Raw genomic sequence first — 50,519 nt, forward strand, 5'->3', positions numbered from 1 at the left:
ACCACGGGTGGTTAAGCGTCGACCAAAATCCTACCCTTTGATGACAACCCCAAGAAATGCGTGTACCTAGGTGCTTAATTTTAATAATGTTATTTTATCGGTAGCAGTATTGGGTTATAGGCTATACATCTACTCTTACAGAGACAGATTTATTTTCGTTGCCCTTGTTGTCTAGTAATGCCAAAACCATCAATGTAAAGGTTTGCAATGGCATAATCATATCGAGCATTGTATTTTTTTCTAGATAATAAGCCGATTTGTTCTAAACGTTTAATAAAATCATCCAATGATTGTTGAGATGAGTTTTTTACGGTTTTATTCCAAAGGCTTTCTAAGTCTTCTTTTTTAAATAACGAGCTTAATGTGCTTATTTCGTTAAAAAACTCAGAAAATTCTGGATATTCATTTTTAATCGCATTACATCGTTCTACGGAAGCTTGCTTTAGCCCTTCTGTTAATGATGTCCAGCGTAACAAATGATCATTCGGTGCAGTTTTAGGATTTTGTTCTATTTCTAACTTTTTTGCTTCATTCAATAAGATAGTTAAGGAGCGGGGATAGGTATTTTCACTAGAATCAGTTAAACGACTATAAACCCATTGAGCAACATAAGCATTTTTACTTTTTTGTTGACGTAAACCCCACAGTGGCGATAACGCTTTACGTAAAGTTTCTTCATCACTTTCATCTAGTTGATTATCAGTTAAGGGTAAAATGCGGTTAGTGAATGTTTTAAATTTTTCTGAACCGCCAACTGTAAGACGATAAGCCAAACGAAAGAAGTCTTTTTTATCCCACTTTAGCAGTAAAGTGCGTTCATCACCAAAATGGCTTTTATTAGTGAAAACTAAATTACTCCAAATATCTTCACGCAAAAATATTTTAAAGCGAATTTGATAAAGTTTTTGATTGTTGGAGTCATAAGCTAAGCGCATTAAGCCGCCTAGTGCCTCTTGTTGCCACGATGCATTTTCATTTATATCTTGATCTAAATCGTCGTATAGTATCCAAATCTTGACATTTTTTTCTTTAAGAAAAGAATTTAATTCTGTTACTACGTCATAACAAAGCCCACTTAGCTTTGTGTCCGATGCAAACTCCAATAATTTATTCGTGTGTTTTGATTCCCAGTTTTTATTTTCTCGTATATTAAAGTTATACTCTAAACGAGATGCTAATGACTTGTGTTTTTTAATAATTTCTGCGAATTCAGGGAAGTTTCTGTAAATTTGAACAATTGCATAAGCTCGCCATAACGATAGCCAATCTGTTTCATTTTTAACTAATTCTTTTTGAATAATTTCAAAAATGTTAGACGTTGGTCTAAATTCATTAGTATTTCCATGCCCAGATAGAATTTTAATATTATTTAAGCGTCCGCGAGAGCGTTTTTCTGCATTTTCTCTATGCTGAGTAAATAATGTATAAAGAGTTGATTTTCCAGTGCCTTTTCGCCCCCTAATGACCCAAACAGAATCTTCTAAGCATTGGTCAAAATCCGCAGTTTTTTGAAAAATAGTATCAAATTCGGTATGTAATATGCGCTCTGCATTTCGTTCTGGAAAAGATAGTGATTCAATAAATTCTAAGCGATTAGATTCTGCTAATATTGCCGCTGTTTCTTCAACGCCGCTAATTTCAAGTAAATTATTTGCTAAAGGTGCGTAATAAGATAGGGCTGTTTCTACAGGAAATTGATAACTACCCGCAACATTAGGATGATATGGAATCGAAATTGGCTCTTCACCTTCATGCAAATCTAAATAAGGTTTAATTCTTTTTACTAAAGAATCCCCAATAACCCCTTCAGGAATAGGTGATAAAATTAACTTAGCCTGAACGCTGCCTAATTCCTTTAATAGATCACGAATAAAGCATATTCCTTCAGCATTTTGCTTGCTAGGATATAAAGCAATAAATATTTCATCAGCAAGGTGCAATAATGATAAACCACCCCACTCATTTAATCCCGTTCTTGCATCAATTAACATAACATCGGGTTCAAATTGTTCCCAAAGTTCTTGTTCAAATTGATACCAAGGATCTGTTGTCGAGGTGAATAGATGGGCTGTCGATAAAGCTGATAAACGCTGAACATAGCGTTGTCCTATTTTTCCAGCAGGAATAATATATAAATCACGACGCGATTGTGGATCGGTAATACTATAAACAATGCCGGTACGCCTGCCTTGATCTGTGCCACTCAGATGAATTTTTGCTGGATGATTATCATCAAAAAAACAAGTTTGGCGTTCCCATAAATAATCAACCAAACCTTCTTCAAGTAATGCATCGGGCGGGGGTAATAATGTCTGCAAGCCTGGCGCTTCGACATCCATATCAATTAATGCTACGCGTTTACCCGCACGCGTAAGCTGAAAAGCCGTTTGTATTAAAGCGGTGGTACGGCCAACTCCGCCTTTATAAGAATAAAATACGACTCGCTTAATTGAGTGTTTTAGTTTTTTGGTAGGCACTGTTTTGCCAGAAGATAACATTACAATTGCGTCTTGCCATGAGACAGGGAGGATATTCTCTGATGTTTGTTGAATGATTATGCCGTCGTTAACAGCTTCTTCAGGTGTGTATAGTTTGATAATCCCAGGAACTAACCCAGCATCTTTAATCAATGGTTCGATTTGCTCTAGACGTTCAATTCTACTTTTTTCTTGAAATTGTGTTGAAATCACAGTTAGCAAAACTAAGTTTTCTGCACCCACATCAAACTCAAATTGTTTTGGAAATTTTTGATTGAGCGCTCTACGTAATTGTATTGCAGATTTCATCGTATGGTTTTCTCGTTTTTTTCAAGCCAGCCACAAACATAATCAAAGCTTTGTTGCCAATGTTCTTTCGATTGTATTGTATGTGGAATATAGCGAAGATTAATGTAGTCTGGGTTGACTGAACCGAGCGGGAAAATAACATTTTTAAGATGTTTTATAAATTGTGCATCTGTAATTGCTTTGCTGTATAAATCGGGCATCCGTTCAATAGCTTTTGTTAAATCATGTTTTGGATTAATAATGACTTGATCAAACATTGAATCTTTTTTACGTAAACTTTTATGTTTCCATTCACTTATTCCATGATAGAAAAACAATAACGATTTCAATCGACACTCTACTGCAATTCCTCCAAGATGAAAAATGGCTATAGTGTGATCTGTCTGTAACCTAGATAGCTCAAAAACATCATTTTTTCTCGCTGAGTAAGCACCCGAGTAATCTTCCATATTATTTGGTTCTTGATTCCATGTAATTGTAAGTGTTTAATTTGTAATCAGCTTCTGGTATTGAAAATAACAATTACTTTTCAACATTAAAATACGGCGGCATATCGTTGATATAAGCCATATACATGGCATCTGCCATTGTCCACAACACATCCAGCTTAAATTTCAAAGTTTGGATCATGCGGTCTTGTTGTTCGCGGGTTTTATACCAGTCCAGCGTAATGGCCAAGCCGTGCTCAACATCGCGCCGTGCTTCGGTCAAACGTTTGCGGAAATAGTTATAACCTTCTGGTTCTACCCAAGGGTAATGCTCTGGCCAGTTATTTAATCGTTGCTGATGAATTTTGGGCGCGAACAGTTCAGTGAGGGAAGAGCTGGCCGCTTCGTGCCATTCTGATCGTCTTGCGAAGTTAACATAAGCATCGACAGCAAAACGTACGCCCGGTAACACATGCTGTTCAGAAATTATCTCCTCGCGTGTTAAACCAACCGCCATACCTAATTGTATCCACGCTTCAATGCCACCGGGATCGCCAGGATGTCCATCATGATCCATAATGCGTTGCACCCATTTGGCACGGGTTTCACGATCAGGGCAGTTGGCTAGAATATTAGCATCTTTGATGGGAATGCAGACCTGATAATAAAAACGATTAGCCACCCAGCCCTGTATTTGTTTTTTGGTGAGTTTCCCTTCATTCATTAAGGTGTGGTAAGGGTGATGAATGTGGTAGTAATTTTCCATGCCGCGCAGTGCAGCTTCAAATTCTTGTTTGTTCCAGGCCTTATCGTTTTCAGTGCTCATGTGTTATCCCGTTATAAATCAATTTCCAAGCCGTCGTAAGCAACTTCAATACCCGCTGCATTAAGTAGTTTGCGCTGCTCGGAATCATCATCCAGAATCGGATTGGTGTTATTGATGTGAATCAATATCTTGCGAGCTTTAGCTACGCCATTAAGAACTTCAATCATGCCGCCTTCACCGGATTGCGGTAAATGGCCAATGTCACGGGCTCTTTTTTGGCTAATGCCCATGTCCACCATTTCGTCATTCGTCCAGAATGTGCCATCAACCAACAGGCAATCAACTGTCTGCATGGCATTCATGACATGCGGTTCAATTTCACCAAGACCTGGTGAATAAAACACTTTTTTACCGGTGGAAATTTGTTCAATAATAACGCCGACATTATCGCCATCATGGGGATCGTGGCGGTGCGGTGAGTAAGGTGGAGCTTTGCTTTTTAGGGCTCTCGTGTAAAAGCGCAAATCAGCAATAGCGGGTATGGTAAAGCTACTGCCATCAATAGGAATGGCGTGATGATTGACGGTGCAATAATGCGACAGCATATTGAAGACAGGAAAGCCGCTGGTTAAATCTTGCTTTACCATTTCTGAACAATAAATATCCAGCGGCTTGCCTTCGCGCAACATGAGCAGACCTGTAGTGTGATCAATCTGGCTATCCATTAATAACACCGCTTTAATACCGGTATCGCGCAAGCCGTGTTTCGGCTGTATGGCGGGGAAAGCTTCCAGTTGAGCACGAATATCGGGCGAAGCATTAATCAACAGCCAATTATTGTTGTCGGTGCTAACGGCAATAGACGACTGGCTGCGGGCTTTGGCGCTCATGTCACCAGTACGTAAACGGCGGCAATTGTTGCAGTTGCAGTTCCACTGCGGAAATCCGCCACCTGCACCGGAACCGAGAACTCTAATTTTCATGCTGAGTTATCCTAAAAAAGGGAATTTTGAGTGATGCGTGAGCGCATTAAGGTCAAAAAAAAGGGGTTCTGTTGGGAACCCCTTTTTATTGCAAAACCGAAAAGGAATTAACGGTTATAGATGTACATTGTTACTTCAAAACCGAAACGCAGATCAGTGTAGCTTGGAGTTTCCCATTTCATAATAATAACCTCTTTAAGTTTCCAGAATGTGTTCTAGCTTGATCAAGTAAAGCCACTTCGAAGTATACGATGAACTGTTTATTCACGCAACTTTTGCAAGAGTGTGTTTAACTAATCAAAGTCATAATATTTTCTCCTTAAAGCAATCAACGTATCGTCAATATAACAAGAATGCTTCGAGGCGTTACCTAAAAGTGCGTTAATCATCACCTTTGGAAAACCCTTTCCCCACTTGACGATAAGGCGCTATTTTATTGTGCATTTCCTAAACACCGCCATAGACTCCACATGCGCTGTCTGCGGAAACATATCCATCACCCCTGCTTTCACTAATTTGTAACCCATCTCGTTAACCAAAATCCCCGCATCACGCGCCAAAGTAGACGGATTACACGACACATAAACAATCAACTCAGGCTGCCATTTTTTAAAATACGGCAATACGTCCGATGCACCGGCACGCGAGGGATCGAGCATGATCTTATTGTATTTTTGCTGCGCCCACGGTTGGGCGCTAATATCCTTACTTAAATCAGCGGCATAAAATTCCACATTACTCAGATTATTGTGCCGAGCATTTTCTTTGGCATGATTGACTAACGGTTGATCGCCTTCAACACCCACGACTTTTCCTGCATATTTAGCCATCGGCAAGGTAAAATTACCCAAACCACAAAACAAATCCAGCACCGTGTCGTTTTCGGTTAAATCCAGCGTGTCCAATACGCGGTTAATCATCTGCCGGTTAATCTCGTAATTCACCTGCGTGAACATGGCAGGACGGAACTTGAACTCTATATCATGATCTGGCAAGGTATAAATCAGCATCACACTGTCTTCGCTATTCAGTGGCTCGATAGTATCGGGGCCTTTGGATTGCAAACACAGCGCAAGCTCATGTTGTCTGGCAAAAGTGGACATAATGACTTTATCAGCCTCAGTAGGCGGCTCCAATACCCGCACCGCCAGCACACAGTCCGTATCACCAATCGCCACCTCTATTTGAGGAATTTTATCCCGAATGCTCAACTCGCTGATCATTTCACCTAGGGCAATCATCTTCAAACCGACCTTTGGATTCATCACCATACAATTGCCGATATCCGCTAAAAACGGATTACGCCGTTCCCTGAAACCCACCAACACGCGCTCTTTTTTAGCGACATACTTAACGCCCATCCGCGCCTTGCTGCGATAACCCCAATGCGGGCCGATTAACGGCTCCCACAGTTGGGGAATTTCCACCTTGCCAATACGTTTAAACTGTTCCATCAGCAAATCTTGTTTAACCGTAATTTGTGCAGACGATTCCACATGCTGAAAACTACAGCCGCCACACACGCCGTAATGCGGGCAAGGCGCTTCGGTTCTGAGCGGCGATGCGGTTAAAACCTTCACCACTTTACCTTCAGCGTAGTCTTTGCGAATTTCAGTGTAGATAAATTCCACCTCTTCGCCGGGCAAAGCCTCATCAATAAACGTGGCTTTGCCATCGACATGCGCCACACCACGACCATCATGCGTTAAAGATTGTATGGTGACTGCAATCGGCGTAGTCGGTAAAGGTTTTCTTTTTGATCTTGACATGTTTATTTTTGTTTCCAGTTGCCGCCTGCTTGAACCCACCAGCCGGATTGTGCGTTGCTGATCCACTGACCAGCAAAGGTTGATTTAATTTGCGCCGCCCATTCAGGGTGGCCATTGGCATTAGCGATGGCTTTATACAAAGCCATGCGATCAGCGTTTTCCGAAGCGATTAATTTATTGATTTGGTTTTTATCTTTTAGGGCAATATTGGCTGCATCGCGCACCGTCAGCAACCCATCGGATTTTATACCTACCGAGCCATTACCATAAAACACCTGCAAGGTAGCAAAACGATTTTCCATCGTAGCGCGTAAACGACTAATATCCGGACTGTTAATCGATAAATCGGCTTCACCGGCCTGCGCGGATGAAATAGCCACACTAATGGCACTATCGATCATTTTATACAGGCTGATTTGCCAGTCGGATAATTCGGCTTTAGGTTTAGGTTCGACTTTTTTCGATGGTGCGCTTTGTATGTCTTTGATGATTTCATCAGCGACTTTTTCAGCAGCGGCGGCAGGGAAATAAATATTAATGGTGACACAAGCTGTCAACAATAATGCCGTTAAAACAGATATTTTTCTCATGATACGCTCCAATATTTAGATTTTTTTGTCCACGAAAAACACGAAAAACACGAAAAAAATCACTATTTGTAACCCCCTAAATAAAACACGGATTACACAAATTTTCGTAAGTGTTCACTTTTCCTCTTTGAAAAAAGGGGGATTTATTTAAAAAATCTCCCCTAACCCCTCTTTTTCAAAGAGGGGGACTGAATTTTTTACGTGCCCTTCGTGGACAATCTCTAACATTATTTAACAATAACTTCCTCAGTGCTAGAAATACGCCCCAACCGATCCACCAAAACTTCCCAGTCAACCTGCGGATTATAGCCCATCACGTCTATCCTCGGCAGACCGCCACCTCTAATCAGATAATAACCTTGCGGCGTGGTTTCTACACCCATCATCTGACAGACCCCCTTATTTAAATAACACCCTACACCTATTTTATCGTAGCCAAAGGTATCAAACAGGGTGAGGAAACTGCGGGACAGTATATCAGTTGCACCGCCTCCACCAATGCTGGCGATATTTTGTACGGCTTTTTGGCTAATTCTATGGCTGGATTTATCGTTATCCGGCGTGCCTAACCAAGCGAAAAAATGCGTGGGATGCCAATTCTCCAACGTTAATTCTTTAACATAACCAGATACTTTGCCGGTGATACTACCGAAGGAAAATTTGCGGGTAATCTGGTCAAGATCAAGATTATCCAGCACAAAATCGCTGTGGATCAGTGGGTAATCCGAAAACAAGCCCTCGGAAGCCAGATTGGTCAGCGTGATATTGCCATCAAAGGCATTAATGCTTAATTGTCCACCTAAGCGCAAGGTATTGTTATGATAACTCACGCCAGGAATATGGCCGCTGATTTTGCCAGCCAACGGTGTCCATTGCATAACACGGGATAATTTTTCCAGCGACACGTCATCGATCCTGCCTGACAGCGAAATATCCGGCTCTTGCGCCGGTTTTTTATACCAGCTCAATTGATTGACAGCAATAATACCACCCAAGAATGGCAGTTGCGCGGGTTGTAACAAGCGAAAGTTGCTGCCCCACAGATTTAAGGCAACGCTTGCCGCACCAATCGGTAATTTACCTATAAATAATTGCCGCCATGAGAACGTGGATACCTGAGTAGCAAACGGATTGCTGGACCAGTTAACCACGCCAGCGCCATTTTTTACCCGCAATCGATTTCGGTTATCTTTTAACGTCAACTTAGCAAAATTCACCTTGGCATCGGTTAAGACATTTTTAGCAAACACAAACTGACCCTGTGCAGTGCCTTCCAAATTAACGCCTTCGCTGGTAAGCGGATCAAAAAATGGTGTGATATAAGTGGTAAACAGGTTTTGTAATCCCACGCCAGTTACGTCAAAATTAGCGGTGTTCAGCTGTATTTGCTTACTGTAACTGACCACGCCCGCACCGCTTAGCACACCGGTTTCAGGGTGCTGGTAATGCACGTTTTTAAAGCTCACGGTTTTGGTCTTGGCATTCCATACGCCAGTGCTATCAATACGAATAGGCTTACTGGCGACTTCCACATACACCGGATCAACATACAAAGCTCCGCGCAATAGCTGGCTATTATTTTGCCACTGCCAGATACCGTGATTATTTTGCCCAGTTAATTGGCTGGTTAAAGTCAATTTTTCGGTGGCAAACTGGCCGCCGGCATTTTGCACAGTAGCTTCAAGCAGCTTGGCATTCAGCTTAAGTTGCTGCACATCAGAAGCCACGCCCGAAGCCAGCACGTTTAGGTTCGCCGTACCCGTTTTAAATTGCAACGGTAGCTTGGGGAAATACTGTTTCAACTGCGTGCCGTCAATATTTTTGGCATCCATCGCCACTTGCCAGTGTTTATCGTGCAAGGTGGCTTGTACAAACACCGCACTATTAGCCACGTTGATATTTTTTACCGCGAAAGACTGTACGGTAACGTGTTTAGTAGCGCTATTCCACAGCCCGTTAGCATCGGCCATGATGGGCTTAGCCGCTACTTTAAAATGTACTGGATCAGCGTATAAAGCGCCTTTGTTAATTTCTACATGGTTTTGCCAGTGCCACATGCCGTGGTTATTGTGTGCGGTTAATTGATTAACACCGTCCAGTGTGTCCGTGCTGAACTGACCATCGTTACTTTTAATGCTGGTCTTAATAAGCGCTGTATCGAATTTTAACTGTTTAATGTCTGCCGCTACGCCTGTGGCACTCAGTTTAATAGTGGCTCTGCCCTTATCGATGACTATTGGTAACGCCGGTAAATAACGTTGCAATTGCGTGGTGTCAACATTTTTGCCATCAACCGTTATTTGCCAATTATTGTCGTGTGCAATAGCATGTACTTGCAAAGTACCATCCGCTATTTTTAGCTTAGATAAGCTCAGCGAGCTGTTGTGTTTGTTAAGACTAAAAGCAAAATCGGTGCTGGGCGATTGCCAATATTTGGACTGAAGCTGGGCATGACCTTGCCGACACACGATTTCATCTGCTTTCCACGCGAACACCGCGCACACAATGTTAACGAGGCGAATATCATCAAAAGGTTTGGGTAATTTTAATGTGGCGATAGACAGCGCCAGTTGTTGGCTAGCTTGATTAACGTTATTAATACCTATGCTAATGCCTGCTAATTGCCAATCTTCGCTGGTATAGCTGTCTATTTTTAGCGTAGCGTGATTAAAAGCACTGGCCAACGGCATGGCTAATAACAAAATCGCTAGTGCAAAGCCTTTAATCCATTGCATCTGCTTGATGGCAATTAAATGTTTTGTCCACCTTACGAAGCAAACACGCCGGTAGATAAATAACGATCACCCCGATCACAGACAATCACCACAATCACCGCGTTCTCAACCTGTTTGGACAATTGCAACGCGGCATAAATAGCGCCACCTGATGACACACCCGCAAAAATACCTTCTCTTGCCGCCAATGCCCGTGTGGTATTTTCTGCGGCTAATTGATCAACATCGATAATCCTGTCCACTCGATCTGCTTGGTAAATTTTCGGTAAATAGTCTTTTGGCCAGCGCCGTATGCCAGGGATTTTCGAATCGCCTTCCGGTTGCACACCAACAATCTGAATCGCTGAATTTTGTTCTTTAAGATATTGTGATGTACCCATAATCGTGCCGGTCGTGCCCATAGAACTGACAAAGTGCGTGATTTTACCGTGGGTATCGCGCCAAATTTCAGGGCCGGTGCCTTCATAATGCGCACGCGGGTTATCGGGGTTAGAAAACTGGTCGAGAATACGGCCTTCACCGGCGCGTTCCATCGCCCGTGCCAAATCTATCGCCGCTTCCATGCTACCGACTGCCGGTGTCAGGATAATTTCCGCACCATAGGCTTTAATGGATGCGCGGCGCTCTTCACTCATGTTGTCCGGCATGATCAAGGTCATCTTGTAACCTTTAATGGCCGCTGCCATTGCTAAGGCAATACCGGTATTGCCACTGGTTGCCTCGATTAATCGGTCGCCAGGTTTAATTTCACCACGCGCTTCGGCATGTTTAATCATACTGAGCGCGGGGCGATCTTTTACCGATCCGGCGGGATTATTGCCTTCTAACTTGGCCAAAATAATATTGCTAGACGCATCTGGCAAACGTTGTAAACGGACTAACGGTGTATTGCCGACAAAGGCTTCAATAGTAGGAAAAATCATTATTCGTGTACCAAAATGAGTGATGCCAAATTATCCCACAAAACCCAACAGCATCCTGCGCGGATTTAAGCACTTTCGCTACGCAGCGTATTTATTCAAAAAAATCAATTAGTTTTTACCTGTAAAAAAATTTCAATGCAGCACCCTGTAAAAATTATAGACATCTGCTAGCATAATTTTAAAAAACTACTACGCTTAATAATGAGTAAAGTTTTTATTGCTTTAAAATCAAGCCATGATTTCTTTACACGTCCCATGTAGATTAACTACTACACGCTGTTTATATGCAATGGCCTTTAACGTATAAATACCCTCACCCTCCCGTTTTGCTATGAATACTAATACCCATATATTTCTTGCTTCCTCCAATGTCTTGACACAAATTGATGTCAAAGATCTACAAATCGGCATGTATGTTTCTAAACTGGATAAACCTTGGCTGGAAAGTACGTTTTTATTCCAAGGCTTTGAACTTATGAACCAAGAAGACATAATCGCAATTAAAAACGAATGTTCGTACGTTTTTATTGATACTGAAAAACAAAATAAATTTCGCCACTCCGATTTTTCCGATATTCAAGAATCAAAATCTGAGCGTGAAAGCTATAAAAAACGCTCTAGCTTTAACAAAGAAATAGACCGCGCCAAAGATACGTACCAAAAAACCAGTTCTTTAGTGAAAGGTTTTATGGACGGTGTTGCCTTAGGCCGTGGTATTAATGTCGAGATTGCTAAAAAAGCGGTGGCAGAATGCGTTGAATGCGTACTTAAATCACCGGATGCCATACTGTGGATGACGCAACTTAAAAACAGAGACATCTACACCGCGCAGCACAGTATGAACGTGTGTTTGCTGGCTATTTTATTAGGCCGACAAGTTAATTTATCCATAGAAGAACTCAACCAGCTCGGCTTATGCGGCATGATGCACGACATGGGAAAAATGCTCGTGCCCTTAGAGGTACTCAATAAACCCGGCAGATTAGATGAGCTGGAATTAGCCTGGATGAAAAAACACCCCGAATTTGGACGCAATTTGTTAATAAAAAGCAAAGATATGTACGGCGGTGCCATTGACGTTGCCTACAGTCACCATGAACGTATAGATGGCGGTGGCTATCCGCGTGGTTTAAAAGGCGAACACTTATCTCCAGAAACCCGTATGGTGACTATTGTTGATATGTACGATGCCATGACCAGTGATCGTGTGTATCAAAAAGGCCGCACGCACCGCGATGCGATTGATGACATGCTTAAAATGCGCGGCAGCCATCTTGATGCCGGTTATTTAATTAAGTTTATTGAGGCTTTGGGCTTATATCCTGCGGGAAGCATTGTAGAAATGAGCAATGGTGAAGTGGGTATTGTGATTGAAGTTGATGCAAGCCATCAACTTAAACCCAAGGTACTTTTGTGTCTTAATGAAGATAAAAAACCGCAAACGCCCAGAACAGTTGATTTATTAAAGCTGGATTTGGATGCTTTCGGTAAAACGTATAAAATTAAAAAAATTGTTAATAGCAGTGATTATGGCATCAGCAACGAGACGATTGACAAGTATTTACGTATTGCACTCAGTACACAGGAATAATAGAATGATCCGATAAATTTGTACGATTTTATGGGGTTGGTGTTGGATGTGATTAAAAGTACGGGGAATTTGTAAAATATCATATGCTAGCAATATTCCCCAATTTACCCTTATCATTTAGCGTTATAGGGCGGAATAGTGGTAGCGTATTCCGCCGTTATGCAATATCTAAAACATAGGGCGCATTACGCTACCGTTAATGCGCCCTATGAATCCCCGCACTTTTAATCACACCCGCTGGTGTTTGTCGTAACATTTTTGTTTGGTATTAATTTAGCGACTAAACTACCCGTAAACAAAAAAGCCAAACCAAATGCCAACGCCAAGAAAACTACTGATTATGTTGTTTCATATAATCAAACAGCGCTTTGTTAATCATATAGTGGTAGTCATGGCTGCTTTGAGCTTTAAACCAAGCTAAAATTTCGCTATCTATATTTACGCTCGTTTTTGGGTTATGTTTCGAATAGAAACGTCCAACAACTGCATTTTCCCAATTAATTTGTTCTGGAATGTCGCTAGTATCAATGGCTTCATCTGATAAAAGTGCCAATTGATTTATTTCTTTTGTCTGTTCTTTAGTGCGCTTTTTCATAACAGTATCTCTCGTGCTTAGGAACGCGCACGAAATAACTTGAGCAAGTTCATGCTTCGACAGGCTCAGCACGAACGGTGGTGGCGTTTAAGTTGTTCAAGTTATTTCATGCACGTTCCTTAGTAGCCTTTCGTGCTGAAATGAGTCTAATTATTTCGATATTGTTGTCTTTATAAACACCATGAGCAACCAGAAGCACTGTTACGCCATTTATTACACCTAATGTTTGCCAACGTTCCTCACCGTTTTCATGGCGATCCTGGATGCTAATGTGCAACGGATCTTCAAAAACCAGCTTAGCCGTTTCAAAACTAATACTGTACTTGTCCTTGTTAATTGTGTTCTTGTTTTCGTCCCAAGAAAATTTCATTTTGTAATGATTGCTGGTGTTTCGTTTAGCAACATTATAAACACGATTACAAAAGTCTCTTGTAAGAAAACCGAAATAGCGGCTACCCTGTTGTGGTTATTGTACTCACTAGCTGACGGCAAGGGCAAGCCTACGAAGACTTGCCTGGGGCGTTGGTGCATAAACAATACTTTTAAAAATCACACTGTTATAGTTAAATTTTTACGAAAATACGCCGTTTTTTGCAAAAATCAGCAGAAATGAAGGCTACCAATTTAAGACGGGACATCCGTTCGTCCTGAGCTTGTCGAAGGACTTGTGGTTCATGGTTCGACAAGCTCACCACGAACGGCTTTTTTAAAGCTGTCCCGTTTTAGATTGGTAGCCCAAATGAATATTCTAAAATTTAAAATGTTTTTTATTTCATGTTGTTACAACCATGATTTATGCACCAACGCCATGACACGGGTGTAATTAAAAGTACGGGAAATTTATAAAAAATAAAATTTAATGGTGAAAATATGATTGATTACCAAACAGACTACTACGGTTGGACGGTAGAACAGGCAGAGCTTTTGAAAGCTAGAGATTGGCAAGAGATAGATATTGAAAACCTGATCGAGGAAGTAGAAAGCATGGGTAGAAGTGAAAAAAGGGCGTTAGAAAGCCGCCTGATTGTATTGATTACACATCTGCTCAAATGGCAATATCAACCCGTGAGGCGCAGTACAAGCTGGGAATTAACCATCAAAGAACAGCGCTTAAGAATCAGTAAAATTCTTCGTGACAACCCAAGTTTAAAGCGTGAATTAGACGTTTGTTTTTTAGATATCTATCCATTCGCTGTTATCCAAGCAGTTAAAGAAACCGGAATAGAAGAAAAAAATTTCCCGATAATGTGCGAATGGACGTTGGAACACGTTTTAAGTGTTAGGCCAAGCGAAACCTAGCCCAGGAGTCTGTCGGGCTTAAATTCAAGCTACCCAATTAAGGCGGCACAGTTTCAGGTTAAGCCGTTCGTGGTGAGCTTGTCGAACCATGATCGGCTTAACCGTCCACCCTTCGACAGACTCAGGGTGTTATGGTTTGATCATTCGGCTACCCACTAAGGCGGCACAGTTTCAGGTTAAGCCGTTCGTGGTGAGCTTGTCGAACCATGATCGGCTTAACCGCCCAGCCTTCGACAGGCTCAGGGCGAACGGTTAAGCCTTGCACCGTATCCCGCCTTAAGTAGGTAGCCAGAATTAAAGGCTTTGCCGAAGGGTTTGTGGTTCATGGTTTGATCATTCGGCTACCCACTAAGGCGGCACAGTTTCAGGTTAAGCCGTTCGTGGTGAGCTTGTCGAACCATGATCGGCTTAACCGCCCACCCTTCGACAGGCTCAGGGCGAACGGTTAAGCCTTGCACCGTATCCCGCCTTAAGTAGGTAGCCAGAATTAAAGGCTTTGCCGAAGGACTTGTGGTTCATGGTTCGACAAGCTCACCACGAACGGCTTTTTTATTGTAAGTTGATAGCCCCAATTTACACACGATATTACGCGGCTAAGCTCGTCTTTACACACATTATTTTAGCCTACAAACACCTATAAGCCCCAACAAAGCACTTTATATCCGTCAATTTTATTTACAGATGCCACGGCAAAAATTCAGAGATAGTGTAAAAATCACATACACACAGGGCACGCCATCAGCCCATAATAACAAGATGTTACGCCACAGATGCTTTACAACCGCTATTTATAAATTCATAAAACGTTTAGTTTGCAGTACAGCTGACTTAATTAACAAAGCCCCCCCGCCAATAATCGTCTGCTTACTTTACAACACACCACAACAAAACACCACCAAGCCTGTCACAAATAATTACAAGTTATTGATTGTAATAATGTAAAATTTGTTGGCACAGGGATTGCTTTAGTTATTACGAGCTTCGTTGGATTCAGCCTCACACGGTGCCTCACCTTAAGTAACACATTTAACGAACACGCGGCATTGGCTTTTACCAAGCAAAGCAGTTAACGCATCGTGTAACGTAAAATAAAGCATTAACGTAAATCGGGCTAACCCCCACATTTTTTTAACTTGGAGAACCTTTATGAAAAAGAAACTTTTAGTGACTGCCATCGCTGTCGCTTCTGCTGTTGTTGGTACGTCTGCTATGGCGGCATCCACCTTCGGCAACCCAGGGCAATTAGGCAGTTTGTTAGTATTTCCACGTATTGAAGCTGAAACACAAAACTTTGCACCTTCTGTTGCAACCGGCACTGGTGTATTGGCTACTACTACCGATACCTTGGTACATTTAACTAACGACGGCCCAAATGATGTAGCGGTTCAATGTTACTGGAACACCACCAGCCAAATATATACTGGCAAAGGCGGCAACACCGGCACTAACACAGTACTTAACACCGGTACCAACCCAACAACAATTGATCCTGCTACAGGGGTAGTTACTCCAGCTAGCAGCTTAAACTCCACTCCTGCAGAGCGTATGGCAGCACGCGCAGCACTCAGAGAGCAACACGCACAAGGCTTTGAGCTAGTCTTAAAAAAAGGCAGAACCCATTCTTTTTGGGCAGGCGATTTATCCGGCCTTGCTAATGGCGCTTACATTGCTTTAGGTAATAAATTAAGCACTATTGAAAACGTACCACAATTTAATTTCTTCCCTGATGGGTCACAATCCAATGTGGGTGATTTAAAATGTTTTGCCAAACAAAACGGTAAAGAAGCCAAATTCAATTTCTTAACCGGTAAAGCCACTGTCTTTACCTTTAACGATCCATTAAGCGTACCTGGCCCAGGCACTGGCTTACCTACAGCGGCAACTCTAGGACAAGCCCATGAATACAACGCATGGTCTTTTCAACGCTTAGCAGCGGCTGGCGCACCTGGCGAGCTAAAATTAGATGGCAAAGAGTATGACATCTGCCCAATGGCGTTAACCGGTAGCTACATTCCATCTGCTCACCCGTTTGCATCATTTGGCCCTGGCGTGCCTAACGTCACTCAAGTCAGCTTGTCTAGCTGTAACCAAAACCTGGAAGAAAATGGCGCTGCCAATATCAGCTTGCTGAAATATACCGTGGTTGATAGCGCTGGCAACAAACGCAGTGCAGGTTATGAATGTATGGGTGCGTGGGCTGAAGCCGATTTGGGCGACAAATTCCATGCCTTTACTTACGGCGCTCTTAAGGCCGACCAAGCCAGCTTCCGTATCCAAGCAGGCGCTAGAAGCAGACTGTGTAACGTAGATCAAGCAGCGGCTTTTGTAAACAAAACCGACTTACGTCCAACACCGGGCGCAATTGAAGCTGACGTTGTAGAAAGCGGCCTGGTTGGTATTCAGGTTACTGATGTAGGTGGCGCGTGGCAAACCAGCTCTTCCTTAACAGGCGTTGACGTAACAGCAGCATCGGCAAGTGGTTATTACAATTCAAAATTACAAGTCAACTCATTTAAATATTAATCGCATCCACAGCATGCGCTTGATGTCTAAAGGCAGTTAACTTAGATACCTGGGTAACAAAGCAAGCCCATCTGCAACGGATGGATTAAAAGGGGTAGAGACGACAGTTTCTACTCCTTTTTTTATTGCGGCAGATTAGCTTTTTAGGCTACCCACATAAGACAGGACAGTTTCAGGTTAAGCCATTCGTGGTGAGCGTGTCGGATACCAACTTAAAACGGGACAAAATGTAGGTTGGGTTGAACGCTTTTCTCAACCCAACATTCCCAAGGCCTTGTAAAATGTTGGGTTGCCAAACAGCAGGCAGCCCAACCTACTTGAATGTTATTGTTTTTTTGTCCCACGTTAAGGAACGTGCATGAAATAACTTGAACAACTTAAACGCCACCACCGTTCGTGCTGAGCCTGTCGAAGCATGAACTTGCTCAAGTTATTTCGTGCGCGTTCCTAAGTTGATAGCCTACTACCAACGGGGCACTCGTTGTGGGTATCCACTTAAGGCGGGACAGTTTCAGGTTAAGCCGTTCGTGGTGAGCTTGTCGAACCATGATCGGCTTAACCGCCCACCCTTCGACAGGCTCAGGGCGAACGGTTAAGCCTTGCACCGTGTCCCGCCTTAAGTAGGTAGCCAGAATTAAAGGCTTTGCCGAAGGGTTGTGGTTCATGGCTTGATCATTCGGCTACCCACTAAGGCGGCACAGTTTCAGGTTAAGCCGTTCGTGGTGAGCTTGTCGAACCATGATCGGCTTAACCGTCCACCCTTCGACAGGCTCAGGGCGAACGGTTAAGCCTTACACCGTGTCCCGCCTTAAGTAGGTAGCCAGAATTAAAGGCTTTGCCGAAGGGTTTGTGGTTCATGGTTTGATCATTCGGCTACCCACTAAGGCGGCACAGTTTCAGGTTAAGCCGTTCGTGGTGAGCTTGTCGAACCATGATCGGCTTAACCGCCCACCCTTCGACAGGCTCAGGGCGAACGGTTAAGCCTTACACCGTGTCCCGCCTTAAGTAGGTAGCCAGAATTAAAGGCTTTGCCGAAGGGTTTGTGGTTCATGGTTTGATCATTCGGCTACCCACTAAGGCGGCACAGTTTCAGGTTAAGCCGTTCGTGGTGAGCTTGTCGAACCATGATCGGCTTAACCGCCCACCCTTCGACAGGCTCAGGGCGAACGGTTAAGCCTTGCACCGTGCCCCGCCTTAAGTAGGTAGCCAGAATTAAAGGCTTTGCCGAAGGGTTTGTGGTTCATGGTTTGATCATTCGGCTACCCACTAAGGCGGGACAGTTTCAGGTTAAGCCGTTCGTGGTGAGCTTGTCGAACCATGATCGGCTTAACCGTCCACCCTTCGACAGGCTCAGGGCGAACGGTTAAGCCTTACACCGTGTCCCGCCTTAAGTAGGTAGCCAGAATTAAAGGCTTTGCCGAAGGGTTTGTGGTTCATGGTTTGATCATTCGGCTACCCACTAAGGCGGGACAGTTTCAGGTTAAGCCGTTCGTGGTGAGCTTGTCGAACCATGATCGGCTTAACCGTCCACCCTTCGACAGGCTCAGGGCGAACGGTTAAGCCTTACACCGTGTCCCGCCTTAAGTGGGTAGCCAGAATTAAAGGCTTTGCCGAAGGGTTTGTGGTTCATGGTTTGATCATTCGGCTACCCACTAAGGCGGCACAGTTTCAGGTTAAGCCGTTCGTGGTGAGCTTGTCGAACCATGATCGGCTTAACCGCCCAGTCTTCGACAGGCTCAGGGCGAACGGTTAAGCCTTACACCGTGTCCCGCCTTAAGTGGGTAGCCCTCGTTGTTATCAGCTGCCCACTAAAAAACCCAGACTCACCCATTAAAGTAAACACGGTATGTTTTAAAAAATATCTCACTGCTATCAAAGCTACTGACATGATTTATAATACGATACAATCCAACTCATCCTCTTTTATACACACTACGGATAACACATGAAACAAATAACAGCCCCTAACAGCCTAATGCTGATCGTGTTAGCCAGCCTCATGGCAAACACACCGGCATATGCCCTAGACAAAGACCCACAACTGGATGCCCAGCTTGCTCGCTACTGGACAGCACAAACCAAACGTGACTGGAATGCCACATACGATTTATTAGACGCACAAGACAAAGCCACCCTCAGCCGCGCCCAATACAGTGAACTCCGCAACAATACCGGCGTTTTTGACCCCATTAACCCCAAAACCGTAGACCTGGAAATTGCTGATAACTTAGCCTGGGTACTCACTGATTTTGATGCCAAAATCTGGCGCTTTGCTGATGCACCAACTCGCCACAGCCAACTGTGGCAACTGTGGCAAAAAACCGATACCTGGCATCCCGCATCCGAAGCAGAGCGCCAAAAACACCCTGCCCTGCCGCCTAAACTACGTTTACCCAGCGAAGAAAGCACGCTGACTGAGCGGGCAAAAAATGCGTGGTTAGCCAAAAGCAGCCAAGACTGGAAAAGCTTTTACACTAACTTCTTGCCACCGGATTATCGCGCCAGCGTATCGGCGGAAGCATTTTTAAAGAAAAAAGCACAATACCTGTACTCATCTACCCGTGTTGATTGGGCGCAAGTTGTTAAAGCCAAACCAGATGAAGCCACGGTTAAAATTACTTTTGCCATTAAACCTAACGATCCACTGACGGCAAAACTGGACGCACAAGAAAGAAGCGTGATAGAAAGCTGGGTTAAACAAAAAGGTGACTGGTATTTTAATATTCCACTGACACCAGAAGCTGGCAAAATAAACGCAATCCCCAAAAACATAAAATACGATGGAATAAAAAAATGAGACGCATTTACTTCTGTAGCGTGCTTGGTTTAGCGGTAATGGGCTGCACCACCACGCCTAACAATGTGCCAGAACAAGCCACCGCCGCACCCATAGAAGCCTCGCAGCGCCTACGTTATCAACTTAATACACAAGGTTTACCGGCATCTGGTTTTTGGAAAAGCGCCCCTGTACTGGCTGATATTAACCACGATGGTCGTTTAGATTTAGCCAGCCACTCGCGTGACGATAAAAGCCCACGCGTGTGGCTAAGTCAGCCACAAAATGCCTGGCAAGACAGTTCGCAAGGCTTAAGCCAAAGCAACGACACCTGCGGCGGCGGCTTAAAAATAGGCGACATTAATAAAGACAGCTTTTTAGATTTGGCCATTGCTGACCATTGTGCAGGGGTTCTGGTTTATCTGGGTAATAAACAAAACACCTGGCAACTAGCCAAACAACTCAACTCAGAAGCGCAACAAAAAACCGCCGCAATTAACCCTGGCTTAAACGTTTTAAACGGTGCGGCAGACTTGGCTCTGGGAGACATTAACGAGGATGGCTTGTTAGACATAGTGTCTGCTGCGGCTGATGAAGGCGGTTTTACCGTCTATTTAGGCAAAAGCAACGGCAAAAAATGGCGAGAAACCAAAAGTGACGGTCTGCCCAGCATACAAGACCCTGGCAATGAAGACTCTAATGCAGGCTGGGCGGTAGACGTACAACTGCACGACATTAACAATGACAAACATCTGGATATTGTCGCAAGCTATTATAACGGCCCACGCGTATGGCTAGGCGACGGCAAAGGCCAATGGCAACCTAAATCTATTGGCCTGCCAATAACCACTATGCAAGGCACGTACCGCAGACTGGCAGTCGCCGACATAAATGCTGACGGCCTAAAAGACTTTGCAATCGCTAATGATATTGGCGGTGCAGAAGCTTATTTGCAAAATGCTGATGGCAGTTGGAAAAAATCCACCGATATATTACCCGCTCTTAAAGCAGGCGCAACTGCCATCGCGTTAGGTGATATGGATGGTGATGGCCATATTGATGCGGTCATTGGTGGCCGACTGGATGGAATAGACGACACGCCCGCTGGCCTGCACATTGTTTTAGGCGACGGCAAAGGCCAATGGCACTACGAACAAGGCACACAATTACCCGCAAGCGGTATTGATGAAGTATGGGGACTGGCGCTAAGTGATTTAAATGGCGATCAACGGTTGGATATTGTAGCAAGCACCGGTTACACAGCCCGCCCGTCTAAAAACAATCCCAAAAAACCCAACGATATCAAACTACCCAGTATGCAAGTCTGGTTAAGCCAGCCGGTTAACACGTCGGTGGCAACACCTCAAAAATAGTATGTATTCACCTCCCCCTTTGAAAAAGGCACTGCCATTAAGTTAAGCAACACAGCCGTTCGTGCTGAGTTTATCGAAGCATGAACGGCTGTGTTGCGGCGGGACTCGGATTTTTCCGTCCATCCTTCGACAAGCTCAGGACGAACGGAAAAATCCTTAACTTAATGGCAGTGCTTTGAAAAAGGGGGAGAGTTTACGAGGGGTGGAGGGGGATTTATTTAAAAATCTCCCCTAACCCCTCCTTTTCAAAGAGGGGGACTGAATGATTACCAAAAATAAACTGATACACACCCCGCTCTATAGACTACCAGCTTAATAAGAGGCAAAATATAAGTTGGGTTGAAGCTTTTCTGGCTGCCCATTTAAGACGGGGCACAGTGCAAGGCTTAACCGTTCACCCTGAGCTTGTCAAAGGGTGGGCGGTTAAGCCGATCATGGTTCGACAAGCTCACCACGAACAGCTTAATCTGAAACTATCCCGCCTTAAGTGGGTAGCCCCGGTTAGTAACCAATTACTCGACACCATTGGTCACATCGTTTAGAACACCTAACAAAGCCTGTTTATTTTCTGGGGCAGCAAAGGGTTGTTTTGTTAAGTTTTCTGTTAAATAATCAACAAATTCCGGTGTCGTATTCATGGCGGTTTCCGACCATTCTTTAACAAAATCAACCCGACTTGCATCCGCCTGTTTAGCCCAGATAAATATCTCCAAAGCGGCATTAATATCGCCCATATTGGCTAATGCATCGCCACTGGCTAAGCTAACATTTTCAGATGATGTTTTTAACAACGCCGCAAGTTTAGGAATTAACGCCGGATTCACTAAATTGGTCATCGCCTGCTTAACAATATCGCTGCGCTCTGCATCCGTATTTTCGGTTAACGTTTGAATGAAAATATCTAACGTCGATGCTGTGCCTATGCTGGCCATTACATTAGCGATTGCAGCCAAATACTCAGGATCTTGCGTTTGCCAGGCGGCTTCAAATACGGGGGCTAACTCTGTATTAGCATGCTCATGCCATGACTCAGGGCTAAACTTACTGATCGCATGAAAAGTAGATAATTTAACATCAGGATCATGCACCAAGCCCCCCGTTACCAAACGCATTAATGCATCAGCGGCATTATAATTAGCCACTTCGCCCAGCAAACTAACCAACACTTGCTGAGCGGTCGCATCTAAAATACCCGGCCTAAACTGCGCCAAAAGCTCATTATAAATACTATTACTGGGTTCTTTACGTAAACGCGCAATCAGGGCGTTTTCTAAACCTATTTGGGTATTTTTACCGGTATGAAAACCTGCCAGCAAATTTTCCCACAAAGTTTGTGTCGGCACAGACGCAAAATTCTGATTACCCGTATCATTAGCCAATTGAGAGGTTAATTCTATAAACTCTTCTGGCACAGGCTGCTCACCAGTGCTTAGCGGTTTTATCACTGTATTTGCCGTAGAATCATCTTTTACTGGCAACACCGGTTGTCGCCATTGCTTAACAGAAAAAACAAGTGCAGCCACTAATAAAGACACGACAATTACGCCAGGAAAAATTTTTGAATTTATCACAGTGTTATTTCCAATGGATTGAAAGCTATGCACAACGTATACAAAAACACACGGGGTATTTAGTGTTTTCTAACTCAAAGTACCCAGCCTACCTGTTGATACATATTGGTTAATGCCGTAGTTAAATCAAGCACCTGTTGTGTTTCAACAACATGGACGCGCTCTAATTTAGCGTAGCCTTTAACAGGCAATTTCCAGCCTTTTAATGCACTCATTTTTTGACTGGCAACCGGCACAATGCCATCGCCTCTAAAAGTATCACGCACCTGTCCATTTAACACATTGTTTAAACTGGCACGAGAAGGTTTAAATTGCCAAATATTGCCAAATATATCGTAGCCGCAATTTTTTTGGCTATCAATAACATCGCCACCTAAACAACCAAACTTAATATTACCATATGACAGTTGCGTCATTTTAATGGCCGGTAATGCGCTGATTTTCTTATTCAACACATTGATTTCAGGTGAAATATCTGATAAAAATCCAATAGTAGGGGCTTTTAAATCCAAGCCAGCGACAACTTTAATGGGTGTTGAATTAACAAAACGCCAGTCATCGGCACAATCACCTGTATCAAAAAATCCATCATATTTTGATTCTGGCAAACAGGTTTTTTCAAGATAATTATGGTAACGGCCCAGCGGCGTACCCGCGTGCGGCGTACCCGTGGTTATCAAACCGACGACATGTTGTTTAAACGGGCTTGGACTCTGTAAAAAAGCTCTGGCCGCCAGTCCACCGCGACTATGGCCTAGCAACACAATCTGTACTGTCGGTCCAAAACGACTTTTAATACGATTAACCGACCACGCGATTTCTTTACCTAAGCTGTCAAATGTTGAGTAATCGCCTTGACAACCGCCGCTTTCGGCGCAGATTTTTTTATCCAAACCTTTCGGCGCACTGATATTACGATCCAGCATACCAAAGTTTACCCGCATACAATACACACCTTCACTATTGGGTGTTAATTTAACGCTGGCAAAATCAGCATCACGCGGATTACCACATTGGCCATCAAAGCCTGCATTATTGCTAACCAGCTTATTCCAGGTTTTAAGATTAGAATTTAAACCATGCAGCAACAACACCACTTGTTTAGGTCTTACAACGGCGGTTGCCGCATGAGCGGTACTCAACACGGGCAACACACTGACTAACATTAATGCACTGCCGCCAAACCCGTGCTTAAAAAAACGCGAACATCTATTCAAAATAATCATATTTTTCCTGCTATTCAACATTTAAATTTTCTTGATTTTACACAATTTTTTGTTAAATCAAATCATATCGTAACAAACACTAGCATGGTAGCATTTGAAATCTCACGAAATATGTTGACTTATCTCGGCTTGGTCAAGCTAAAAAACATAAAAGTTGCGTGTATTTACACGGCGCAAGGCACAACGCACCAACTATTGTTACCATTGATTCTCTACCAGATATACGCACAATGTCAAGATAATGAACACAGCACAACTGTAAACAGTTATACACAATTTATGTGGATAACTCTGTGGATAACGTGTGTGATACGTCGCTTAACGACGGTTTTTATTACAGTTTTGTTACATTGTCTATAAATACTACAATTTTATAATTCACTTAATAATCAATTAGTTAATAATTTGACTTATGCTGAATTAGCTAAGCACCAGCATTTTCCCGTAGCTGATTTTATCTGTGCATAAGTATTGACAAAGCGGGGGTTTTATTGCACCAATTGCCGCTCCTCCCAAACTTTATCCATACGCTTGGCAGAAATTGGATACGCGGTTTTTAACTGCTGCGCATACAAGGAAACTCTAAACTCCTCCAATGCCCAACGAAAAACTTCCTGCTCAGGTACAACCCGTGCTTTCTTCATGCGCTTCTCCACATCCGTCCAATAACGCAGTGCATAACGATTAACGTCCTGCACTTTTTGCGGATCATTAACACGCTTGTCCATGCGATACTGGACAGCGGCTAAATAACGCGGCAGGGCTTTAAGTTGCTGATAAGGTGTATTGTGGATAAAGCCTGCATAAACCAAAAAACCCAACTGGTCACTAATGTCTTTTGCCAATGGATCAGTGGTGTTAAACGCTTGTAACTGAATTTTAATTGCACCGTACAATTGCATTATGCTCATCGCCAGCTTGCCCACGTCATTGGCTATGCCCATAAATTGTGGCTTATTTTCCTGTAAGCTGCGCTCAAAGGCTGGTTGCGTGCGTATTTCTCGGCCTGCCACAAACACAGTGTGCAAAATCAAGCGTAACAAATCCTGTTTATAAGATACATCACTATCATCTTGAATCAACGGGTGTTTTGGTAAACGCTGATACGCCAATTCCACTGCCGCCGATTGCGGCATATTTTTGAGCGTATAAGTGCATTCCTTGCGCAACTGCAACTGAAACAGCCGCATTAAGCCGCTCTGATGCTGATAAGCGGCTTTGTGCTGCGTATCAAAAATACGCACACCGACCGCATCACCTTCGTCAATAATGGCCGGAAAACCCACAAAACGCTGGCCTTTCTGGATAAACTCGTAAGTCTCCGGCAAATCGTCAAAACCCCACTGAATAAAACCGGTATATTGCAACTCATCCGAGGCAATCTGGTCAAAACTGTCACCCGCCTCAACCGCGTATTTGGCTTGCAGCTTTTTTAAATCGCGGCCGTAATCCAGCATCCGATCCTGATCATCTATCACCCGAAAATTCATTTTTAAATGCTGCGCAACCGTGTCCATTTCCCAGGCATTGAGCGGAATCGCCTCACCGGTCAACTTGCGCAGCCGATTACCCAACCATTCTTGCAACGCGCCCTTAAAGTCCGGCTCTATTTCCAGGCAGCGTTTAACCGTCTCTGGCACCGGCACAAAATTTTTGCGGATTTGCTTGGGCAGTGCCTTCATTAGCGCAACACATTTTTCTTCCAGTAGCCCTGGCACCAACCAGTCAAACGGCGTTTGCGACACCTGGTTAAGCTGATGCACCGGAATCAACACGGTAACACCGTCTTCATCATGGCCCGGCTCAAAACGGTATTGCAGGGCAAACGTCAAATTGCCGACTTTTTTGCTGTCAGGGAAATCCCATTCATTAACAAAATTCTCCTGCTCGCGGGTCAAATCTTCTTTAGTTAAAAACAGGATTTTCGGATTGGCGCGTTCGGCAGTTTTGCGCCAGGTATCCAAATTAACACCGCTAAAAACTTCCTCAGGTAGCTTAGCATCGTAAAACTGATACAACCATTGCTCATCTTCCACCAAATCCACACGCCGTCCCTTGTGCTGGATAATGCCGACTTCTTCCAATAACTTCTGGTTGGCGACATAAAACGGCGCGTTACTGTGGTAATCATGGTCAACTAGGGCGGAACGGATAAAAATCTCCCTTGCCGCCTTAGAATCAACATGATCATAGGGAATTTTGCGTCCGGCCTGCAAGGTCAAGCCATATAATATGGTACGTGCCGACACCATGCAGCGCGCGCCTTTCTTGGCCCAATGCGGGTCAAAGTAATTGTGCTTAACCAAATGCGGGGCGCAAGCCTCTATCCATTCCGGCTCGATGCGAGCAACGGTACGCGCATACACCTTGCTGGTTTCCACTTGTTCTGCGGCCATGATCCATTTAGGCTTAACCTTGTGCAAACCAGAACCTGGGAAGATAAAGAACTTCAGGCCCCGTGCGCCCAGGTATTCGTATTGGTCGTGCCGAAAACCGATATTAGACAACAGCCCAGTCAGCAAGGCGCGGTGGATTTTTTCATAACTGGCAGGGTCGGTGTTGGGGTGGAACTTTAAATCCCCCTTCACCACCTGCATGATCTGCGCATGAATGTCGAACCACTCGCGCATCCGTATGTAGGACAGGAAGTTTTCCGTGCAATACTTACGCAACTTGCTGTTAGACAAATGCTTTTTCTGTTCCTCAAAGCTATTCCAGACGTTGAGCAGCGTCAAAAAGTCCGATTCAGGATGGCGGAACGCCAGATGTTTGGCATCGGCTTGTTGCATTTTATCAGCGGGTTTTTCGCGCGGGTCTTGTACACTGAGTACCGCCACTATAATGCTGACTTCGGTCAAGCAATGCTCTTCAGCAGCGGCCAGCAGCATCCGCGCCAGCTTGGGGTCGGTGGGGAACTTGGCCAGTTGTCTGCCAATATCGGTGAGCTTGCCGGTCTTGTCCAGCGCATTGACTTCGGCCAGCATGGTCTTGCCGTCACGGATCATCTTGTCGTCGGGCGGTTCCAAAAACGGGAAGTCGGCAATATCGCCCAAATTGAGCGCCGCCATCTGCAAAATCACCGCCGACAAGTTGGTGCGCATGATTTCCGGCTCGGTAAACTCCGGCCTGGCCAGATAGTCATCGTGCGAATACAGCCGTATGCAAATACCTTCCGCCACACGACCACAGCGCCCTGCCCGTTGGTTAGCGCTGGATTGGGATATACGTTCTATCGGCAAGCGCTGGATTTTACTACGGTGGCTGTACCGGCTGATACGGGCATGGCCGGGGTCAATCACACAGCGGATACCGGGCACGGTGAGCGAGGTTTCTGCAACATTGGTGGCCAGCACGATGCGTATCTTGCCGCCCGCCTTGGGATTAAACACCCGCTCTTGTTCGCTGACACTGAGCTTGGAATACAGCGGCAAGATGTCGTATTTGCTGGGATGGTGTTTTTTCAGTGATTCGGTGGTTTCGCGAATTTCCCGCTCACCACTGAGAAAAATCAATACATCGCCGCGCAAATCCCGATACAGTTCATCAACGGCATCGAGAATGGCATTTTGCAAATCATCGCTGGTTTCATCTTCCTCCTCTTTTTGTTCGATAGGCCGGTAACGGGTATCCACCGAATAAGTACGGCCAGACACTTCAATAATCGGCGCATTATCAAAATGTGCCGAAAAGCGCTGGGTATCAATGGTCGCCGAAGTAATGATAAGCTTTAGGTCGGGGCGCTTGGGCAGCAGCCATTTCATGTAACCGAGCAAAAAATCGATGTTCAGGCTGCGCTCATGCGCTTCATCAATAATAATCGTGTCATATTGGTTAAGATACGGATCATTTTGCGACTCAGCCAGCAAAATGCCGTCGGTCATTAATTTAATCAGCGAATCGGCATGGGTACGATCATTAAAGCGAATTTTATAACCGACCGACTTGCCCATAGGTTCGCCCAGTTCTTCGGCAATACGGTCAGCAACGGTACGGGCGGCAATACGCCGTGGCTGGGTGTGGCCGATAAAACCTGACGTGCCTCGGCCTATCGACAGACAAATTTTGGGCAACTGCGTAGTCTTGCCGGAACCGGTCTCACCGCACATAATCACCACTTGGTGGTCTTGGATTAGTTGGGCAATGTCGTCTTTTTTGTCGGTCACCGGCAAGTCAGGGAAATTCAGCGCTGGGATACTGGCCAGGCGTTTGTTTCTGGCCGCCAGCGATTTTTCTATCTGCCGCGCCAGCCCATGCAGTTTTTCATCGGAATGCTTGCCTTTTTGGTAGTCGGTGCGGCAACTGTCCAGTCGGCGCTTTAAGCCATGCCGGTCTTGGCCTAGGCACTGGGGTAATTGATTAGTGAGTTGTTTGATTAAATCAGAAGTTGACATTAATACGGCGATGTAAAGACAAGAAGGGTGATGCGGTGGCAGCCTATAGCATTGAGAGTTCAACTGAACCTTGCTCTATAACACGCCCAACACCACATAGTTTGGCGCTCATTATCCTACACTATCTGTGCTTGCGTAATGTTTGTGCTGTTGTTTATGATTTTCAGGCTATTACTCTGTTATTTTTTAAATATTGGATATGCTTTTTTGTCCAGCGTAAAACCTACGAGGTTTATACATTTGGGCTACCAATTTAAAACGGGACAAAATGTAGGTTGGGTTGAACGCTTTTCTCAACCCAACATTCCCAAGGCCTTGTAAAATGTTGGGTTGCCAAACAGCAGGCAGCCCAACCTACTTGAATGTTATTGTTTTTTTGTCCCACGTTAAGGAACGCGCACGAAATAACTTGAGCAAGTTCATGCTTCGACAGGCTCAGCACGAACGGTGGTGGCGTTTAAGTTGTTCAAGTTATTTCATGCGCGTTCCTAAGTTGATAGCCTACATTTGCAACACCAAACAAAATCAGGCTGACTGGCTGGCTGCTACCTTGTTTTGATTAAGCCAACGTGTAATATTAATTACGAACTACACGACAACATAGAACACCCCGCCCGCTGCCGTGCCCAATCGGGTCTTTTTACCGCAAAATTTTCACGCTCCGGTTGCTCATCATAAGGATGGCGCAGTAATTCCAATAATTCGTCAACCAGTGAGAAATCACCTTGTTCAGCTTTATCAATAGCCAGTTGTGCTAGATAATTTCGTAGCACATATTTTGGGTTGACGGCATTCATGGCGACTAAGCGCTCGGCATCACTGTATGGATTGGCGTGTAAGCGCTGAATGTATCGACGCAGCCATGCACCCATTTGTGCCGTGTAATTGTGGTTTAATTGCTCAGTTAGGTAATAACTGGACATTAATGGCGCTACCAATTCCTCATCGGTTTTATCCAGCGCTACCGCATCGGTTTTAATGTGACCAAGCTGGCGGAAAAATAATGTCATATCGGTTTCCACCTGCTCCAAAAGCTTGAGCAAGTCGGCACATAAATCATCATCGCTTTCTGGCTTAAAGCTAGCAAAACCCAATTTTCCCGCCATCATGTTTTGCCAGCCATCCTCAAAAGCCTTGATGTAAGCATTTAAGCCTACTTGCAAGGGTTCTACCATACCAATCAGCGGATAGAGTGCATTAGCCAATTGGCTGAGATTCCAAAAGGCAATTTGCGGCTGATGGCCGTAGCGGTAACGGTGTTCTCTGGCATCGGTGGTGTTAGGAGTCCAGTTAGGATCATAATTTTCCAGCCAACCGTAAGGGCCGTAATCAATAGTCAGCCCTAAAATAGACATATTGTCAGTATTCATTACCCCGTGTACAAAGCCAACCCGTTGCCAATGCACGATCATATCGGCAGTTTTAAGGCAAATCTCAGTAAACCATTGGCTATAAATATCCGCCGCGCTAGCATCCAAATGCGAAAAATCGGTACGGATGGTGTAATCGGCCAATTGTTTCAATAAAGCAAAATCGTTTCTGACGCTGCACAGCTGAAAGTGGCCAAAACGGGTAAACGAGGGTGCAACGCGGCACACGACAGCCCCTGGTTCTGTTTGCGGATTGCCGTTGTAGAACATATCGCGCAGCACCGATTCACCGGTTAGCATCAAGCTCAGGGCGCGGGTAGTGGGCACGCCCAGATGGTACATGGCTTCGCTGCATAAAAATTCACGCAGTGATGAGCGCAGTACGGCTAAGCCATCGGCAGTACGCGAATACGGTGTAGCGCCTGCACCTTTAAGTTGCAGTGCCCAGCGTTCGCCGCGCTGATTGATAATTTCGCCCAGATTAATGGCACGGCCATCGCCCAATTGCCCTGCCCAATTACCGAATTGATGACCACCGTAACAGGTGGCGTAAGGTTCCATACCGGCGGCAAGTTGATTGCCGGTAAATATCTGGGCAAAATGTTCTGATTCACAAACTTCATCAGATAAATCTAATAAGGTAGCAACTTCTTTGCTGTAAGCAATTTTTTGGGGCTTTTTAACCGGCGTAGGCAGTACGCGAGAATAACATGCACCGACAACCTGGCGGCGTGTGTTACTGGTTACAGAATCGGCAGGCAGTTCGCTAATAAAGCGGTTGTCAAACTGTAGCTGATTCAAATCGGATAGTTTTTGTGTGAAACTCATGGCAGTTGATTAAGCTTTAAGCGCTGATAAATAGGAATTTAGAGTCACTATACCAGCTTGTTCGGTAATGTCGTGTTTTGCAATCACGATAGCCGCATCACATTGATTAGTTGAATTCACCCATTTTTATATTAAATAAATGCTACATTCAGTTACTATTCAGTAATTACACGGTAATATTACTTAAACATTCTTAAAAATAGCAATAATCCACCACCTTCCCATTATTAGGCTTTACACAAAATGAAACTATCCAAGACATTAAAAATAACACTTTCTTTAGCGACAACACTTGCAATAACCGGCTGCATGGGTGGTGGCGGTGGCATGTATGGCAATAACGGAGGTGACATGTACGGTAATAACGGCGGCATGTATGGTAATGCGGGTAATTCCATATTGGGTTCTGTCGCCAACAGCGCTTTAGGTGGCGGTGTGAGTGGTGCGGTGTTAAGTGCCATTATTCAAAGTATGGGTAGCAATGTATTAAACGGTCAAATTGGCTCACAAGTTTCCCAGGCCGACCAGAATTTTAGACTCCAACAATTAGGCAGTGCTGTCAATTCAGGCGCTATCACCCAAGCACAACAATGGACTAACCCACAAACTGGCAACACACTGGCACTCAACCCCATTGGACAACAAAACATTAATCCGCAGACGCAGCAAAAATGCCAAAACCTGCAAGAAAGCGCAGTACTGCCAAATGGCGAACGCATTACTGAAACTCGTTTGGCATGCCAAAACCCACAAACTGGACGATGGAATTTGGTGAAGTAAAGCTTTTATCGTTTTACTAAAGCAAGGCGAGCAACGACACACATTGCTCGTCTCGCATAAAATTAAATATTGTGTATTTAAAAGAAAATTATCTATTAAAATTCAATTATATAATCCCATATAGGCGATCAGTTTAATAAGACTATAGACACTTTAACGCCAACCCATTAGCCAACAAGTTGTGTTTTTCAGTTCCTGCCAATCAGTTTCGTAGACAGTATTGGTAAGCACAGCTTCCAATTCGCAGGCGATGATGTCTTCATTTTCTGCATGGATAAGTTTGGTCACTATAAAGTGACGCTCTTTTTTCTGGGGTGCAACGGCTGTCCATTTGGATAACAGCAGTTTGTTGGGGTTTATTTTATTCTGTGTAGGCACAAGTCATCTCAGCAATGCGGTATATCAGCTATTAGCGGCGCAACATTTTTTATATTTCTTTCCGCTACCGCAGGGGCAAGCATCGTTACGATTAATCTTTGCCGAGATAGCGGGTTTGGGTGGATTCAAGGCCTTCTCTAAGTCTGAAATATCTTCCGGTTTGTCAGGTTCAAAGCCGATGATATAAATCCAGCCATTTTTTACGCAGGTTTCAGCTACATATTGTGCTTTTTCATCAGTGTGAACACGGACGATGATGGGTTTTTCTTTAGTTCCAAGTTTTGCCATAGTTATCTACCTTTCATAAGGTTTGTTTATGCAATATTTTGATGCCTATATGTTAAACAAGATATACACCTTACCGCGTTCGGTAAGGCTGTTATCTAGACTACAAACTTAGCTCTCGAATGATGCACCTCTTTACGTAGGCAATATCCTATTTTTAGTGTATCTCATCGAGTTGTAGTTTGGCTTTCAATTCTGAAAAGTTTATTCCCTTGTGATAATTTAACTACTACATACTCATCTTTATTAAGTTCTTCTGGCAACTTATCTTTCAGAATTGATGTAACAAACTGTATTCCCTTTGCATTAACTAGATTGGCAATCTTTATAAGTTGATTATCGTGCATTAATTCTTTTTTATCATTGAGCAGAAAGTGCATACAAGGGATATTTTCTTCATCGGCAAATAGTGTGTAAGCAATATCAAAACAGGAAATTTCGCCCTGTTTTTTGCCCGAACTGAAATTGTTTAGGTCAAATGGTGTGAACTCATAAAGGCGGCGTCCTTTTCCGGTTTTTGTATCAACCTTTAATGCATATTTTTCACCATACAATTCATTCGACACAGATGAGAAATGTTTGTTAAATTTGTTTATTTGTTCTTTGATTTTATGAGCGAATTCTTCAGAAAAAAGCTCATTGTCAATTTTGGCAAGTTTTTCATTAAGTTCGGTCAATTTTGATTCTACAGTGCTTAATTGACGTAGCGTATTTTCATATTCACCTTTTGTTTGATGCCTGACATTAAGTTCAGTAATCAATCGCTCAAGTACTTCGAAAGAGTCGCTGCGTGTAATGGCTGCGCTTAGCTCAGCTTCCTGTGTTAAAAGGCGGCTTAAATGTTCACGTTTTGCAATAAGCTCTGCATCAATTTTTGGTAAATCCTGTACTATAAACCGAATTTTTGAGGTAACCATTTGATTGTGAAAATCATTAAGCTCCTGGAATGTTTTTTGTATCCCACTTACTAGAGAAGTTGCCTGCTGATATATCTGCTGTAATTGTTGTATATCGATGTTAGATTTACCTGCCTGCATATCTTGCTGAGCTTCTAAAACCAAATCCTTTCGTAGTTCGAGTCGGCTAATTTCGGAAGAAGTGAGATTAACCTGATATTTTAACCTGTTAAGATTATCCAAGTCTGATTCAAAATTCGGATTTAAATTGAGTGATGCTTTTTTACGTTCAAGTTCTTCTATTTCTGATTCAAGTAAAGCCAATGCAGTTTCGTATGCTGATTTTGTTTGGTCAGATTCTAGGCGTTTCTTAAATTTTTCTTCAATATCGATTTGAGAACGTAATTCTTGCTTATCATCTCCCTGCTCGAAATTGCAATTGAAAAGAAAAAGATAGAGTGTTTCATATTCATCATCACGAGTAAAGCTATCAAGATTTTTAAGTGTATTGTTGATGCTTACATCGGTATAACGGATGTTGTGGGCAATTATTTGTCTAAAAGTTGGCTTAGTTCCATAATGCCCTGGAAAAAGAAGGTCTGTTAGCGTTTTGCTAAATAATTCATCAGTTAGGTTTTCGTTGCCTATGCGTTGAATTTTTTCTTTACGGGGCAGAAAGTTTCGTTCAATAAGTGTTTCCTGGGGATTTTCCTGCGAAAAATCATTTGTAAGAACTAATGAAATTAATACTCTATTATTTATTAAAAAATCTTTAACGAGCTTGTATTCTTGCTTTTTGTTTTCGTGGTCGCTATATATCCCTTTGGCCTTAGCTCCAAGACAAAAATCAACTAGTTTTAAAACCGTTGTTTTGCCAACATTGTTGCCGGTTTCTTTACCGTGGTTAATAGGCGTTTCGTCGACAATTAAGTTCAGACCAGCGTGAAAACGGATGTTTTGGATTATTTCACCATCACCTTGAGCAATAGTCAGAGATTTTAAAAACACAATTCAACCTTTCCACTGTCATTCAACTTGATTAAATTGAGCAGGAAAAGCCAATCAAGACATAGTACAAAAACGGGCATACTCATATCCTGCTCAGTTTTTGTTTCTATATATAGATCAAGAAAATTCATTACTCGATGTTCTTGTATGGCCTTGAGTACATAGGCACCATTAAAATAAATAGTCTGTTCAGGATGAATGTTGTCAGGAATTAGCATTGGAATCTCCTGAAGGATTTTTGAAAATCTTGCATCGAATAAAAGCATCAACAACAAGGATTTGCACGCATAAATCAAGCTCTTCATCAGCAATTGGAGTGTAATTAGCACTTGTATGTATCCTCTCCTTTACTTTTTCGATGACGGCTAAGAAACATTGGTTGGCGGAAACTGTGTCAACAAGATTAATATACTCCTTGCGGATACCATTTAAAATCGAAATGCTTTTGTTGGCCCCTTGTTTGTCATAGTCACTGTAGATTTTTTCAATGCGATAGTAGTAGATTTTATGGTCTTCGATCAGAAGTCTGGCAGCAGTACCCAACTGATTGTATGAAATTTTTTCTTCTGGGTCAAAGGCTAGTGTTTCAAAGCTCAGTACATCTGGACTCCATTTTTCTTTGGAAAGAATTTTGATGATGGTTGCTAAGTTGGTCTCAACTTTTTCTGGGTCAGCCTCACTTTTAAGTTCTTTTTTCAGGAAATCATAGATTAGTTTCTGCTGCTCAATTTCCATAACTAAAATAGATTGCAAAAGAGCAGATACATCAAAAATATCGGCAGCGGGATCGAATGTTAAATTGTAAGGGTTCGCAAATGTTTTTGTTCGCAAGTCACCTGCATTTTTAGCAATGAATATAAATTTGAAAGAATAGTCTGGGTAATTGGAAATATTTTTTTTATTGAAGGCTGACTCAATCTTCTGTTTAGTTGCTGTGGCAGAAACTTGCACGATTATTTTATTTTCTGAGTCAATTAAGTCAGCACCCGCTACATTATGCTGCTTTGCATTTAAATTTATCAGCTTCCAACCAAAAAGAAGGTTAAAAAAATGTGTATAAAAACTCTCTGCATGAATGTTCAAATCAAGAATATTTAACCCGCCACGTAGTTCAATCCTGGTAGCAAGTGTGCTGAGTTTTTCTTCTATATAATTGAAATATGGCGAGCGATTCATTAATACTCTTAGGTTGATTATTCGTGGGATTGGAAAAAACAACCGTCATCTACTAAATAAGTAGCGTAGGTTGAGTTGCGGTTTTTTTCAATCCAACATTTATAGATGCAATATGTTGGGTTAACGACAAAGCTGTTAATCCAACATACCAACTTTAGCTCACAAAATCTGTTCCAATAAATTAGTAAACGGCTGGTGATTTTTCCAGCGGTAAGTATGAAAATCCCGCTTATCGGTAGAGACAATACGACCGTGCCCCAACTCTTCGGCTAATAGCACTAATGAAGCATCGGCCAAATCCATTGGTAAATCAGCATACTGCACCATCAGATTGGTAAGCCTCGACAAATGACCATCCGTTAATGGAAATGTAGAAAAATTTCCCTGATGTTGCAATGTTTGTAACAGCGTTAGAAAATCAAAAGCCAAACGCACATTCTCACGGCGCATAAGCAAATGCAATGCTTCCGTTAACACAGGAAAGGTTGTAATAAGTGGTTCGCGGCATTGTGCTAAAAAAGCCTTACAGACTTGATGATTGCTGTCTTTTCGGTCAAACAAGCCAAACCAGAAACCACTATCGACAATAATCATTCAATAGCGCCGTGTTTAAACGAAAAATCCAGTTTTTGCTTGTACGTTGTGGAAAGCTGCTCATCGGTTTCTATGCAACCAATCAAGCCAGCTTGTTCAAATGCTTGATAGATTGGCGATAGGTCTGTTTCATCAATCACCTTTTGTTGGGTTTTTGATGTATTTTTAAATGATTCCGTCTTATTTTGGTAGCTAGAATTTCTCAACTTACGCGCTGATTTACCCTGCAAAAATTCAATAAAATCGAGCGCCTCTTGTTGCTCTTGCTCTGGCAATGTTGAGAGTCTGGTCAAAATTTCTTGATCTAATCCACTCATTTGGTAGCACTCCAAATTTTAAAAGTCAGAGGTGATTAGTTAACGCTTTTTTTCTGAGTGTGACAATACACAGCGAATAAAATCATCCTGACTTTTATGGGAAACATTCTTCTACAAACAATCCAAAATTGCCCGTTTAACCGCATCCAAATCCGCATCAATAGTAATCGGCTTGGCATCCGCGCATTGCTTAATCGCAATATCCGGATCCTTAATGCCATTGCCGGTCAACGTACAGACAATCGTACTGCCTTCCGGTATTTTGCCAGACTTAATATCCCGCAAAGCCCCTGCTATAGACGTTGCAGAAGCAGGTTCACAAAAAATGCCTTCGTATTGCGAGAGCAGTTTTTGCGCGGCCAGAATCTCATCATCGGTGAATTTGTCAAACCAGCCGCCGGATTCTTGCTGCGCGGCAATGGCAAAATCCCACGATTGCGGGCGGCCAATACGAATCGCCGTCGCCACCGTTTCAGGGTTGTCAATCGGATGGCCAGCCACAAACGGCGCAGCGCCTGCGGCCTGATAGCCGCACATCACAGGACGCTTATTGGTGACAGCTTTGTGGGTGGCGCTATCGGTGGAATATTCTTTATAACCTTTCCAATACGCGCTGATATTACCGGCATTGCCCACCGGCAAACAATGGTAATCCGGCGCCGTGCCCAAATCATCCACAATCTCAAAGGCGGCGGTTTTTTGGCCTTCCAACCTAAACGGGTTGATGGAGTTGACAATCGTTACCGGCGCCAACTCGGCGACTTCTTTAACCAGACGCATACCGTCATCAAAATTGCCGTTAATCTGGATTATGGTGGCGTTGTACATTAAAGTCTGCGCGAGCTTGCCCAGGGCAATCTTGCCATCAGGAATTAACACAAACGCTTTAATGCCAGCGCGTGCCGCATACGCCGCAGCCGAAGCCGAAGTATTGCCGGTGGAGGCACAAATTACCGCCTTGCTGCCTTCTTCCACGGCCTTGGTGATGGCCATGGTCATGCCGCGATCTTTAAACGATCCAGTCGGATTCAAACCTTCAAATTTGACATAGATTTTTACGTCCTTACCGATCATTCTGGGGATATTCTGTAGCTCGATCATCGGCGTATTGCCTTCCACCAAACTGATAACGCGGGCGGTGGGGCTGACGGGTAAACGATCTCGGTAGCGGTCAATAAGACCTGTGTAGCGTGTGTGGTTAGACATGAATTATCCTAAGGTTTCCAATCGGATGCGGTTAACTTTTCCGGTAACAGTTTGCAGGGCTTCGATTTTGGCAATCGCAGCGTTCATTTCTTGTTCGCGGGTGATTTGGGTGAGCAAAATAATGGGCACCACGGTTTCACCGGCCAACGGTTGTTTTTGAATCAAGGCTTCAATACTAATGTGATGGTCGGCAAGTATCCGGGTCACATCTGCCAACACGCCAGGCTTGTCTTCGGCACTCAGGCGTAAATAATACGCCGTCCTGAAGTCATCGGCAGACAGCACCGGAATATCCACCAACGCATCAGCCTGGAACGCCAAATGCGGTACGCGGTTTTCAGGGTCGCTGGTCAAGGCACGCACCACATCCACCACATCGGCAACGACTGATGACGCCGTAGGTTCTGAGCCCGCACCTGCGCCGTAATACAGCGTAGGGCCTGCGGCATCGCCTTTAACCACCACGGCATTCATCACGCCATCGACATTGGCAATTAAGCGGCGATCAGGGATTAAGGTAGGGTGGACGCGCAGCTCTATGCCTTCCGGTGTCTTACGGGCAATCCCTAAATGCTTGATGCGGTAACCCAATTGTTCGGCGTACTCGACATCCGCACGGGTGATTTGGGTGATGCCTTCGGTATAGACTTTATCAAATTGCAAGGGCATGCCAAAGGCAATCGAAGCCAGGATAGTCAACTTGTGGCCGGCATCAATACCTTCAACGTCAAAGGTTGGGTCAGCTTCCGCATAACCCAGCGCTTGCGCTTCGGCCAACACATCGTTGAAGTCACGGCCTTTGTCGCGCATTTCCGTCAAAATAAAATTGCCGGTGCCGTTGATGATACCGGCCAGCCATTCTATGTGGTTGGCGCTTAAGCCTTCACGGATGGCTTTAATAACAGGAATGCCTCCAGCGACAGCGGCTTCAAACGCCACCATCACGCCTTTTTCGCTGGCTTTGGCAAAGATTTCATTGCCATGCAGAGCCAGCAGGGATTTATTGGCGGTAACAACGTGCTTACCATTGGCAATGGCTTGCAACACCATGTCTTTGACTGCGCCGCAGCCGCCGATCAGTTCAACAATAATGTCGATGTCAGGATCGTTAATGATCTCGAAAGGATCGGTGGTTAAGGCGATACCTTGCGTGTCGCAGATACGGGCTTTGGTTAAATCTTTCGCCGAGGCGCGGGTAATGACAATTTCGCGACCAGCACGGCGGGCAATTTCCACCGCGTTGCGCTTTAACACATTCACTGTACCGCCGCCGACAGTACCCAAGCCTAATACACCTACTTTTACCGGTTTCAAAGCACACTCCAGTTAAAAAATTATTATATATCGTCTTACAAAATTGGATTTTTAAACACAGCGATAAACTATACAGCGTTTTCAACTTAGGAACGCGCACGAAATAACTTGAACAACTTAAACGCCACCACCGTNNACCGTTCGTGCTGAGCCTGTCGAAGCATGAACTTGCTCAAGTTATTTCATGCACGTTCCTTAGGACAGTTACAGCCACCGTTCGTGCTGAGCTTGTCGAAGCATGAATGGCACACTTCGACAAGCCCAGTGCGAACGGTTACGCTGTAACTATTGAACTGTGAAAACGCTGTAAGTAATAAATATTATCGGATACGTTTTGCAAAAAAATTATTGCCAACGCTGGTGTCATTGGCTACCAGATTGTGAGCGCTACTCTTAAAAACAACCACTTTACCATCTGCACTTAATACAGGTGTATCTGAACTTCTATTACCACTGTTAGAGCCGGTGTAATTCATGCTGATAAGACGGGTTAAGCCATTTTTAAGTGACTTAACAAAAACATCAATCGTTTGATTGTTATCATGTGCAGTCAAATCCTTGCGTTGGCTACTGAATGCCATAACCGCCCCATCAGCGCTTAACTGTGGATAATTAAAATCATCAAATAAACTATCCTGATATTTTCCTACAATAGGTAGTTTAGCTGATGTGACCGAAAACAAAGTTGTCTTATTGGTAGCCAAATTACGGGAAAAAAGCGCCCATTTGCCATCGGAAAACTGATACGGTATTTTCGCGGTATCGCTACTAAACAACGCGGTTTGCCCATTATCACTGAGTAGAAAACCGTGGCCGCCAATTGCTTTGCCCGCAGCATTCATACTGACCAGACGGGTGGTCTTACTCACTAGATCACGGACATAAACGTTTTTGGAAACGTATTGACTATTTTTATTATAGTTTTTAACCATATCCGTCGCATTGCTGTCAAACATCACATAACGACCATTATCGCTCATGGCACGCGCCTCAGCCTGTGAATTAATGCTGGCTTTGCCTTTGCTGTTAATGCTGACCAATTCCAGGGTATTTTTTTCCAAGTCATGCCTGTACACATCTTTTTTGTTGTTGGTGTCGTTTTTAGTCAAGCTCTTTTCTATGCTAAAAGCCATATAACGGTTGTCGGTGCTGGCGAAGGTATCGCAGCTTTGTAGTAAAATTGTTCGATTGGTTTGCAGGTTGCGGACAAAGCAATCGGCCTTGCCATTAGTGTCATTGGCGACCAAATTATCGGCACGGCTACGGAATTTAATAAATCGACCCGTAGTACCAAAGCTTTCAAACACGGATTCGGCATTACCGCTGTCTGTAGCGGCGCTATTCATGCTCACTAATTTTGTCGTATTAGTTTTGGTATCGCGAACAAAAATATCCCAGGCGTTATTGGTATCGTTTGTTACCACATCATTGGCATTGCTTTCAAAGATAACAAAGCGGCCATCTGCGCTGATCTGGTAATTTCTTTCTTTCCCTGAAGAAGCCTGTCCGGTTTTATTGGCGGTAATAAGTTTTGTGGTATTGGTGCTTAGATCCCGTATAAAAATGTCACGCTTATCGTCAGTATCATTGGATACCAAATCGTTGGCGTTGCTACCAAAGACTACATATCTCCCATCCGGTGTTAAAAGGGGAGTCAAAGACGTATCCACTTTGCCAGCGGCTCTACCGGCAAGATCAATACTGGCTAATAGTGTTTTATTGGTAACAATATCACGTATGTAAACATCGACGCTGCTGTTGGTATCGTGTATCGAGAGCTTTTGCCCGCTAGAAAATGCCACATAGCGCCCATTTGAACTCAAGCTGTAACCCTTATTGGTAAGGCTACCTACGGGTTTCCCTGTTGGGTCTACGGTGATAATGCTTAAGTTTGCCGCTTGGCCTGGCAGCGCTGTCAATAGCAAGCAAACAGCCATTAGTGCAGAATGAAGACTAGTAAATCGCTTTTTCACCGAAGTCACCTGAATAGATAATCAAAAAAATGGTCAGTCACAACTCAAGCAGAGTGCGCCATTTTACGGCGCAAGAACAATGCGGTATATTGAAAATCAAGTTAAAGTCCAACAGTGCTTAAACAACCCCATCCTTCTTCATCATAGTGCGAATGCCACGCACCGCCTGCCGTGTCCGATGCTCATTTTCAATCAAACCAAAGCGGACATGGTCATCCCCATACTGGCCAAAACCAATACCTGGTGCAACCGCGACCTTGGCTTCCAGTAACAGTTTCTTGGAAAACTCCAACGAACCCATCGCCTGATACGCTTCAGGAATTTTTGCCCACACGAACATCGTCGCTTTGGGTTTTTCCACCGGCCAACCCGCTGCATTCAAGCCTTCGCAGAGTACATCGCGACGTTTTTGATACATGGCGGCAATCTCGCGCACACAATCTTGCGGGCCTTCTAAAGCCGCAATCGCTGCAATCTGTATTGGTGTAAACGTGCCGTAATCTAAATAGGATTTAATTCGCGCCAAGGCTGAAACCAATTCCTTGTTGCCGCACATAAAGCCCACGCGCCAGCCGGGCATGTTATAGCTTTTGGACATGGAGAAGAATTCTACGGCAATGTCTTTTGCACCTTCCACTTGCAAGATGGACGGCGCTTTATAGCCATCAAACACGATGTCTACATAAGCGATGTCTTGCACTACCCAGATGTTATGTTCTTTCGCCAACGCGATAATTTTCTCGAAAAAATCCAGTTCCACACATTGCGTGGTAGGATTGCCAGGAAAATTCAGGATCAACATTTTCGGTTTCGGCCAGCATTCAACGATGGCTTTTTCCAGTTCATCAAAAAAACCCAGTTCTGATGTCATCGGTACATGGCGCAAATCTGCACCTGCTATCACCACACCATACGGATGAATCGGATAGGCGGGATTAGGCACTAGCACCACATCGCCAGGCCCTAACGTGGCCAATGCTAAATGCGCCAAACCTTCTTTAGAACCGATAGTCACGATAGCTTCGGTTTCAGGATCTAAATCAACATCGTAACGATTTTTATACCAGTTACAAATGGCACGGCGTAACCTAGGAATACCTTTAGATACCGAATAGCGATGGGTATCGGGGCGTTGCGTGGCCTCAATCAGTTTATTAACGATATGCGGCGGGGTCGGCTGATCGGGATTGCCCATGCCAAAATCAATAATATCCTCACCTGCTGCCCGCGCCTTGGCCTTTAGTTCGTTGACGATATTGAAAACGTAGGGAGGTAATCGACTTATTCTATGAAATTGTTCCATTTACAGCTCTTGGCAAACCGGTGTGTAGGTTAAAGAAAAAAGTAGTCTTTGTACTGTTGTTAAGACAAGTTGTCAAATTATGCGCATGTTAGAGCATGAATTCCATCGTTACGCGGCTCTGCATAGTTAGCGATGGATAGATTAAGGATTACCAGCAAAGATCCGTTCAACACGCATGAGATCATCCTCGGTATCCACCCCCGCAGGCGGTGCATGGTCTACTGTTTTAACGGCGATAGCTTCACCATGCCACAAAATTCTGAGTTGTTCCAGCGACTCAACCGTTTCCAAAACCGACGGCTGCCATTGGCAATAACGCTGCAAAAATCCCACCGTGTAAGCATACATGCCGATATGTCTAAGAGTCGCCATGTTACCTGACGGTTTTTGCTGCCCATTAGCAAAGCCGTCTCTGTCCCACGGAATAGCTGCACGGCTAAAATACAACGCATAACCGAGTTTATTCACTACGACTTTCACTGCATTCGGATTGAAAATCTCTGCTGCATCGTCAATCGATGTCGCCAATGTGGCAATACCAGCGTGTTGTTGCTCTGCTAAAGTGGCCGCTACATCACGGATATACGCGGGTGGAATTAACGGTTCATCACCTTGCAGGTTAACGATAATATCGTCAACTGCCCAGCCACACAACTGCGCCACTTCGGCCAACCGTTCCGTGCCGCTTTGGTGGTCAGGGCGTGTCATCACTACCTTAATGCCTAATGCGGTTACTGTGGCTGCGATACGTTCATCGTCAGTAGCGACAATGATGTCATCGGCCTCCGCTTCTTGTGCGCGCTCACAAACATGGGCAATCATCGGCTTGCCAGCAATCAGCCGTAACGGTTTGCCAGGCAAGCGCGTTGAACCGAATCTGGCCGGAATAACAACTTTAAAGCGTAAGCTCATTTTTGGTATAAAACGTCGACTTCTTCGCTGCTTAAGGTGCGGGCTTCATCTTCCAGCATCACCGGAATATCATCTTGTATGGCAAATGCCAAGCGGTCGGGGCGACAGATCAGCTCCTGCTGATCTTTTTTGTACAGTAGCGGGCCTTTACAAATCGGGCAGGCAAGTATATCGAGCAGTTTTTTATCTATCATACAGGTTTGGTTTTGAGTAAATGTAACAGTTGCTCAGTAAATTCGGCGGTTAAAACCGCGTTAACTGGCACGTACCAATGCTGATGCGTTGCAAAGAGCGTACATTTTACCGCATCTTTTTCGGTCATTAATACCGGCTTGTCATCTTGGAACGTTATATCGTGTTTTGAAAACCGATGGTGATCGGGAAAAGCGTGCGTATCACAAGCGATACCGGCAGCTTGCAGCGATTTAAAAAAACGCTCAGGATTACCAATTCCCGCTAAAGCATGGCAAGCAATGCCCGTTAATACCGATAACGGTTTTTGTTCGCCGCTGAGGATATTAACAGCGATTGCGCCGTTTAGCTGCATAGAAAATTCATGAGTGGCTGCTTTATTACCGTTAACCACGACCATATCGACGTATTTTAACCGGCTAATCGGTTCGCGTAAGGGACCTGCAGGCAGGCAAAAACCATTGCCAAAACGCCTATCACCATCAATGACAGCAATTTCAATCGCTCTGGCCAGTGCGTAATGCTGCATACCGTCATCGGAAATAATAACATCGCAACCGGCTTGCTTTAATAATAAACGTGCTGCATCGACTCTTAATGGGCCAACCGCCATTGGGCAAGCGCTTTGGCTGGCGATTAATACCGCTTCATCACCCACCAAGCTGACATCGGTTTGTGGCGTAACACTGTGCGGCCACGATGTGGCTTTACCGCCGTAACCTCGGCTGATAATACCTGGTTTATAGCCCGCATGCTTCAGCAGCTTGGCAATATAAATAACTAACGGTGTTTTGCCTGTACCGCCCACCGTAATATTGCCGACTATGATAACCGGTACGGGTAAATACTGTTGCTTGAGTATACCTGTGTGGTAAAAAAATCGCCGCACTCGAACAATGGCCGTAAATACCCACGCCAGCGGTAGCAATACGATACCAAGTTTTGCGCCTTTATCCCAGAAAGTCGGTGCCTGTGTGGGCATCATTTATCGTCGTGTTCTTCCTGCGTGGCAAAGGTAATATGGGTAAAACCCGCTTGCCCTGCAAAATCCAGCGCAGTAATAACATATTGATGCGGGGTTTTATCATCGGCTTTAATAATGAACGGCTCTTGAGCAGATGTCTCTGCACGTTTACGTAATTCGGCCAACAAGGTTTCCTTTTTCTGATCGGCCAATTGTTCAGGTTCGCCGTCTTCATTTTCAATAAAATACTGGCCTTCGGCATTGATGATTAAGTTAACTTGTTTGGGTTGTTCAGCGGTTTGCTCACCAGCCGCTTCTGGCAATTGTATACTGATGCCAGATTGCTTGTTAAAACGGGTCGATACCACAAAAAACAGCAGCAATACAAAGACGACATCGATCATCGATATTAAGGTAATATCAAGTTTTTCTTTAGGTTTACGCCGGAATTTCATCGATATCCTCTTCGCGGTCGCCTTGCAAAATATCTACCAATTTTAAGGCCTCGCATTCCATATCAACCACGTATTCATCCACTAAACGCTCAAAGTAGCGGTGGAAGATTAAACTGGGAATACCGATAACCAAGCCAGTCGCCGTGGTAATCAACGCGACAGAAATGCCGCCAGCTAATACACTTGGATCGCCGGAACTGTTTTTCATAAGCGAGGAGAAGATTTCAATCATCCCAAAGACAGTGCCTAATAAACCCATTAATGGGCTGATTGTAGCAATAGTACCTAATGGATTTAAAAAACGTTCTAAATCATGTACCACTTTACGACCGGCTTCTTCAATACATTCTTTCATGACATCGCGGCCTAAGTGCCGATGCGAAAGCCCTGCGGCCAGCACTGCACCCAACGGCGAATTAGCGCTTAAGCGGTGCAATAAAACGCTGTCAATCTTTTCTTCACGCGATAGCTTCCACACTTGTGGTACAAGCTCAGGTGGCACAACTTTCTTTTTTTGTAACGACCAGAATCGCTCGACAATAATACCCATTGCGCCAATCGAACACAAGATGAGCGGCCACATCATCCAGCCACCGCTTTTTATAATTTCAAACACATCAATATCCTAAAATTCAATATTTTTAAATTGAGATACGTACTGTTTAATTACGCCACAAACAATACTGTTCATGATGTAATTCTAGCTTAATGTGCCATTATTTTCCCGTTCCAGCCACAAATAAGTCACTATAAAAGCGATAATGCAACACACTGCCGCTATGGTGTAAATAAGCTGAGGGCCTAATATATTCCAGTAATGACCACTGTAAAGACTACCTACTGTGCCGCCAACACCAAAACTGACACTGCTGTATAAAGCTTGTCCTTTGCCTTGATGCTGTTGTCCAAAATATTTATGCACCAAACTGATAGCAATAACATGGGTACTGCCAAAGCTTGCCGCATGTAGCAATTGAGCCATAAATAAAGCGCTTAAACTATTCACGCACCAGGCAATTATCAACCAGCGCAATGTTGCTAACAAAAGACTCATTAATAACAAAATTCGCAGCGAAAAATGCTTTAATAAACGCTGCATAGTCATAAATAACACAATTTCAGCGCCCACACCCAACGCCCATAAGCAGCCGGTTATTGTCGAGCTATAGTGATTATCATTGAGGTAAATGGAATAAAATACATAGTATGGTCCGTGCGATATTTGCAGCAAAGCATTAACGGCAAGAAAAGCCAGCACTGCCGGTTGTTTTAAAATATGTCGCAGTCCAATGTTCGTATCGCTGTGTTTAATGGCTTTAGCTTCCGGAGTAACCAGTGTTGTTAGCCAAGAACCTATTAATAACACGATAATAATCATCGGTAATTGGGTAATCGGGTAATGATCTAAAAACCGCCCAAAGCCCATAACCGCAATGACAAAACCGACCGAGCCCCACAATCTGATTTGGCTGTAGCGATGGGTTTGATTTTTTAAGTGATACAAAGTAACCGCTTCAAACTGTGGCAAAGACGCATTCCAGAATAAGCCAAATCCCGTTGTAATGAGCACTAACTGCATATAATCTTGCGGAAATAAAAAATACGCAAAAATTAACACGGTGTACAACGATGTTATACGAATAATCGGCATATTTTTGCCGGTGTGATCAGCAATATAGCCAACCAAATTGGGTGAAATAATACGTGTGGCTACAATAAGCGCCGAAAATTCACCTATTTGTACAGCACTAAAGCCGTTGTGTTTAAGATAAAGATTCCAGTAAGGTAAAAAAGCACCTAAGGTAGCAAAATAAAAAAAATAGTATCCTGATAAGCGTGCTGTGGGAATAGACATGTGGTTTCGGTTAATATCAGGTGGCAAGTCAGCGTGTAGCAGATATTAAATTCTGCCAATGATACCGTCTATAATAATCGTTATTGCATTTCATCAGACGACTTAAGCTGACTGTGTGATGAATCTTGCTGAACTCTCATCGCCTTGTGTGATACAGCCTCAGTTAACGACAGCCAGTCCTTTAAGCCTATGACCATGCCCAAACAGACTTATATATTATTGATTGCCCAGTTTTTATCATCATTTGCCGACAATGCCATCTTGTTTACGGTGATTGCAATGGTGATGCACTCGACAGATCAAGCCAGTTGGTATATTCCGGCCTTGCAAAGCGCCTTTTTAATTGCTTATGTGGTGCTTGCGCCCTGGGTAGGCAGTCTTGCCGATCATTATCCCAAAGCCCGCGTGTTAATTGTTGCTAATCTTATTAAAGCAACAGGTGCGATATTATTACTGCTGAACGTAGAGCCACTAATTGCCTATTGTATTGTCGGTATTGGCGCGGCTTTATACAGTCCTGCAAAATACGGCATTTTACCGGAACTGGTCGGGCATAATTTTTTAATAAAAGCCAATAGCTGGATTGAAGGCTCAACTATTTTGGCAATTTTATTAGGCATGGTGGTGGGCGCTAAAGTGGCCGATTATTCCACGCATTGGGCGCTAGTGGGCACGATTAGCTTGTTTGTTATTTCAGCGTGGGTGGCAATGTACTTGCCGGTTACCCCGGTTAAAAAACCGGCCACTGCTTCACGGTTAATTGAATTTGGTCAGCAGATGAGCGGCTTTTTTACCACACCACGCTCACGGTTTGCTATTTTAGGCGGCTCATTATTTTGGGCATCGGCGGCCACTTTGCGCTTAATTATTGTCGCCTGGGCTCCGGCAGTATTAATGCTAAACAGCGCTAGCGATATTGCTCAGCTCACCTTGTATTTGGCATTAGGTATTATTGTAGGCTCTGCGATTGTGCCGCGCTTGATTCCTTTGGAACATTTACGCCGCGCCAGATTTGCAGCTTACACAATGGCTATTTTAATAGCACTACTCAGTTTAACAAACACGCTGTGGCCAGCGCGTGCGGTATTATTTGTGATTGGCATAATGGGCGGCATGTTTATTGTGCCGATTAATGCCGTATTACAGGCGTTAGGCCAAAAAAGCATTGGCAGTGGCAGTGCCGTGTCGTTGCAGAATTTCTTTCAAAATCTGGCCATGTTATTGGCTGTTGGTGCTTATACCTATGCGGCATCGTTACATATTTCACCTGTCGCTACCTTGGTAACATTAGGTGGACTGGTGTTTGTAGCGACTTTTTGGGTGTCTTTACGCTTACCGGACCCTGAACAGCCACATTAAAACTGTAATGGTCAAGTAAACCAACTAAAGAACAAGCGCGTAAAATTGACGAACTTAATAAAGCAGACTACCCACTAAGGCATAAACACACGGTGTGCGATCGTTATCACTGAATAGAGTCAATTTCGGTTTTGGTGTAGCTATAATGAAACTAGTACACCAAATTGGAAGTCAACAGGATTTTAATTTAGCTTTATGCTGTACACAATCAGCATTTCATTCATGATTTGAAGATTTTTATTATCCTGTTTTTATACGATTTGATGTACTAGTGTAACTTTATTTTTACGTTTTTTCCCGTGGCTAATGAGTTGTTACAGCATTGAATGATAAGATAGTAACAATAAAATGTTTGTTATAGTGGCAATTAGTCTAAGCTCTTTATTTAAAAGATGGCCAATGCTAGCGCTTACAGTCTCGATTAACCCACACAGCGGTTTAGCAAATTTTAGGAAAGGAGTATGGATGTGAATTTTTTTAAAAAAATAGTGATGGTTGTTGCGTTAGGCAGCTACAGTGTGTTTTGCCATGCCGAACTGACCATTGAAATTAATGAAGGCACCGTGGTCGATGGCATACCGGTGGCGGTTGTGCCCTTTGCATCACAAGGCGCACCGGTGGATATTGGTGCAATCATTAATGCCGATTTGGCACGCAGTGGCTATTTTAGAATGATGCCGCGCGGCTCTATGCCCAGCCAGCCTAGCAGTGCTAGCCAAGTACAGTTTCCACAATGGCAGGGTTTAGGGCAAAATTATATGGCGGTTGGTCAGATTAACGGTAATGGTGGCCAGTACAACGTGCAGTTTCAGTTACTGGATGTGTCTAAAGGCGGCGCTATGATGGGTTATCAAATGGCCTCGTCGGCAGATGATTTACGCCGCACCGCCCACCATATCGCTGATTTGATTTTTGAAAAACTCACCGGCAAAAAAGGCGTATTTAACGGGCGTATCGCCTATGTTACCAGTGACAGAAAAGGCAAGGAAAGCCAGCATAAATTGCAGGTGTCTGATACCGACGGCTTTAATCCGCAAACCATCGCTTCATCCACGCAGCCGTTAATGTCACCATCGTGGTCGCCGGATAAAAAGAAAGTGGCGTATGTGTCGTTTGAAAAACACAATGCGGCGATTTACGTGCAAACCCTGGCTACCGGCGAGCGTACACGGGTCGCCGAATTTCCGGGTATTAACGGTGCGCCAGCCTGGTCACCGGATGGCAGCAAGTTGGCGTTAACCTTGTCTAAAGACGGCAGCCCTGACATTTATACGTTGGACGTGTCGTCACGCGTGTTACGCAGAATTACCAAAAGCTTTTCGATAGATACCGAGCCGGTGTGGTCGCCAGATGGCAACAATATTGTGTTTACTTCGGATCGCGGTGGCAAGCCGCAGTTGTATATAACCTCCAGCCAGGGTGGCGGTGAAGAACAACGCATTACTTTCAGCGGTGACTACAACGCCCGTGCCAGTTTTTCACCGGATGGCCAAAACATTGCCATGGTACATGGCAACGGCGGCGATTACCGGATTGCAGTGTTAGATGTGAACAGCAAAGGCATTAACGTTTTAACCAATGGGCCGTCGGATGAGTCGCCAAGCTTTGCGCCTAACGGCAGCATGATTTTATATGCGTCTAAAAAAGGTCAGACCGGATTTTTATCCGCAGTGACATTAGATGGTAAAATGCAGCAAAGAATGGTATTTAACAGCGGTGAAGTCCGTGAACCGGCTTGGGCTCCCTAATATTACAGGCAGAGCCCTGCTCACTCAGTTTATTTTAAGGACAAATCCAATATTTCAATCCACGCGCATTGTTGTGAACAGCACATTATTCCCGTAGATAGTGTTGGGTGGATTAACCGACCTCCGTTAAAAGGTGGTTATTGTAAACGATAGTATTGCTTGTGCGATGCCGTCAAATTCTACCGATCCTCCGAAAAATGGAGGTTTCAAACCAGCAAGGAATAGTGATGAAGTTTAATAAAACAATACTGACATTATTGGTTATTACCGCACTGGTAGGGTGCAGTAGTGATGATGAAACCGATCCATTAGCAGCGGGCACGCTTAATGGCCCTGGCGGTGTTAATACCGATGCTTCAACCAGCGGCTTGAACGGTGCAGGTGGTATCGATGGATCAGGTTTAAACGGTTCCGGTGTCATGAATGGCGCAGGTGGTATGAACGGCAGCGGCAATAGTAAATACCCCAATGCGGCTATCGGGCCAGAATTCAGCGACCCGCGTAACCCGTTATCAAAAAGCATTATTTACTTTAGTTTAGACAGCAGTGAAATCCAAGCGGATTTTGTGCCGATTGTTGCCGCGCACGCACAGTATTTGGCGGCGCATCCTAGCCAACGTGTCACCTTGGAAGGTCATGGTGATGAGCGTGGTTCACGCGAGTACAATATTGCTCTGGGCGAACAACGCGGCAAAACCGTGGCCGGTAAATTAACCTTGCAAGGCACGTCCGATAGTCAGCTGGATAATGTCAGTTACGGTGAAGAAAAGCCAGCGGCGTTTGGCAGTGATGAATCGGCTTGGGAACAAAATCGCCGTGTTGAATTGGTCTATCAGGGGCGCTAAATGAACATGCGTCTTGCTATTATAGCCTTGTGTGCCGTCTCTGCCAGCGCGTGTGCAGAGAATTTGCCGCCGGTGAATAATACCGGTGCGTATCCGCCGCAGACAATTAAACCGCCAACACCCATGCCATCTATTAATACGCTTAATCAAATGATGAACCGTATGGAGCAGATGCAAAAGGAAATTCAGCAACTGACCGGTAGGGTAGAGGATCAGGTTTTTTTAATTGCCGAGTTAAAGAAGCAGCAGAAAACCCAGTATGCGGATTTTGACGAGCGTTTGCAGGCCTTGGAAAATAAAGCCAGTACACCGCCAGCGGATGCCGAAGCAATCCCCCCCGATGCCAGTGCAGTGCCGCCGCCGATTGATGCCGCGACCCCGGCAACCGATGTAGCGCCCAGTGATCCAGCCGTAGTGACTGATGCTAGGGCAGGCG

Annotated in this window: 43 protein-coding genes; 10 read left to right on the forward strand and 33 right to left on the reverse strand. The window is 44.2% G+C overall.

Annotated elements, in window-relative coordinates:
• Positions 1-149: 149 nt before the first annotated feature.
• From CRENPOLYSF2_RS12275 to cysM, 9 genes are all read right to left on the reverse strand, one after another.
• Positions 150-2,786, reverse strand: coding sequence for a P-loop ATPase, Sll1717 family (locus CRENPOLYSF2_RS12275; protein WP_087144241.1), 2,637 nt, complete (start codon positions 2,784-2,786; stop codon positions 150-152).
• Positions 2,783-3,235 (reverse strand): hypothetical protein, encoded by a 453-nt coding sequence (locus tag CRENPOLYSF2_RS12280; protein ID WP_087144242.1) that lies wholly within the window; start codon positions 3,233-3,235, stop codon positions 2,783-2,785. Before CRENPOLYSF2_RS12280 ends, CRENPOLYSF2_RS12275 begins: the two co-directional genes overlap by 4 nt.
• 73 nt (positions 3,236-3,308) lie before the next feature.
• Positions 3,309-4,040 carry a pyrroloquinoline-quinone synthase PqqC gene (gene pqqC, locus CRENPOLYSF2_RS12285; protein ID WP_087144243.1) on the reverse strand — a complete coding sequence of 244 codons (732 nt, stop codon included), beginning with the start codon at positions 4,038-4,040 and terminating at the stop codon, positions 3,309-3,311.
• A gap of 11 nt (positions 4,041-4,051) precedes the next feature.
• The gene (gene pqqB / locus CRENPOLYSF2_RS12290; protein ID WP_087144244.1) at positions 4,052-4,963 is read right to left on the reverse strand and encodes a pyrroloquinoline quinone biosynthesis protein PqqB; all 912 of its coding nucleotides are present in this window, start codon (positions 4,961-4,963) and stop codon (positions 4,052-4,054) included.
• A 107-nt stretch (positions 4,964-5,070) separates the two neighbouring features.
• Positions 5,071-5,145, reverse strand: a complete 75-nt coding sequence (gene pqqA / locus CRENPOLYSF2_RS12295; RefSeq protein ID WP_006892363.1) for a pyrroloquinoline quinone precursor peptide PqqA — start codon at positions 5,143-5,145, stop codon at positions 5,071-5,073.
• Between the two features lie 246 nt (positions 5,146-5,391).
• The gene (rlmD, locus tag CRENPOLYSF2_RS12300; protein ID WP_087144245.1) at positions 5,392-6,732 is read right to left on the reverse strand and encodes a 23S rRNA (uracil(1939)-C(5))-methyltransferase RlmD; all 1,341 of its coding nucleotides are present in this window, start codon (positions 6,730-6,732) and stop codon (positions 5,392-5,394) included.
• A 2-nt stretch (positions 6,733-6,734) separates the two neighbouring features.
• Positions 6,735-7,322: a YdbL family probable chaperone protein gene (locus tag CRENPOLYSF2_RS12305; RefSeq protein ID WP_087144246.1), complete on the reverse strand. Its 588-nt coding sequence runs from the start codon at positions 7,320-7,322 to the stop codon at positions 6,735-6,737.
• Between the two features lie 227 nt (positions 7,323-7,549).
• Complete coding sequence (locus tag CRENPOLYSF2_RS12310; protein WP_087144247.1) at positions 7,550-10,057, reverse strand: hypothetical protein; 2,508 nt, start codon at positions 10,055-10,057, stop codon at positions 7,550-7,552.
• A gap of 32 nt (positions 10,058-10,089) precedes the next feature.
• Positions 10,090-10,980: a cysteine synthase CysM gene (gene cysM / locus CRENPOLYSF2_RS12315; RefSeq protein ID WP_176371116.1), complete on the reverse strand. Its 891-nt coding sequence runs from the start codon at positions 10,978-10,980 to the stop codon at positions 10,090-10,092.
• Between the two features lie 331 nt (positions 10,981-11,311).
• On the opposite strand from cysM, the gene CRENPOLYSF2_RS12320 reads away from it, so the two are divergent.
• Positions 11,312-12,571: a cyclic di-GMP phosphodiesterase gene (locus CRENPOLYSF2_RS12320; protein ID WP_087144248.1), complete on the forward strand. Its 1,260-nt coding sequence runs from the start codon at positions 11,312-11,314 to the stop codon at positions 12,569-12,571.
• Between the two features lie 331 nt (positions 12,572-12,902).
• On the opposite strand, the gene CRENPOLYSF2_RS12325 is transcribed toward CRENPOLYSF2_RS12320, so the two are convergent.
• Entirely contained in the window at positions 12,903-13,166 is a 264-nt protein-coding gene (locus CRENPOLYSF2_RS12325) for a hypothetical protein (protein WP_087144249.1), read from the reverse strand.
• Between the two features lie 106 nt (positions 13,167-13,272).
• Positions 13,273-13,536 carry a BrnT family toxin gene (locus tag CRENPOLYSF2_RS12330; protein ID WP_087144250.1) on the reverse strand — a complete coding sequence of 88 codons (264 nt, stop codon included), beginning with the start codon at positions 13,534-13,536 and terminating at the stop codon, positions 13,273-13,275.
• Positions 13,537-14,036: 500 nt separating this feature from the next.
• On the opposite strand from CRENPOLYSF2_RS12330, the gene CRENPOLYSF2_RS12335 reads away from it, so the two are divergent.
• Entirely contained in the window at positions 14,037-14,465 is a 429-nt protein-coding gene (locus CRENPOLYSF2_RS12335; RefSeq protein ID WP_087144251.1) for a DUF29 domain-containing protein, read from the forward strand.
• 1,146 nt (positions 14,466-15,611) lie between these two features.
• Positions 15,612-16,988: a hypothetical protein gene (locus CRENPOLYSF2_RS12340; protein WP_087144252.1), complete on the forward strand. Its 1,377-nt coding sequence runs from the start codon at positions 15,612-15,614 to the stop codon at positions 16,986-16,988.
• A gap of 425 nt (positions 16,989-17,413) precedes the next feature.
• Here the strand turns inward: CRENPOLYSF2_RS12340 and CRENPOLYSF2_RS12345 are convergent, their stop codons facing one another.
• Positions 17,414-17,653, reverse strand: coding sequence for a hypothetical protein (locus CRENPOLYSF2_RS12345; protein ID WP_087144253.1), 240 nt, complete (start codon positions 17,651-17,653; stop codon positions 17,414-17,416).
• Between the two features lie 1,280 nt (positions 17,654-18,933).
• On the opposite strand from CRENPOLYSF2_RS12345, the gene CRENPOLYSF2_RS12350 reads away from it, so the two are divergent.
• Positions 18,934-19,785 carry a hypothetical protein gene (locus tag CRENPOLYSF2_RS12350; RefSeq protein ID WP_087144254.1) on the forward strand — a complete coding sequence of 284 codons (852 nt, stop codon included), beginning with the start codon at positions 18,934-18,936 and terminating at the stop codon, positions 19,783-19,785.
• Positions 19,782-21,137 (forward strand): FG-GAP repeat domain-containing protein, encoded by a 1,356-nt coding sequence (locus CRENPOLYSF2_RS12355; protein WP_087144255.1) that lies wholly within the window; start codon positions 19,782-19,784, stop codon positions 21,135-21,137. Before CRENPOLYSF2_RS12350 ends, CRENPOLYSF2_RS12355 begins: the two co-directional genes overlap by 4 nt.
• Positions 21,138-21,649: 512 nt before the next feature.
• Here CRENPOLYSF2_RS12355 and CRENPOLYSF2_RS12360 read toward each other — a convergent pair.
• The 4 genes from CRENPOLYSF2_RS12360 to CRENPOLYSF2_RS12385 form a co-directional block, all read right to left on the reverse strand.
• Positions 21,650-22,708, reverse strand: coding sequence for a HEAT repeat domain-containing protein (locus CRENPOLYSF2_RS12360; protein WP_087144256.1), 1,059 nt, complete (start codon positions 22,706-22,708; stop codon positions 21,650-21,652).
• A gap of 74 nt (positions 22,709-22,782) precedes the next feature.
• On the reverse strand, positions 22,783-23,934 hold the full coding sequence (locus CRENPOLYSF2_RS12365) for a lipase family alpha/beta hydrolase (RefSeq protein ID WP_176371117.1): 1,152 nt from the start codon (positions 23,932-23,934) through the stop codon (positions 22,783-22,785).
• Positions 23,935-24,422: 488 nt separating this feature from the next.
• Entirely contained in the window at positions 24,423-28,325 is a 3,903-nt protein-coding gene (gene hrpA, locus CRENPOLYSF2_RS12370; protein ID WP_087144258.1) for an ATP-dependent RNA helicase HrpA, read from the reverse strand.
• Between the two features lie 581 nt (positions 28,326-28,906).
• On the reverse strand, positions 28,907-30,523 hold the full coding sequence (locus tag CRENPOLYSF2_RS12385) for a protein adenylyltransferase SelO (RefSeq protein ID WP_087144261.1): 1,617 nt from the start codon (positions 30,521-30,523) through the stop codon (positions 28,907-28,909).
• 243 nt (positions 30,524-30,766) lie between these two features.
• Here CRENPOLYSF2_RS12385 and CRENPOLYSF2_RS12390 point away from each other — a divergent pair, with 243 nt between their 5' ends.
• Positions 30,767-31,303: a hypothetical protein gene (locus tag CRENPOLYSF2_RS12390; protein ID WP_087144262.1), complete on the forward strand. Its 537-nt coding sequence runs from the start codon at positions 30,767-30,769 to the stop codon at positions 31,301-31,303.
• Between the two features lie 153 nt (positions 31,304-31,456).
• Here the strand turns inward: CRENPOLYSF2_RS12390 and CRENPOLYSF2_RS12395 are convergent, their stop codons facing one another.
• From CRENPOLYSF2_RS12395 to CRENPOLYSF2_RS12475, 17 genes are all read right to left on the reverse strand, one after another.
• Entirely contained in the window at positions 31,457-31,681 is a 225-nt protein-coding gene (locus CRENPOLYSF2_RS12395) for a TIGR02450 family Trp-rich protein (protein ID WP_087144263.1), read from the reverse strand.
• A 24-nt stretch (positions 31,682-31,705) separates the two neighbouring features.
• Positions 31,706-31,969 (reverse strand): PBPRA1643 family SWIM/SEC-C metal-binding motif protein, encoded by a 264-nt coding sequence (locus CRENPOLYSF2_RS12400; protein WP_087144264.1) that lies wholly within the window; start codon positions 31,967-31,969, stop codon positions 31,706-31,708.
• A 164-nt stretch (positions 31,970-32,133) separates the two neighbouring features.
• Entirely contained in the window at positions 32,134-33,870 is a 1,737-nt protein-coding gene (locus CRENPOLYSF2_RS12405) for a DUF2326 domain-containing protein (RefSeq protein ID WP_087144265.1), read from the reverse strand.
• Positions 33,861-34,175, reverse strand: a complete 315-nt coding sequence (locus CRENPOLYSF2_RS19515; RefSeq protein ID WP_419185571.1) for an ABC-three component system middle component 6 — start codon at positions 34,173-34,175, stop codon at positions 33,861-33,863. The genes CRENPOLYSF2_RS12405 and CRENPOLYSF2_RS19515 overlap by 10 nt, the downstream gene beginning before the upstream one ends.
• Positions 34,075-35,046 carry an ABC-three component system protein gene (locus CRENPOLYSF2_RS12415; RefSeq protein WP_087144267.1) on the reverse strand — a complete coding sequence of 324 codons (972 nt, stop codon included), beginning with the start codon at positions 35,044-35,046 and terminating at the stop codon, positions 34,075-34,077. The genes CRENPOLYSF2_RS19515 and CRENPOLYSF2_RS12415 overlap by 101 nt, the downstream gene beginning before the upstream one ends.
• Positions 35,047-35,205: 159 nt before the next feature.
• The gene (locus tag CRENPOLYSF2_RS12420) at positions 35,206-35,640 is read right to left on the reverse strand and encodes a type II toxin-antitoxin system VapC family toxin (protein WP_087144268.1); all 435 of its coding nucleotides are present in this window, start codon (positions 35,638-35,640) and stop codon (positions 35,206-35,208) included.
• The gene (locus tag CRENPOLYSF2_RS12425) at positions 35,637-35,957 is read right to left on the reverse strand and encodes a DUF2281 domain-containing protein (RefSeq protein WP_087144269.1); all 321 of its coding nucleotides are present in this window, start codon (positions 35,955-35,957) and stop codon (positions 35,637-35,639) included. The genes CRENPOLYSF2_RS12420 and CRENPOLYSF2_RS12425 overlap by 4 nt, the downstream gene beginning before the upstream one ends.
• 111 nt (positions 35,958-36,068) lie before the next feature.
• Entirely contained in the window at positions 36,069-37,163 is a 1,095-nt protein-coding gene (gene thrC / locus CRENPOLYSF2_RS12430; RefSeq protein WP_087144270.1) for a threonine synthase, read from the reverse strand.
• 3 nt (positions 37,164-37,166) lie between these two features.
• Positions 37,167-38,477: a homoserine dehydrogenase gene (locus CRENPOLYSF2_RS12435; protein ID WP_087144271.1), complete on the reverse strand. Its 1,311-nt coding sequence runs from the start codon at positions 38,475-38,477 to the stop codon at positions 37,167-37,169.
• A gap of 320 nt (positions 38,478-38,797) precedes the next feature.
• Positions 38,798-40,450 carry a TolB-like translocation protein gene (locus CRENPOLYSF2_RS12440; protein ID WP_140396858.1) on the reverse strand — a complete coding sequence of 551 codons (1,653 nt, stop codon included), beginning with the start codon at positions 40,448-40,450 and terminating at the stop codon, positions 38,798-38,800.
• 118 nt (positions 40,451-40,568) lie between these two features.
• Positions 40,569-41,753, reverse strand: a complete 1,185-nt coding sequence (alaC, locus tag CRENPOLYSF2_RS12445; RefSeq protein WP_087144273.1) for an alanine transaminase — start codon at positions 41,751-41,753, stop codon at positions 40,569-40,571.
• A 141-nt stretch (positions 41,754-41,894) separates the two neighbouring features.
• Positions 41,895-42,665, reverse strand: coding sequence for a 3-deoxy-manno-octulosonate cytidylyltransferase (kdsB, locus tag CRENPOLYSF2_RS12450; RefSeq protein ID WP_087144274.1), 771 nt, complete (start codon positions 42,663-42,665; stop codon positions 41,895-41,897).
• The gene (locus CRENPOLYSF2_RS12455; RefSeq protein WP_176371118.1) at positions 42,662-42,859 is read right to left on the reverse strand and encodes a Trm112 family protein; all 198 of its coding nucleotides are present in this window, start codon (positions 42,857-42,859) and stop codon (positions 42,662-42,664) included. Before CRENPOLYSF2_RS12455 ends, kdsB begins: the two co-directional genes overlap by 4 nt.
• Positions 42,856-43,842, reverse strand: a complete 987-nt coding sequence (gene lpxK / locus CRENPOLYSF2_RS12460; protein WP_087144275.1) for a tetraacyldisaccharide 4'-kinase — start codon at positions 43,840-43,842, stop codon at positions 42,856-42,858. The genes CRENPOLYSF2_RS12455 and lpxK overlap by 4 nt, the downstream gene beginning before the upstream one ends.
• Positions 43,839-44,276, reverse strand: a complete 438-nt coding sequence (locus tag CRENPOLYSF2_RS12465) for an ExbD/TolR family protein (protein ID WP_087144276.1) — start codon at positions 44,274-44,276, stop codon at positions 43,839-43,841. The genes lpxK and CRENPOLYSF2_RS12465 overlap by 4 nt, the downstream gene beginning before the upstream one ends.
• Entirely contained in the window at positions 44,260-44,892 is a 633-nt protein-coding gene (locus CRENPOLYSF2_RS12470; RefSeq protein WP_087144277.1) for a MotA/TolQ/ExbB proton channel family protein, read from the reverse strand. Before CRENPOLYSF2_RS12470 ends, CRENPOLYSF2_RS12465 begins: the two co-directional genes overlap by 17 nt.
• 84 nt (positions 44,893-44,976) lie before the next feature.
• Positions 44,977-46,131 carry an MFS transporter gene (locus tag CRENPOLYSF2_RS12475; protein ID WP_087144278.1) on the reverse strand — a complete coding sequence of 385 codons (1,155 nt, stop codon included), beginning with the start codon at positions 46,129-46,131 and terminating at the stop codon, positions 44,977-44,979.
• 195 nt (positions 46,132-46,326) lie between these two features.
• Between CRENPOLYSF2_RS12475 and lplT the strand changes: the two genes are divergently transcribed.
• The 4 genes from lplT to CRENPOLYSF2_RS12495 all read left to right on the forward strand — a co-directional run.
• Positions 46,327-47,490, forward strand: coding sequence for a lysophospholipid transporter LplT (lplT, locus tag CRENPOLYSF2_RS12480; RefSeq protein ID WP_087144279.1), 1,164 nt, complete (start codon positions 46,327-46,329; stop codon positions 47,488-47,490).
• A gap of 461 nt (positions 47,491-47,951) precedes the next feature.
• A complete protein-coding gene (gene tolB, locus CRENPOLYSF2_RS12485; RefSeq protein WP_087144280.1) occupies positions 47,952-49,238 on the forward strand; it encodes a Tol-Pal system beta propeller repeat protein TolB in 1,287 nt (428 codons plus the stop codon).
• 227 nt (positions 49,239-49,465) lie between these two features.
• Positions 49,466-50,083 (forward strand): peptidoglycan-associated lipoprotein Pal, encoded by a 618-nt coding sequence (gene pal / locus CRENPOLYSF2_RS12490; RefSeq protein WP_087144281.1) that lies wholly within the window; start codon positions 49,466-49,468, stop codon positions 50,081-50,083.
• On the forward strand, positions 50,084-50,519 hold a 436-nt coding region (locus CRENPOLYSF2_RS12495), incomplete at its 3' end, for a YbgF trimerization domain-containing protein (protein WP_272867706.1).

The organism is Crenothrix polyspora (assembly GCF_900163755.1).
Classification (GTDB): domain Bacteria; phylum Pseudomonadota; class Gammaproteobacteria; order Methylococcales; family Methylomonadaceae; genus Crenothrix; species Crenothrix polyspora.

What these genes read in the sequence shown, in the direction of transcription:
- hrpA (WP_087144258.1), bottom strand. Translation starts at nt 28,325, where the DNA reads ATGTCAACTTCTGATTTAATCAAACAACTCACTAATCAATTACCCCAG.
- tolB (WP_087144280.1), top strand. Translation starts at nt 47,952, where the DNA reads ATGGATGTGAATTTTTTTAAAAAAATAGTGATGGTTGTTGCGTTAGGC.
- CRENPOLYSF2_RS12385 (WP_087144261.1), bottom strand. Translation starts at nt 30,523, where the DNA reads ATGAGTTTCACACAAAAACTATCCGATTTGAATCAGCTACAGTTTGAC.
- CRENPOLYSF2_RS12275 (WP_087144241.1), bottom strand. Translation starts at nt 2,786, where the DNA reads ATGAAATCTGCAATACAATTACGTAGAGCGCTCAATCAAAAATTTCCA.
- CRENPOLYSF2_RS12365 (WP_176371117.1), bottom strand. Translation starts at nt 23,934, where the DNA reads ATGATTATTTTGAATAGATGTTCGCGTTTTTTTAAGCACGGGTTTGGC.
- CRENPOLYSF2_RS12305 (WP_087144246.1), bottom strand. Translation starts at nt 7,322, where the DNA reads ATGAGAAAAATATCTGTTTTAACGGCATTATTGTTGACAGCTTGTGTC.
- CRENPOLYSF2_RS12425 (WP_087144269.1), bottom strand. Translation starts at nt 35,957, where the DNA reads ATGAGTGGATTAGATCAAGAAATTTTGACCAGACTCTCAACATTGCCA.
- lplT (WP_087144279.1), top strand. Translation starts at nt 46,327, where the DNA reads ATGCCCAAACAGACTTATATATTATTGATTGCCCAGTTTTTATCATCA.
- CRENPOLYSF2_RS12330 (WP_087144250.1), bottom strand. Translation starts at nt 13,536, where the DNA reads ATGAAATTTTCTTGGGACGAAAACAAGAACACAATTAACAAGGACAAG.
- alaC (WP_087144273.1), bottom strand. Translation starts at nt 41,753, where the DNA reads ATGGAACAATTTCATAGAATAAGTCGATTACCTCCCTACGTTTTCAAT.
- pal (WP_087144281.1), top strand. Translation starts at nt 49,466, where the DNA reads ATGAAGTTTAATAAAACAATACTGACATTATTGGTTATTACCGCACTG.
- cysM (WP_176371116.1), bottom strand. Translation starts at nt 10,980, where the DNA reads ATGATTTTTCCTACTATTGAAGCCTTTGTCGGCAATACACCGTTAGTC.
- CRENPOLYSF2_RS12400 (WP_087144264.1), bottom strand. Translation starts at nt 31,969, where the DNA reads ATGGCAAAACTTGGAACTAAAGAAAAACCCATCATCGTCCGTGTTCAC.
- CRENPOLYSF2_RS12335 (WP_087144251.1), top strand. Translation starts at nt 14,037, where the DNA reads ATGATTGATTACCAAACAGACTACTACGGTTGGACGGTAGAACAGGCA.
- CRENPOLYSF2_RS12475 (WP_087144278.1), bottom strand. Translation starts at nt 46,131, where the DNA reads ATGTCTATTCCCACAGCACGCTTATCAGGATACTATTTTTTTTATTTT.
- pqqC (WP_087144243.1), bottom strand. Translation starts at nt 4,040, where the DNA reads ATGAGCACTGAAAACGATAAGGCCTGGAACAAACAAGAATTTGAAGCT.
- rlmD (WP_087144245.1), bottom strand. Translation starts at nt 6,732, where the DNA reads ATGTCAAGATCAAAAAGAAAACCTTTACCGACTACGCCGATTGCAGTC.
- CRENPOLYSF2_RS12415 (WP_087144267.1), bottom strand. Translation starts at nt 35,046, where the DNA reads ATGAATCGCTCGCCATATTTCAATTATATAGAAGAAAAACTCAGCACA.
- pqqB (WP_087144244.1), bottom strand. Translation starts at nt 4,963, where the DNA reads ATGAAAATTAGAGTTCTCGGTTCCGGTGCAGGTGGCGGATTTCCGCAG.
- lpxK (WP_087144275.1), bottom strand. Translation starts at nt 43,842, where the DNA reads ATGATGCCCACACAGGCACCGACTTTCTGGGATAAAGGCGCAAAACTT.
- CRENPOLYSF2_RS12465 (WP_087144276.1), bottom strand. Translation starts at nt 44,276, where the DNA reads ATGAAATTCCGGCGTAAACCTAAAGAAAAACTTGATATTACCTTAATA.
- CRENPOLYSF2_RS19515 (WP_419185571.1), bottom strand. Translation starts at nt 34,175, where the DNA reads ATGAAGAGCTTGATTTATGCGTGCAAATCCTTGTTGTTGATGCTTTTA.
- CRENPOLYSF2_RS12340 (WP_087144252.1), top strand. Translation starts at nt 15,612, where the DNA reads ATGAAAAAGAAACTTTTAGTGACTGCCATCGCTGTCGCTTCTGCTGTT.
- CRENPOLYSF2_RS12345 (WP_087144253.1), bottom strand. Translation starts at nt 17,653, where the DNA reads ATGAACCACAACCCTTCGGCAAAGCCTTTAATTCTGGCTACCTACTTA.
- CRENPOLYSF2_RS12355 (WP_087144255.1), top strand. Translation starts at nt 19,782, where the DNA reads ATGAGACGCATTTACTTCTGTAGCGTGCTTGGTTTAGCGGTAATGGGC.
- CRENPOLYSF2_RS12390 (WP_087144262.1), top strand. Translation starts at nt 30,767, where the DNA reads ATGAAACTATCCAAGACATTAAAAATAACACTTTCTTTAGCGACAACA.
- CRENPOLYSF2_RS12325 (WP_087144249.1), bottom strand. Translation starts at nt 13,166, where the DNA reads ATGAAAAAGCGCACTAAAGAACAGACAAAAGAAATAAATCAATTGGCA.
- CRENPOLYSF2_RS12320 (WP_087144248.1), top strand. Translation starts at nt 11,312, where the DNA reads ATGAATACTAATACCCATATATTTCTTGCTTCCTCCAATGTCTTGACA.
- CRENPOLYSF2_RS12455 (WP_176371118.1), bottom strand. Translation starts at nt 42,859, where the DNA reads ATGATAGATAAAAAACTGCTCGATATACTTGCCTGCCCGATTTGTAAA.
- kdsB (WP_087144274.1), bottom strand. Translation starts at nt 42,665, where the DNA reads ATGAGCTTACGCTTTAAAGTTGTTATTCCGGCCAGATTCGGTTCAACG.
- CRENPOLYSF2_RS12420 (WP_087144268.1), bottom strand. Translation starts at nt 35,640, where the DNA reads ATGATTATTGTCGATAGTGGTTTCTGGTTTGGCTTGTTTGACCGAAAA.
- CRENPOLYSF2_RS12350 (WP_087144254.1), top strand. Translation starts at nt 18,934, where the DNA reads ATGAAACAAATAACAGCCCCTAACAGCCTAATGCTGATCGTGTTAGCC.
- thrC (WP_087144270.1), bottom strand. Translation starts at nt 37,163, where the DNA reads ATGTCTAACCACACACGCTACACAGGTCTTATTGACCGCTACCGAGAT.
- CRENPOLYSF2_RS12280 (WP_087144242.1), bottom strand. Translation starts at nt 3,235, where the DNA reads ATGGAAGATTACTCGGGTGCTTACTCAGCGAGAAAAAATGATGTTTTT.
- CRENPOLYSF2_RS12310 (WP_087144247.1), bottom strand. Translation starts at nt 10,057, where the DNA reads ATGCAATGGATTAAAGGCTTTGCACTAGCGATTTTGTTATTAGCCATG.